This window comes from Pseudomonas sp. S36, from assembly GCF_016647875.1.
GTDB classification, from domain to species: Bacteria; Pseudomonadota; Gammaproteobacteria; order Pseudomonadales; family Pseudomonadaceae; genus Aquipseudomonas; species Aquipseudomonas parafulva.
Genome location: NZ_JACVVG010000008.1, coordinates 1 through 56812 on the forward strand (window position 1 = coordinate 1; position 56812 = coordinate 56812).

Below are 56812 nucleotides of genomic sequence, written 5' to 3' on the forward strand. Positions count from 1 at the left end.
GTGGGTGGGCCGAATGGGGGGAGATACCCATCCCTCTGGCCTACTTATTTCCTGACCTGCCGGCTTTCGTGAAAGTTCGACTTATTTTCGTCACTTACACCTCCAGCAAAAGCTGGGCCGACAATCGAGTGTAGGGTAGAAAATGTGACAAATGTGACCCGCTGGTCACTATTGTCAGGCCCCGTGCCAGACGCAAACGTTGGCGCTTGCGCCGCCAGCGCAAGCGGGCCCGTGTGGGGCACATCCGAGGGCAGGCTGCGGGGCACTGAACATCATGGCTGCACTGTGATGGTGCGTGATAATGCAGCGTGGTCCACGAAGCGGCGCATGGCCTTGTGCCGTTCGTCGCTGAACCCTCGCGCAGCGCGCTGGACTAACCTGAAAGGCTGAACTGTCGTCATCCATTCCAGAATCCAGAAGGGGAGCATCGGCTCATGCAATTGGGAATCGTCGGGCTTGGCCGCATGGGCGGCAATATCGCAAGGCGGCTGATGCGCGCCGGCCACCACACCGTGGTGCACGACCGCAACCTGGATGCCGTTACCGCGCTGGAAGGTGAGGGCAGCCAGGCTGCCCAGGACCTGGGCGCATTGGTGGCACAGCTGCAGGCACCCCGTGCGGTGTGGGTGATGTTGCCGGCAGGCGAGCCTACCGAACAGACCATCGCCCAGCTTGCCGACCTGCTGGAACCGGGGGATGCGATCATCGACGGCGGCAACACCTTCTACAAGGACGACATGCGCCGCGCCGCCGAGCTGGCCACGCGCGGGCTGCATTACCTGGACGTGGGCACGTCCGGTGGCGTGTGGGGGCTGGAGCGTGGCTACTGCATGATGATTGGCGGCGAAAAGGACGTGTTCGAGCGGCTTGAACCGCTGTTTCTGGCACTCGCCCCTGGCGTGGGTGAAATCCCGCGTACCCATGGCCTGAGCGGTGAACACCAGCGTGCCGAGCACGGTTACATCCACGCCGGCCCGCCTGGCGCCGGGCACTACGTGAAGATGGTGCATAACGGCATCGAATACGGGCTGATGCAGGCCTATGCCGAAGGCTTCGACCTGCTGCGCAGCAAGGGCGGTACCGAATTGCCCGAAGACCAGCGCTTCGACCTGAATGTGGCGGAAATTGCCGAAGTGTGGCGACGCGGCAGCGTGGTGACGTCCTGGCTGTTGGACCTCACCGCCGACGCGCTGGCCGCCGACCCTCAACTTGCCCAGTTCAGCGGCTCGGTGTCGGACAGCGGCGAAGGGCGCTGGACGGTCGATGCCGCAGTGGAGCAGGCGGTGCCGGTGCCGGTGCTGTCCAGCGCGCTGTTCGCACGGTTCCGCTCCCGGCAGCAACAGGGTACCTACGGTGACAAAGTGCTCTCGGCCATGCGCCTGGGGTTTGGTGGCCACGTCGAGAAAAAACCTGAATGAGCAAAAAACAGAAAACCCCCGCTGCCCCACCGTGCACCCTGTTTCTGTTTGGCGCCAATGGCGACCTGGTAAAGCGCCTGCTCATGCCGGCGCTTTACAACCTCAGCCGTGATGGCCTGTTGGACCGCAACCTGCGCATTGTGGGTGTGGACCACAACACTGCCACCGCCGAGGAATTTGCCGAACGCCTGCACACTTTCATCGCCGAGCGCGACAAGGGCGGCGAAGGTGCGCCTGCCAGCCTGGACGAAACCCTCTGGGCCGGCCTGGCCAAACGCCTGGAATACCAGACCGGCGATTTCATGGACCCGGCCACGTACCAGGCCATTGCCGAACGGGTCAACAAGACCCGCCACGGCAACGCCATTTTCTACCTCGCCACCTCACCGCGCTTTTTCCCCGAGGTGGCCCAGCGGCTGGGTGAGGCGGGCCTGCTGGATGAATCGGGCGGTGGTTTTCGCCGCCTGGTGGTGGAAAAACCCTTCGGCACCGACCTGGCCAGCGCCCAGGCGCTCAATGCCTGCCTGTTGAAGGTGATGGACGAGCGGCAGATCTACCGCATCGACCATTTCCTGGGCAAGGAAACGGTGCAGAACATCATGGTCAGCCGGTTCTCCAACGGCCTGTTCGAATCGTTCTGGAACAACCACTACATCGATCACATCCAGATCACGGCAGCTGAAACCGTGGGTGTAGAAACCCGGGGTGCCTTCTACGACAGCACTGGCGCGTTGCGCGACATGGTACCCAACCACCTGTTCCAGCTGCTGGCAATGGTGGCCATGGAGCCGCCTGCCGCGTTTGCCGCCGATGCCGTGCGGGGCGAAAAAGCCAAGGTCATCGGTGCCATCCGGCCTTGGTCCACCAAGATGGCATTGAAGAACTCCGTGCGTGGCCAGTACGTGGCTGGCAAGCAGGGGCGCAAACAGATTGCCGGGTACCGCCAGGAAGAGAACGTTGCCGAGGACAGCCAGACCGAGACCTTCGTCGCGCTGAAGGTGATGATCGACAACTGGCGCTGGGCGGGCGTGCCGTTCTACCTGCGCACGGGCAAACGGATGAGCGTGCGTGACACCGAAATCGCCATCTGCTTCAAGCCTGCGCCTTATGCCCAGTTCCGAGAGTCGGAGCTGGAGCGGCCCAAGCCCAACTACCTGAAAATCCAGATCCAGCCCAACGAGGGCATGTGGTTCGACCTGCAGGCCAAACGCCCTGGCCCCGAGCTGGTGATGGAAAACGTGGAGCTGGGCTTTGCCTACAAGGACTACTTCAAGATGACCCCTGCCACCGGGTACGAGACCTTGATCTACGACTGCCTCACCGGCGACCAGACGTTGTTCCAGCGCGCCGACAACATCGAGAACGGCTGGCGGGCGGTGCAGCCGTTTCTGGATGCCTGGGCAGCGGGCGGCGAGGTGCACGATTACGCGGCAGGGGAAGACGGGCCCGAAGCGGGCAATGAGTTGCTCGTCCGCGACAAGCGCGAGTGGCACCGCTTGGGTTGAGCCCAACAGCAATCACACACAGGAGCCTCAATGCCCGCTCATATTGAAGACTACGCCCTGCTGGGCAACTGCCGCAGTGCTGCCCTGGTCAGCAAGGACGGCTCGATCGACTGGCTGTGCCTGCCGCGTTTTGATGCCCCTGCGGTGTTCGCGGCGCTGCTGGGCAACGAAGAAAACGGCCGGTGGCGCCTGGCGCCGTGCGACCCCGTGGAGCACTGCAGCCGGCGCTACCTGGACGACACGCTGGTGCTGGAAACCACCTGGGTAACGGCCACCGGGCGTGCCCGTGTGCTGGACTTCATGCCGCTGGGTGAGGTCAATTCGGTGGTGCGCATCGTCGAGGGCATCAGCGGCGAAATCAACTTCGAGATGGACCTGGTGATGCGCTTCGACTACGGGCGCACGGTGCCCTGGGTCGAGCGCCTGGCGCCCCTTACCCTCAGCGCCGTGGCGGGGCCGGACCGGTTGATTCTGGCGACCAGCGTGCCGCCCCACGCCCGCGATCACCACACCGGTGCGCGGTTCCGGGTGGGCGCTGGCGAGCGGCAGGTCTTCAGCCTGCGCCACCAGCTGTCGCACCTGCCGGTGCAGCCCGACCAGGATGTCGACGCCTCGCTCAAGGACACGGTGGACCAGTGGGAAACCTTTGCTTTCCGTTGCCCGGAGGTGGGGCCGTACACCGCGCTGGTGCGCCGTTCGTTGCTGGTGCTCAAGGCCATGACCTACGCCCCTACCGGGGGAATCGTCGCCGCAGTGACCACCTCGCTGCCCGAGCGCCTGGGTGGGGAGCGTAACTGGGACTACCGCTTCTGCTGGCTGCGCGATGCCACCATGACCTTGCTGGCGTTCATGAACCTGGGTTACTTCGAAGAGGCGCAGGCGTGGCGCGAATGGTTGCTGCGCTCGGTCGCCGGCAACCCCGAGCAGATGCAGATCATGTACGGCCTGGCCGGTGAACGGGACTTGCAGGAGTACACCCTGCCGTGGCTGGCCGGTTACGAGCACTCCCAGCCGGTGCGCGTGGGCAACGCGGCATCGGCGCAAACCCAGCTGGATATCTACGGCGAGCTGGCCGATGCCATGAGCCAGGCCATTCGCGGCGGGCTGCCTCGGCACCCGCGCAGTGCCGCCATCGCCCGGCTGATCCTGCCGTACCTCGAAAGCATCTGGCGTGACTCGGATGAAGGCATCTGGGAAGTGCGTGGCGGTCGGCAGCACTTCGTGCACTCCAAGGTCATGGCCTGGGTGGCGTTCGACCGCGCCGCCGGGCTTGCCGAAACCACGGAAGAAGGCCGCGAACAGGCCCGCCATTACCGCCAGGTGGCCGACCAGATCCACCAGGAGGTGTGCGAGCAGGGCCTGGATGCCGGGGGCAGTCATTTCGTCCAGGCGTATGGTTCTGCGGAGATGGATGCCAGCCTGCTGCACATTGCCCTGACCGGCTTCCTGCCCGCAGAGGACCCACGTTTTCTGCGCACGCTGGAGCAGATCGAGCAGCGCCTGCTGAAAAACGGCCTGCTGCTGCGCTATGACACCGACAGCTGCGGTGACGGCCTGACTGCAGGCGAGGGCACGTTCCTGGTGTGTTCGTTCTGGCTGGCGGATGTGTATGTGCTGTTGGGGCGCCAGGCCGAAGCGCAGGCGCTGTATGAGCGGCTGACGGGGCTATGCAATGACGTGGGGCTGCTGGCCGAGCAGTACGACCCGGCCGACCAGCGCATGCTGGGTAACTTCCCGCAGGCGTTCAGCCATATCGGCATTATCAATACGGCCATCAACTTGCACCGGGCACAGTGCCCGGCGCGGGACAGGGCGAGGTGTGGGTAGGCGACGTGGCCGCTTTGCGGCCTATCCCCCTACATGGGGTAACCTTGCGTATTACCTTCTGATGGCAGTGGGCTGATGGCCAACCACAAGATCGAGATACGCCGGCGTAACGTGCAAAAAATTCTGCAAGCTGCGGAAAAAGTGTTCGCCGAGCAGGGCTACGGCGGTACGTCCATGGGCGACATCGCCGAGCAGGCCGGGCTGCCGCGTTCCAACCTGCACTATTACTTCACCACCAAGGACGAGCTGTTCCGTGCCGTGCTGCAAGACTTGCTGGAGGAATGGAAGCAGGACGCCCAGTGCTTCGAGCATTTCGATGACCCGCGTGTGGTGCTGACCAGCTACATACGGGCGAAGATGGGCCATTCCCGGTCGCGGCCGCTGGGTTCGCGAATCTGGGCCGAGGAGATGCTGCACGGTGCCCCGGTGCTGGGCATCAACCTCAGCGAAATCCTGGTGCCCTGGGCACGGCTGAAGGAGGCCAAGATCCGCCGCTGGGTGGAAGAGGGGCGCATTCAGCCGGTGGAGCCCTCTGCGCTGCTGTACATGATCTGGGCTTCCACCCAGCACTACGCGGACTTCGGTTTCCAGGTAACCCTGCTCAACGGCGGCAAGCCGCTGTCTGACCGCGCCTTTGAAAGCGCGGTGCAGACAGTGACCTGCGTGATCCTGCGGGGCATCGGCCTGGAGCCCTGATGCGCAGGCTTGGCCTCAACTGGCCTCGCGGTAGGGGTTGCGTGGGTCCTGGGTCCAGTTCAGGTAGGGCTTGCCGGTGTCCTGGGCCACCATCTCGATGCAGTCCTGCACCGGGCAGGTGATCTGGCACAAATTGCAGCCCACGCATTCTTCCTCGATCACCTGGTAAACATGGGTGCCATCGGCTGCAGGGGTGCTGGCGATCGCCTGGTGTGATGTGTCTTCGCAGGCGATGTGGCAGCGGCCACAGCCAATGCAGGTTTGCGGGTCGATGTGGGCGATGGACTTGTAGTTGATGTCCAGGTACTTCCAGTCAGTGGTGTGCCCCACCGCCTGGCCACGGAATGCTTCCAGGTTGCGATGCCCGTGCTGGTCCATCCAGCGTGCCAGTCCGTCCTTCATGTCTTCCACGATGCGAAAGCCATGCAGCATCGCCGCCGTGCACACTTGCACCGCGCCGCTGCCCAGGGCGATGAACTCGGCTGCATCCCGCCAACTGCCAATGCCCCCAATGCCGCAGATGGGCAGGCCGTGGGTCGCCGGGTCGCGGGCGATCTCTGCCACCATGTTCAGGGCAATCGGCTTTACCGCCGACCCGCAATAGCCGCCGTGGGTGCTCTGGTCGCCAACGATGGGGTGGGCCACCATGCGCTCCAGGTCGACGCTGGTGATGGAGTTGATGGTGTTGATCAACGACACCGCATCGGCCCCGCCCCGGTGCGCGGCGCGTGCCGACTGGCGGATGTCGGTGATGTTGGGCGTGAGCTTGACGATCACGGGTAGCGAGCAGTAGGCCTTGCACCAGCGCGTGACCATTTCCACGTACTCCGGCACCTGGCCCACTGCGGCGCCCATGCCGCGTTCGGGCATGCCGTGGGGGCAGCCGAAGTTCAGCTCGATCCCATCTGCACCGGTAGCTTCCACCAGGGGCAGAATGAATTTCCAGGCGTTTTCTTCGCACGGCACCATCAGCGACACGATCAGCGCCCGGTCAGGCCAGTCGCGCTTTACCTGGGTGATTTCACGCAGGTTGATTTCCAGCGAGCGGTCGGTGATCAGCTCGATATTGTTGATGCCTTGCACCACGCGGTTGGCGCCGTAGTGCGCCGAGTAGCGCGACGACACGTTCACCGCGGCCGGGTCTTCGCCCAGGGTCTTCCACACTACGCCGCCCCAGCCCGCCTCGAAGGCCCGTACCACGTTATAGGCTTTGTCGGTAGGCGGCGCTGACGCCAGCCAGAAGGGGTTGGGTGCCTTGATGCCGGCAAATTCGATCGACAGGTCAGCCATTACGCAGCCTCCACGTTGGTCATCAGTTGGGCATGGATGGCTTCAGCCGCCAGCTTGCCGTGTTGCACTGCCTGCACGGTGAGGTCCTGGCCCAGCGCGGTGCAGTCGCCGCCGGCATACACGCCCGGCAGGCTGGTGCGCATGTGCGCGTCTACCCGAATGCGCTCCCCCTCGCGCGCCAGCAGGGCGGCGGCCGGGTCGGCCAGGCTGGCATCGTCGAAGCCCTGGCCGATGGCTTTGAAAATGGCGTCGGCGGCCAGTTCGAATGTTTCGCCCGTGTCGCGCAGGCGGCCCTCTGCCAGGGTGGTGCGGGCAAAGCGCATGCCGCGCACCTGCCCGGCTTCGTCCAGCAGCACGGTGTCGGGGCGTGCCCAGGTGTGCAGGCGCACCTGGTTGGCCTTGGCGATGGCCTGCTCGTGGTCCGTGGCGCCCATGTCGGCGTGGCCGCGGCGGTACACCAGGTTGACGTCGCGTGCACCCAGGCGGCTCATCTGCACGGCCATGTCGATGGCGGTGTTGCCGGCGCCGATCACCAGGCAGCGGTCGGCCAGGGGCAACTGGCTCAGGTCATCGGCCTGGCGCAGTTCGCGGATGTAGTGGGTAGCCGGCAGCAGCCCTGGGGCATGTTCATCCGGCAGGCCCAAGGCGCGCACGGCATTCAGGCCCAGGCCCAGGAACACCGCGTCGTACTGTTCCCGCAGGCTGGCCAGGCTGAGGTTGCCGCCCAGGCGCTGGCCGTGGCGGATTTCGATACCGCCAATGCCCAGCAGAAACGCCACTTCACGCTGGGCATAGTCGTCCACCAGCTTGTAGCGGGCGATGCCGTATTCGTTCAGGCCGCCTGGCTTGTCACTGGCTTCGAACACCACCACCTCGTGCCCATGCAGAGCCAGGCGGTGGGCGCACGACAGCCCGGCCGGGCCGGCACCGACCACGGCGATACGTTTGCCGGTGGGCGGTGAGCGCCGAAACGGGTGTTCTGTGAAGTGCGCGTTATCCAGTGCATAGCGTTGCAACTGGCCGATCAATACGGGTGCGCATTCCTGGGCATTGTTCCGCACGCAGGCCTGTTGGCAGAGAATTTCGGTAGGGCATACGCGGGCGCAACTGCCGCCGAGGATGTTGGCCGAGAGAATGCGCTGGGCCGCCCCCTGGAGGTTCTCGTCGCTGATACGGTGGATGAACGACGGGATGTCGATTTCACTGGGGCAGGCATTGATGCACGGGGCGTCGTAGCAGTACAGGCAGCGCGCGCTTTCTACGGCGGCTTGGCGGGCGGTGAGGGGTGGGGCCAGGTCGCTGAAGCGCTCGGCCAGCTGGTCTGCACGGGCCTGGGGGCGCGGCAGATGGCTCAGGGGATCGATCACGGTGGTAGCCTCTTTTTTTTATGAGTGCAGACAACGCGAGGGTTGCGTGGCAGGTGCTCAGCGCTGCACGGGTGTTGGGCGCTGATGCTCGGCCCGACGTTCCAGTACCTCGTACACCGACGGGTACGCTGGGCGCTGCACGTAACGGCCCGCCCCGGCTTCGGCGCGCAGGTCACCATCGGCCCACACCACCTTGCCCTGGCTGATGGTGTGGCTGGGTATGCCACGTACCGTTCGCCCTTCGAAGATGTTGAAGTCCACGCGCTGGTGGTGGGTCTTGGCCGAGAGGGTGCGGGTGCCGTGCGGGTCCCACAGCACCAGGTCGGCGTCAGCCCCCACGCGCACGGCGCCCTTGCGGGGGAACAGGTTGAAGATTTTCGCCGTGTTGGTGGAGGTCAGCGCGACGAACTCGTGCATGGACAGGCGCCCGCTGTTCACCCCGGCATCCCACAACACGGCCATGCGGTCCTCGATGCCCGCAGTGCCATTGGGGATGCGGCTGAAGTCATCCCGGCCCATGGCTTTCTGCTCGGCGCAGAAGCAGCAATGGTCGGTGGCCGTGGTGTGCAGGTTGCCAGACTGCAGGCCGTGCCACAGGGCCTCCTGGTGTTCGCGTGGGCGGAACGGCGGGCTCATCACGTAGCCGGCGGCGGTGGCCCAGTCGGGGTCGCGGTACACACTGTCATCCAGCAGCAGATGGCCCGGCAGCACTTCACCGTAGACCGGTTGGCCCTTGCTGCGCGCATAGGTGATTTCGTCCAGGGCCTCGCGGCTGGAGATGTGCACGAGGTACAGCGGGGTGCCCAGGGTTTCGGCGATGCGGATGGCTCGGCTTGCCGCTTCTCCCTCAACCTGGGAGGGGCGCGACAGCGGGTGCGCTTCCGGCCCGGTCATGCCCTGGGCCAGCAGTTTTTTCTGCAGGTGGTACACCAGCTCGCCGTTTTCGGCATGCACGGTGGGCACCGCGCCCAGTTGCAGGCAGCGCTCGAAGCTGGCCACCAAGGTGTCGTCGGCGGCCATGATCGCGTTCTTGTACGCCATGAAGTGCTTGAAGCTGTTTACCCCATGCTCGCTCACCAGTTCGCCCATTTCTTCGGCCACCTGCTCGCTCCACCAGGTGATAGCGACGTGGAAGCCATAGTCGCTGGCGCTTTTCTGTGCCCAGCCGCGCCAGGTGTGGAAGGCCTCCAGCAGCGATTGCTGAGGGTTGGGGATGACGAAATCAATGATGGACGTGGTACCGCCCGCGAGCCCGGCAGCGGTGCCGCTGAAGAAGTCTTCGCTGGCCACCGTGCCCATGAACGGCAGTTGCATGTGGGTGTGCGGGTCGATGCCGCCGGGCATCAGGTATTGGCCGCTGCCATCGAGTATTTCGCAGTCGGTGGGCGCTTCAAGGTTCTGGCCGATGGCCTGGATCAGGCCCCCGGCACACAGCACATCGGCGGGGTAGCTTTCTTCGTGGGTGACCACGGTGGCGCCACGGATCAACAGGGGCATACCGTCTTCCTCGCAGGCTGACCGGTCTTGGCCGGTTCTTGGAATTGTCGGGGCAGGCCTGGCAGGTTGTGATCCTGTCAGGCCTGACAAGAATCGAGGCTAGATGCTGATTGCGCATTCAGCAAGAAATAATTCCCACGAATTTTGTGGTTTTTAAGTTGTTGAAAGCAAACAACAAATAATTATTTCGCGGTCTAGCATGCGGGTTTCAGAGGACATTGACTGACTTGACAAGATACAGATCTGGTCAAGATTTTAACCACATTCAGCGTGTGTACTCCGGCCATCGCGTTAGCCCGATGAGCAAACAACTACAACAAATCTGGAGAAGGCCCCATGCAACAGAGCAGATCGCAAGTGGTCGAGCAAAATGGCCTGTTCGAGCTGTGCGAGGGCAGCGATGTACTCGACAGCCCGCGCTACAACGCCGACATCGCACCTACCAAGGTGCACCAGCGCACCTGGAACAAATGGCACATCACTGCACTGTGGGTCGGCATGTCGGTGTGTGTGCCCACCTACACCCTCGGGGGCGTGCTCACGGCCTATTTTGGCCTGAGCGTGGGCGAAGCGTTGATGGCCATCCTGTTGGCCAACCTGATCGTGCTGATTCCGCTGACGCTCAATGCATTCCCCGGGACAAAGTACGGTATCCCGTTCCCGGTACTGCTGCGCTCGTCGTTTGGTGTGTTGGGTTCGAATGTACCGTGCCTGGTGCGAGCGGTGGTGGCCTGCGGCTGGTTCGGCATCCAGACCTTGTTCGGCGGGCTGGCCATCCACCTGTTCCTGGGCTCGGTGTTCGATGGCTGGAAGGCCCTGGGCGGCACCGGCGAGGTGATCGGCTTCATGATTTTCTGGTGCCTGAACCTGTGGGTGGTGCTGCGCGGTGCCGAGTCCATCAAGTGGCTCGAAACCCTTTCGGCGCCGTTGCTGGTGGCGGTGGGCCTGGGCCTGCTGGTGTGGGCACTGCCGCACATGTCGATGACCGAACTGCTGGCCCAGCCGCCCAAGCGCCCCGAGGGGGCGAGCATGGTCGGCTACTTCTGCGCCGGGCTTACCGCCATGGTCGGTTTCTGGGCCACGCTGTCGCTGAACATACCGGATTTCAGCCGCTATGCACGCAGCCAGAAGGACCAGATTCTGGGGCAGATTCTCGGTTTGCCGCTGACCATGTTCCTGTTTGCGTCATTGGGCGTGGTACTCACGGCGGCTTCCGCCTCGCTGGTGGGCGAAACCGTGTCGGACCCGGTCAGCCTGATCGGCAAGATCCACAGCCCGTTCTGGGTGGCCCTGGCCATGGCGCTGATCGTGATAGCCACGCTGTCGACCAACACGGCGGCGAACATCGTCTCGCCCACCAACGACTTCCAGAACATTGCCCCCCGTTTGATTGGGCGCAGCCGGGCGGTATGGCTTACCGGGTTCATCGGCTTGGCCCTGATGGGCCACGAGTTGCTGAAGAAGCTGGGCTTGATTGTGTCCGACCTCAGCCTTGAAAGCGTGTATTCCAATTGGCTGCTGGGCTACTCCAGCCTGCTGGGGCCGATTGCCGGCATCATGGTGGTGGACTATTTCCTGGTGCGTCGCCAGCAGCTGGACCTGGCCGGGCTGTACCGTGACGACGTTTACCCGGCCTGGAACTGGGCCGGGTTTGCCGCCTTTGGCGTGCCGGTGGCATTGACCGTGATGGCCATCGGCAACAGCCGCTTCAGCTGGTTCTACGACTATGGCTGGTTCACCGGGTCGGTGCTCGGGGCCGCCTTGTATTACCTGTTCGCCGGGCTGGCCGCCCGCAGCCCTGCGCGGGTGGCCAAGCCGTTGCCTTGAAGCCGGCACACACGCCGTGCGCCACGATCACAACAATGCCTGAGGATGAACCCGTGAACCCAGCCCAAGACATTCTGCAAAGCACTGACCCGCACGTCGACAGCGCACGCCTGTGGCAATCGCTGATGGACCTGGCCCGCCTGGGGGCCACTGCAAAAGGCGGTGTCTGCCGCCTGGCCCTGACCGACCTGGACCGCCAGGCCCGGGACCTGTTCGTGCAGTGGTGCGAAGAGGCCGGGTGCACGGTCAGCATCGATGGTGTAGGCAACCTGTTTGCCCGCCGCCCCGGGCGCAACCCGGCGCTGCCACCGGTGATGACGGGCAGCCACATCGATACGCAGCCCACGGGTGGCAAGTTCGATGGCTGCTTTGGGGTGATGGCTGGCCTGGAGGTGATCCGCACCCTCAACGACCTGGGCGTGGAAACCGAGGCGCCGCTGGAGGTGGTGGTGTGGACCAACGAAGAGGGCTCGCGTTTTGCGCCGTGCATGATGGGCTCAGGCGTATTCGCCGGTAAATTCAGCCTGGCTGACACGTTGGCCAAACGTGATGCCCAGGGCACAAGCGTCGGCGAGGCCCTGGGTGCCATAGGCTATGCCGGGCCCCGCAGCGTGACCGGCCACCCGGTGGGTGCGTACTTCGAGGCACATATCGAACAAGGCCCGATTCTGGAAGACCAGGCCAAAACCATCGGGGTGGTGCTGGGGGCACTGGGCCAGAAGTGGTTCGACCTGACCTTGCGCGGGGTCGAAGCGCATGCCGGCCCCACCCCCATGCACCTGCGCAAGGACGCCCTGGTAGGTGCGGCGGCCGTGGTACAGGCGGTAAACCGTACCGCGCTGGCTCACCAGCCCCACGCCTGTGGCACAGTGGGTTGCCTGCAAGCGTACCCCGGCTCGCGCAACGTGATACCCGGGGAGGTGCGCATGACCCTGGACTTCCGGCACCTTGAGGGTGAACGGCTGGATGCGATGATTGCTGAAGTGGGCGGGGTGATCGAGGCCACCTGTGCCACCCATGGCCTGGCCCATGAACTGGTGCCTACGGCAGACTTCCCGGCCTTGTACTTCGACAAAGGTTGTGTCGACGCGGTGCGCCAGTCGGCCGAGGCGTTGGGTTTGCCGCACATGGACATCGTCAGCGGGGCAGGGCACGACGCGATCTTCCTGGCAGAGCTGGGCCCGGCAGGGATGATCTTCGTGCCCTGCGAGAATGGCATCAGCCACAACGAGATCGAGAACGCCACGGCGGAGGACTTGGCTGCGGGCTGTGCGGTGTTGCTGCGAGCGATGCTGGCGGCTTCCCAGGCGGTGGCCAAGGCGCAGCTGGCGGCCTAGTCAGGATGCTGGCACCAGCAAGCCATCGCGCCCCAGGTGATAGCGCTGCAGGTCGGCGGCCAAGGTCAGGTTGCCGCGATAATGCGCCTGGGCTTCGTGGCGTACGTCGTCGATGGAGGGGCTGCGTTGGGGGTCTGCCTGGTAGCGGGCGCTGAAGTGCGTCAGCACCAGGTTTCGTACCCCGGCGCTCTGGGCCATGTGCGCCACATCAGCGGCGGTGCTGTGGCCGTAGGTAACCCCTGTGCGTTCCACCGCCGGCTGGGTAAACGTGGCCTCGTGCACCAATACGTCGGCATCGGCTGCCACCCCTGCCAGCAAGTCGGGGGTATCGTTATCCCCGCAGATAATGACCCGGCGCGGCGCACGGCCCGGGCTCAGGTAATCGGCGGCATCCAGCGCACGTTCACCATGCTGCACAGGCAGGCCCTTTGCCAAATCCCCCCACAGAGGGCCGCGCGGGATGCCTTCGGCGTCCAGGCGGTCGGTGTTCAGGCGCGGCTGCGGACACACTTCGTCGAATACATACCCCACACTGGGCACTCGATGGGAGAGCGCGACGGTGGTGACCCTGACCGTGCCGTTCTGCCAACCCTCGAAACCTTCCACCGCCAGTAGCCGCAGCTCGAAAGACAGGTGGCTGTCGGTAGCCGCAAGGCTCAGGCGCAGCCAAGGGTGCAATGCCTCAGGCAACACCACGTCCAGGGGATCGCGCCGGCCATTCATGCTTGCACTGGACAACAGGCCGGGCAGGCCCAGGCAATGATCGCCATGCACATGGGTGATGAAAATGCCCGCCAGGTCCTGGGCGGACAACGGCGTGTGCAACAGGCGGTGCTGGGTACCTTCACCACAGTCCACCAGGTACCAGCCTCTGCCCGTGGTTTCGAGCAGCGCTGTTGCGCTGACATTGCGGGCCTTGGTCGGCACTCCGGCCGAAGTGCCGAGAAACAGCAGGTCCATTCTTACTCCTGTAATGGCCGGCTTATGCCGGGGCGGTGTTCAGTTCATGGCTTTGGTATCAGCCTGGCGCCACACCAGCTTGCTGGTGTCGTAACCCTGATCACGGGCGATGCCCAGCAACTGATCGCGGGTCTGGTCGGGGATGGCGGGGGTGCGTGACAGCAGCCACAGGTATTCCCGGTTCGGGTGGCCTACCAGCGCGACGCGGTAGTCCTTGTCGTGGTACAGCACCCAGTACTCGCCTTTGGTCAGGTCCGGTGCCAGGCGGCTGAACCAATTGTCGAAGCGTACCCACAGCTTGTCGGTACTGCCAGCCTGCTGGGCCTCGGCGATGCCCTTGGCCTCGTTCCACTCGCCGTCCTTCTCCTTGCAGCGGTTGGTGACGTCGATGCGGCCGTCGGTGCGCAGGGCATAGTGGGCCTCGGACTGCACGCAGTTGCGCTGGAAGAACATTGGCAGGCGCGCCAGTTCGTACCAGGTGCCCTGGTAGCGTTGCAGGTCCACTTGCTGAGTGCGCGGCGGGGCGGGGTGATCGTTGCCGGCGCAGCCGTAAAGGGCCAGGGCCATGCAGGAAAGCATCAATGCCTTGCGTATCGCCATTGCGTTTCTCCCGAAAGTTGGGTGCCTGACTGTTTCGATGCCGGGCGCGAGCAAAAGTTGTGCGCAATCGCACGATGCACCAGTCCCGGTTTTGGCAGACGTGCAGCCACCTGCCTGGGTTACCATCGATGGCATCGCCTTATACCCACAGGAGTATCGCCCATGGCCGAGTACAGCGCGTTCAAGGTCGAACTGATCGACAACATCGCACACGTCCAGATCAACCGGCCTGAAAAGCTCAATGCCATGAATGCGGCATTCTGGGAGGAGATCATCGATATCTTCCAGTGGGTGGACGACACCGATGCCATACGGGTGGTGGTCATCAGTGGCGCCGGCAAGCATTTTTCTGCCGGCATCGACCTGGCGCTACTGGCGTCGGTGGCGGGCCAGCTGGGCAAGGATGTGGGGCGCAATGCGCGGCTGTTGCGCAAGACCATCCTGCGCATGCAGGCTTCGTTCAATGCGGTGGACCAATGCCGCAAGCCGGTGCTGGCGGCGGTGCAGGGCTACTGCATCGGCGGGGCCATCGACCTGATATCAGCCTGCGACATGCGCTATTGCAGCGCTGACGCGCAGTTTTCCATCAAGGAAATCGACATGGGCATGGCGGCCGATGTCGGCACGCTGCAACGTTTGCCACGTATCATCAGCGACGGCATGATGCGGGAGCTGGCCTACACCGGGCGCAATGTGGAGGCTGACGAGGCGCTGCGCATCGGCCTGGTGAACCGCGTGTACGATGACGCTGCTACCCTGCTGGACGGGGTTTTTGCCATGGCCCGCGACATTGCCGCAAAATCGCCCATTGCCGTGGCCGGCACCAAGCACCTGCTCAGCTACATGCGCGACCACCGCGTTGATGACGGCCTCGACTACATCGCTACCTGGAACGCTGCGATGCTGCAGTCCGAAGACCTTCGGCTGGCGATGGCAGCGCACATGAGCAAACAGAAACCGACGTTCACCGACTGACAACCCGGGGGACGCGCCTTACAGGAACCCTGATATGTCAGCACGCTGGACCACTGCAGTACTCGACCCCCAGATCACCGGCGGCCTGGCAGTGGCCCGTAGCCCGGAAGGGTTTCTGGTGGCCGACGAGGGGGCAATGTTCCCCCGGGACTGGCTGAAACGCCAGGGCCTGGACGTGCTGTGTGAACACGGCATCGGCCATTTCGACGGCCAGCCAGTGTTCCTGCTGGAGCTGCACAGCGCAGCGGCCCTGCCAGGCTGCAGCTGGCGCGGCTTGCGCGCGTTCATGCTGGAGGGTGATTTCGACACCTACAAGGTGCTGGGCTATGCCGCACAGATTGGCACCTGGGCGCGGGAACACCGGTTCTGCGGCAGCTGCGGCCAGGCCATGACGCAAATCCGCTGGGAGCGGGCCATGCACTGTACGGCCTGCGACCTGCGCAGCTACCCGCGTATTTCACCGAGCATGATCGTGCTGGTGACCCGTGGCGATGAGATCCTGCTGGCACGCTCCCCGCGCTTTGTGGCCGGCGTATACAGCACCTTGGCAGGTTTCGCAGAGCCCGGCGAGTCTGCCGAGGATTGCCTGGTGCGCGAGGTACACGAAGAAGTGGCGGTGCAGGTGAAGAACATCCAATACGTGGGCAGCCAGTGCTGGCCATTTCCACACTCGATGATGCTGGGTTTTCACGCCGAGTACGCCAGTGGCGACATCGTGATGCAGCCTGATGAAATCGAGGATGCGCAGTGGTTCAGCGTGCACCACCTGCCGCCGCTGCCGGCGGGCCGCTCCATCGCCCGCCACCTCATCGACCTGTACGTTGCACGGCGGTTAGGCCTGCCCGAACCAGTGCTGCCACGCTAGGCGCACGGTCAGCGCCAGCACCACGGTGATGAACACGGGGCGGATGAACTTGCTGCCCCCGCTGATGGCGGTGCGCGCACCAAAGAACGCGCCGACCATCACCGACAGGCCCATGCACAGGCCCACGATGTAATCCACCTGCCCGGACAACACGAACACCGTCAGCGCTGCGATGTTGCTGACGAAGTTCATGCTACGGGCCACGCCGCTGGCACGCACCAGGTCGATGGGGTACAGCAGCAGTGTACTCACCGTCCAGAATGCCCCGGTGCCGGGTCCTGCAACGCCGTCGTAGAAGCCCAGGGCCAGGCCCTGCGGCGCCTGCCACTTCTTGCTGATTGGCGCTTCGGCATCCAGCGGCGCCTTGGGCGTGCCGCCGAACAGCAGGTAGATGCCGCAGGCAAACACGATCACTGGCAGCATCTTGTTCAGCCATTCGGCCGGCATGTAGTGGGCCACCACTGCGCCCAGCAGCGCCCCGACCAAGGTGCCGAGCAATGCCCGCCGCCATTGCACCGGGTGGAACAGCTTGCGCCGGTAGTAGGTGAACCCCGCCGTGGCAGAGCCAAATGTGGAACTGAGCTTGTTGGTGCCCAGCACCAGGTGCGGCGGCATGCCAGCCGTGAGCAGGGCGGGGGTGGTCAGCAGGCCGCCACCGCCGGCGATGGCATCGATGAAACCGGCGACAAAGGCAACCAGGACCAGGATCAGTAGGGTGAGGGGTTCAACGGTGAGCTCGAAGGGCATGGCGTTCTGGCAGGCAGGGAGGCTGGGTGCGACAACAAGCCGCGTGCGAAGCAGCCCATGGTAATGCCGTGAAGGGGCAGGTGCCAGTGCCGAGTGCTTTGCAGAACGCACAGCATGCCGTTTGCTGGCCTCGTCATAGGAACCAGCGGTACTCCCGGGCGCTCACCTCTTGCATGAACGCCAGGTGGTCCTGGCGCTTGTTTTCGCAGTACACCATCACGAACTCCTCCCCCAGGGCTTGTTTGGCCGCCGGGTGGTGCCGCATGGCGGTCACGGCGCTGAGCATGTCCGTGGGGAAATCGATGCCGCTGCTGCGGTCCTCGTTCAGCGGGGCGATCGGTTCCTGCTTGGCATCGAGCCCTTGTTCCATGCCGCACAGGATGGCCGCCAGTACCAGGTAAGGGTTGGCATCGGCACCGGCAAGCCGGTGTTCGATGCGCAAATTGCCTGGGTCCGATTCCGGGATGCGGATGCATGCGTCGCGGTCTTCGAAGCCCCAACTGGCGCGGCTGGCCGCATTGACCATGGCGCCGTAGCGGCGGAAGGCGTTGTGGTTGGCAGCAAAAATCGGCATGCAATGGGGCAGCAGTGCCAGGCAGCCGGCCACAGCGTGGCGAAGCGGGCGCTGGCCGCCCGCTGCCAGCAGGTTGCTGCCCGCTGCATCGTACAGGCTGACGTGCACATGCATGCCGCTGCCAGGTGCCTGCAGGTAGGGTTTACTCATGAACGAGGCGCGGTAGCCGTATTTGAGCGCGACGCCACGGGTGCTGCGGCAGAACAGTGCGGCCCAGTCTGCCGCACGCAGGCCATCATCGCAGTGGCCAAAGTTGATCTCGAACTGGCCGGGCCCCAGCTCCGCGCTGATCACGTTGGCGTCCACGCCTTGCAGGTTGGCGGTGTCGACCATGTCGCGCAGCACGTCGCCAAAGCGCGACAGCCGCTCCATGTGCATGTTCGGCTGGTTATCCGCATCGCCTGTCAGGCTGTCGCGGGGGCACTGCGGCAAGCCGTCTTTCAGCGCGCGGTCGAACAGATAGAACTCCAATTCGAATGCGACTACCGGGTGGATACCCCGCCGCGCCAGGCGTTGCAGCACCCTGGCCAGTACTTCACGGGGTTCGAACTCGATGGGCGCGGGGGTGCCGTCGGTGGTGATCAGCATCTGCCCCAGCGGTTGCTGCTCCCAGGTCACCGGCTTGAGTGTGCCGGGTATCAGCCGGCGCACGGCATCCGGGTCGCCATCGCTGAAACAGTAGTCACCGATGGGGAACAAGCCGCCTTGTGCCCCTAGCAGCACGGCATTTTGTGGCAGCTTCAGGGGGCTGCCTGCAGCAACCTTTTCCAGCATGTCGATGGGGTAGCGCTTGCCGTAGAAGTGGCCAGGGATGTCGAGGCACAGCAGATCGACATAGCGTACCTCAGGGTGGCGCGCCCTGAACGCGCGCACTTCGCTGGGCAGGTCGGGGAAGTCGGTGGCGGTGTTAGCCGTGCTGTCCAAGCCTGAGCTCATGAAACGTATCCAAGATTGTTTCAATCCAATCTAGCAGAAGCCCTACCCGGTGCCAGGCCCACGTGCTGCACCCTTGGCCTGGGTCAGGGGCTGGCCTTTCTGCGGGTTCCCCTCGCTTTGCCCCCTGCAGCCTTGCCGGTTGCCTTTTTGCCTGCGGCGGCCTTGGTTTTGCCGCCGCTTCTGCGCTTCTTTTTCCATGGTGGGGCTGCGCCGGCTGCCGGCCCGCTGATGGTCATGCGCAATCCGCTGCAGCGTTCTACCAGCTTGCCCATCCAGGCCGACTGGCGGGTGACGAATTCGTCCAGGCTCATTTCGCCGCTTTGCACCATGTCCAATGCCTGCTCCCAGATAGCGGTAGTGCCTGGGTCGGCGATGGCGCGGGGCACTGCATCGATCAGGCTGAACGCCGCAGGGGTGGCAGACAGCGCCTTGCCGTTCTTGACCAGGTAGCCGCGGTCGAGCAAGCCCTGGATGATACTGGCGCGGGTGGCCTCGGTGCCGATGCCGGTGGTTTCTTTCAGCTTCTGTTTCAGCCGCGGGTCGTCCACCAGTTTGGCCACGTTCTTCATGGCCTTGATCAGATCACCCTCGGTGAACGGCTTGGGTGGCTGGGTCCACAGGTCCTTCAGTTGCACCGCCTGTACGGCGCAGCCCTGGCCCTGGCTCAGCGCCGGCAGTACCTGAGGCGGGGCGGCTTCACGGCCCTTGGCGGGTGTGAGGGCTTCGGGCAGGGCGCGTCGCCAGCCCGGCTCGATAATCTGTTTGCCGACGGCCCGTAGGGCGTGGCCGGCGCAATCGAAGTCGGCCTGGGTGCGGTCGTATTCGTGGTTTGGCAGAAACTGCGCCAGGTAGCGGGCGCGGATCAGGGTATACACAGCCTTGTGCTTGGCCGGTAGCCGCGCCGGGTCGGTGGCGGCAGCCGTGGGGATGATGCCGTGGTGCGCGCTGACCTTGGCGTCGTTCCAGGCCCGGGAGCGGCGCTGGGGCTCCAGGTGTGGCTGCAGCGGTGCCAGGCTGGCATCGGCCCGCTGCAGTGCAGCCAGAATGCCAGGCGCCTCACTGTGCTGGCTGAGCGGCAGGTAGCCGCAGTCACTGCGTGGGTAGGTGATCAGTTTGTGTGTTTCGTACAGGGCCTGGGCGATGTCCAGGGTTTCCTGGGCACCCAGGCCGAATTTTTTTGAGCACAGCTCCTGCAAGGTGCCGAGATCAAAAGGCAGGGGGGCGGCTTCGCGCACGCGCTCTGTGCTCACCCGCGTAGCCTGTGCGACCCCGGCATTGCTGATGTCTGCTGCGGCCTGTTGCGCCAGTGCCTGGTTCAGGCAGCGGCCCTGCTCGTCGCAGGTGTCGTCCGGTGCCCGCCACTGGGCGTTGAAGGCCTGGCCGGCGTGGGCCAGTTGCACATCGATAGCCCAGAAGGGGACAGGCACGAAATCGGCGATGCTGCGGTCGCGGTCGACCACCAGGCGCAGGGTAGGGGTTTGTACCCGGCCCACTGGCAGCACCCCCTGATAGCCCGATTGCCGGCCCAGCAGGGTGAACAGCCGGCTCATGTTCATGCCGATCAGCCAGTCGGCGCGGGAGCGGCCCAGGGCCGAATGGTACAGGTTGAAGGTTTCGTGGCCGGGCAGCAGGCGGGCCAGGGCCTTGCGAATGGACGCATCGTCCAGGGCCGACAGCCACAACCGCTGTACTGGGCCTCGGTAACGGCAATGCTCGACCAGCTCGCGGGCGATCATTTCGCCTTCGCGGTCCGCGTCGGTGGCGATGACGAGCTCGCGGGCTTCGCCCAGCAGGCGCTTGACCGCCTTGAACTGGCTGGCCGTTTTGGGTTTGACCTGCATCTTCCACTGCGCCGGGATGATCGGCAGGTCGGCGAGGTTCCAGCGCTTGTAGCGCTCGTCGTAGCTGTCTGGCGGGGCGGTTTCCAGCAGGTGGCCGATGCACCAGGTTACGCAGACGTCGGTACCCTGCCAACAGCCGTCGGCCTTGCGATGGGCGCCGAGCACCTTGGCGATGTCTTTTGCCTGGGAGGGCTTTTCACACAGGAACAGGCGCATGGCCGCAGACGCTTCATCAGGTAGATGAGCACTAGGATGCGCAAGCAGGCGCCGGGAGGCAAGTTTTATCTGGATGGATGTACAGGTTTTTGTGAGGGCTTGTGTTCTGTCATCACGGCATGCGCTCGCTCGTTTACCCATTCGGTAGGCGCGAGCGCACCGCGTGACAGGGCCGCAGCGCGGCCCTGCGTGTCAGCCTTGGGCGTCGCGCAACATGTCCACGTGCGGAATACCCGCCTCCAGGAACTCCTCACTCACCACGCGAAAGCCCAGCCGTTCGTAAAACGGTGTGGCATGCACTTGGGCACTCAAGCGCTGCGTTTTCAGATCACGGTGCTGCGCTTCGGCGATTACCGCATTCATCAAGGCATCGCCCACCTTCAAACCCCGCCAGTCCTTGAGCACCGACACACGGCCGATGGTGCCGTCAGACAGCAACCTGGCCGTACCGATCGCATAGTCACCTTCAACGGCCAGGAAGTGCACCGCCGTCGGGTCGTCGGAGTCCCATTCAAGTTCAGGCGGCACGTGTTGCTCGGCGATGAACACCGCTTCACGGATGCGGCGGATGTCGGCGTTGTCCTTGTGCCAATCGGCGAGGCGCACACGAATTTTATTCATTGGCGAATCCCAGGCTTCCTTGCTTGACCAGTTGCTGCACCAGCATCAGTGCGTCTTCATCCTGTAGCCATTGGCCGAGGTTGTCGATGTGCAGGGCATCGGCTGCGCAGACCAGCTTCAGCAATTCACGCAACTTGCCAGGCAGCGGGCAGCTGCGACCGCTGGCGAACAGCAACAGGTCTTGTTCGAACTCCGACCAGGCCATGCGCGCGCTCGGGTTGCGGATCAGGATCGCACCCTGCTCGAGGGCATCGATCAGTTCTTCCTCCGACAGCTCTTCGCCGACGATTTGCTCGGGGTAGCGCGGCTCGGTCATGAACTGGCCGAACCAGGTCAGCAGCAGGTCCTTGTCACCCATGTGCTTCTCGAGCAGCGCCTTGAGGCGGTCGAGGGCATCGTGCTGGATCTGGTGAGGGTCGCTGGCGGGCTGCGCGTCGGCGTCGCTGTAGCGCTCTTCGTCCGGCAGGAACTGGCCGAGGAAGTCGGTGAAGTGGGTCAGCACTTCGGCGGCGCTTGGGGCACGGAAGCCGACAGAGTAGGTAAGGCAGTCGTCCACCGCCACGCCATAGTGGGCCAGGCGCGGTGGCAGGTAGAGCATGTCACCGGGCTCCAGGGTCCACTCACCGCTCTGCTCGAATTCGGCCAGGATGCGCAGGTCGCTGTGTTCCAGCAGCGCGCTGTCGCTGCTGCACATCTGGCCCACTTTCCAGTTGCGCTGGCCGTGGCCTTGCAGCAGGAACACGTCATAGTTGTCAAAGTGCGGGCCAACGCTGCCGCCTGGGGCCGCAAAGCTGATCATCACGTCATCGATGCGCCAGCTGGGCAGAAAACGGAAGTTTTCCAGCAGCTCGGCCACTTCCGGCACAAACTGGTCCACCGCCTGAACCAGCAGGGTCCAGTCTTTTTCTGGCAGCTCGGCGAAGGTGTCTTCGTTGAACGGGCCGCGACGCAGTTCCCAGGGGTGGGCGCCGTGCTCCAGCACGATCCGCGACTCCACTTCCTCCTCCAGCGCCAGGCCCGCGAGTTCGTCGGGGTCGATTGGGCTGATGAAATCGGGGAACGCCTGGCGCACCAGCAGCGGCTTCTTCTGCCAGTAGTCGCGCATGAATTCACGGGCAGAAATGCCGCCCAGCAGCTGCAGTGGAGTATCAGGATTCATGTTCAACCTATTGAAAAATCGTAATTTTCGTACGGGAATAAAAACGCCCGGCCAGGCCGGGCGTTGGGCGCGACGGTTGCTTTAGACGCGCTTGGCCTGGGCTGCCGCGTTACCGATGTAGGTCGCGGGGGTCAGCTGCTTGAGCTCGGCCTTGGCGTCGGCTGGCATGTCCAGGCCGTCGATGAAGGTCAGCAGTGCATCAGGGGTGATGCCCTTGCCACGGGTCAGCTCCTTGAGCTTCTCGTAGGGGTTCTCGATGTTGAAGCGACGCATGACGGTCTGGATCGGCTCGGCGAGCACTTCCCAGCAGGCGTCGAGGTCGGCCGCGATGCGGGCTTCGTTCACTTCCAGCTTGCCGATGCCTTTCAGGCTGGCTTCGTAGGCGATGACGCTGTGGGCAAAACCCACGCCCAGGTTGCGCAGCACGGTGGAGTCGGTGAGGTCGCGCTGCCAGCGCGAGATCGGCAGCTTGCTGGCCAGGTGCTGGAACAGCGCGTTGGCGATGCCCAGGTTGCCTTCGGAGTTCTCGAAGTCGATCGGGTTGACCTTGTGCGGCATGGTCGATGAGCCGATTTCGCCAGCCACGGTCTTCTGTTTGAAGTAACCCAGCGAAATGTAGCCCCACACATCCCGGTCGAAGTCGATGAGGATGGTGTTGAAGCGGGCAATGGCATCGAACAGCTCGGCGATGTAGTCGTGCGGCTCGATTTGCGTGGTGTAGGGGTTGAACTGCAGGCCCAGTTCGTCTTCGATGAAGGCGCGGGCGTTCTGCTCCCAGTCGACCTGCGAGTAGGCCGACAGGTGGGCGTTGTAGTTGCCCACGGCACCGTTGATCTTGCCCAGCAGCGGCACGGCCGCCACTTGGGCGATCTGGCGCTCCAGGCGGTACACGACGTTGGCCAGCTCCTTGCCGAGGGTGGTTGGCGAGGCTGGCTGGCCGTGGGTGCGCGACAGCATCGGCACCTCGGCGTGGGCATGGGCCAGGGCACGGATGGCCTCGGCGATCTGGCGCATCAGCGGCAGCAGCACGTCATCACGGCCAGCGCGCAGCATCAGGGCGTGGGACAGGTTGTTGATGTCCTCGCTGGTGCAGGCGAAGTGGATGAACTCGCTGACTTTGGCCAGCTCTGGCAACTGGGCAGCCTGCTCCTTGAGCAGGTACTCGATAGCCTTGACGTCGTGGTTGGTGGTGCGCTCGATTTCCTTGACGCGTTCGGCGTGTTCAAGCTTGAAATCGGTGGCCAGGCTGTCGAGCACGGCGTTGGCCTCGGCCGAGAACGCCGGCACTTCGCCGATTTGCGGGTGGGCCGCCAGGCGCTGCAACCAGCGCACTTCGACCAGGGCGCGGAAACGGATCAGGCCGAATTCGCTGAAGATGGGGCGCAAGGCCTGGGTTTTGCCGGCGTAACGGCCGTCAACAGGGGAAACCGCAGTGAGCGAAGAAAGCTGCATGGGGTGTTCTCGGACAGTCAGGCTTTTGGAGGGCGCATATCATACATTAAAAGGCAGCCACAATCCACGAAGCTGCAAGCTGCAAGCTGCAAGCTGCAAGCTAAAAGCCGCAAGCTACAAGCTACAAGCTACAAGCTACAAGCTACAAGCTACAAGCTAAAGGCGAACTGCTTCTACTTGCAGCTTGCAGCTTACCGCTTGAAGCTACCTAACCATGTCGTAAAGTTCGTTGAGCAGTTTGCGGCGGCTGAATACCAGTTGCCAGCGGTGGCCGCCCAGCTGGCGCCACAGGCGGGCGGCGCGGATGCCGGCCAGCAGCAGGGCGCGGATTTTCGAGGCGTTGCTGGCCTGCTGCAGGAAACGCATGTCGCCGTGCACCTGAATACGTTGGCGCAAGGTGCTGAGGGTGTCCTGGTACAAGGCTCCACTGGAGGCGATGACGTTTTCATGAACCAGGCCGAAATGGTCGGCCTGGGACTGAATTTGCGGCAGGCGGTTGCCGATGGTGTCCAGCAAGTCGCCGCGCTTGTTCAGCTGGCGCTCGAGGCCCAGCATCGACAGGGCATAACGCAGGGGTTCGCGCTGCAGGCTGCTGGGGTCGCGCTCCAGGGCGCCTACCAGTGCACGGTAGCCGTCGCGCAGGTTGAGGTCGTCGCCACCGAACACCTCCAGGGTGTCCTTTGGGTCACGCACCAGCAGGCTGCCCAGCATGCAGCCGATGTTGGCCTCGCTGGCCTGGCCGGTACGGGCAATGCGGTCGACCAGCACGGCGGCCTGGAACACCCCGCCCAGCGCTACCAGTTGCTCCTGCAGGTTGGTCATGAGCGCGGGCTCCAGGGCTCTGCGGTTTCGATGACGCCACCACCCAGGCACACCTGGCCGTCGTAGAACACCACCGACTGGCCAGGGGTAACGGCCCGTTGCGGCTCGTCGAACACGGCGCGGTAGCCACTGGCGGTGCGCTCCAGGGTGCAGGGCTGGTCGCTCTGGCGGTAGCGCACCTTGGCGGTGAGGTTGCGTGGGCCGGTGAGGTCAACCGGGTTGACCCAGAAAATCTCCGAGGCGAGCAGGGCACGGGAGAACAGCCAGGGGTGTTCGTTGCCTTGGCCGACCACCAGCACGTTGCGCTCCAGGTCCTTGTGCAGCACGTACCACGGCTCGTCACCGGCGTCTTTCAGGCCGCCGATACCCAGGCCCTGGCGCTGGCCGATGGTGTGGTACATCAGGCCGTGGTGGCGGCCAATCACTTCACCGTCCGTGGTTTCGATGTCGCCTGGCTGCGCCGGCAGGTACTGCTTGAGGAAGTCGCTGAAGCGGCGCTCGCCAATGAAGCAAATGCCCGTGGAGTCTTTCTTCTTGGCGGTAGCCAGGCCATGTTTCTCGGCGATGGCACGCACCTCGGGCTTTTCCAGCTCACCCACCGGGAACAGGGTGCGGGCGATTTCCTTGCCGCCCACGGCATGCAGGAAGTAGCTCTGGTCCTTGTTCGGGTCCAGGCCCTTGAGCAGCTCGGTGACAGCGCCGGTGTCGCGGCGGCGTACGTAGTGGCCGGTGGCGATCAGGTCGGCACCCAGCGACAGGGCGTAATCGAGGAACGCCTTGAACTTGATTTCGCGGTTGCAGAGGATGTCGGGGTTGGGCGTGCGGCCCGCCTTGTACTCTTCGAGGAAGTGCTCGAACACATGGTCCCAGTACTCGGCGGCGAAGTTGGCCGTGTGCAGCTTTATGCCAATGCGGTCGCATACGGCCTGGGCGTCTGCCAGGTCTTCGCGGGCGGTGCAGTATTCGGTGCCGTCGTCCTCTTCCCAGTTTTTCATGAACAGCCCTTCCACCTGGTAGCCCTGCTCGATGAGCAGAAGGGCGGAGACGGAAGAGTCCACGCCGCCGGACATGCCGACGATGACGCGGGTCTTGGCGGGGTCTTTAAGTACTGGGCTGGTCATGGTTACCGGTGTGTATCAAGGGGGAAAAACGCCGATTCTATCAAACCCGCAGCGGCGCGTCAGTCGCGCAGCAGGGCAAGGCTGTGCAAGGAGCCAGCCAGGTAGTCGTCAAGGCAGCGCGGTACCAGTTCGCTGCGCCAGCGCGCCGGGTCGGCCAGCAACTCGTCGCGGGTCAGCCACAGCGCACGGGTAATGTCGCTGTCCAGGGCCAGGTCGGCATGATGGCGCACGGGGCGTGCGGCAAAGCAGATGCGCTGGTAGGTCACGCCGTTGCTGGGTGCGGTGTACAGGTAGATACCCACCAGGCCGGTTAACTCGACCTCCCAGGCGGTTTCTTCCAGGGTTTCGCGCAAGGCGGCCTGGGCCAGGCTTTCATCAGGTTCCAGGTGGCCAGCAGGTTGGTTGAATACGGCTTTACCGGCCTTGAACTCCTCGACAAAGAGAAATTTGCCATCTTGCTCAATTACGGTGGCGACGGTGATATGGGGTTGCCAGGACACGATCAGTACTCCTTAGGAGCTGCAAGCTGCAAGCTGCAAGCTTCAAGCTTCAAGCTTCAAGACAAGGCGTGCGCGAACCGCTTTTACTTGTAGCTTGCAGCTTGAAACTTGCAGCTGAAAAAAAACCCCGGTGCGTGGCCGGGGTTTTTGCTGTTACTTCAAGCCAAGCTTACAGGGCTGCAATAGCGCTGTTCAGGGTCTGGCTTGGGCGCATCACCTTGGCGGTCAGCTCGGCATCCGGGGCGTAGTAGCCACCGATGTCGACTGGCTTGCCTTGCACCGCATTCAGTTCGGCAACGATGGCCTCTTCGTTATCACCCAGGGCCTTGGCCAGTGGCGCGAAGCGAGCCTGCAAGGCGGCGTCGTCGTTCTGTGCGGCCAGTGCCTGGGCCCAGTACAGGGTCAGGTAGAAGTGGCTGCCACGGTTGTCGATACCGCCGACCTTGCGCGAAGGCGACTTGTTGGTGTCGAGGAACTTGCCAGTGGCCTGGTCCAGGGTGCTGGCCAGCACTTTTGCACGTGGGTTGTCATAGGTGTTGCCCAGGTGCTCCAGCGATGCGGCCAGGGCCAGGAATTCACCCAGCGAGTCCCAGCGCAGGAAGTTCTCTTCCACCAGTTGCTGTACGTGCTTGGGTGCCGAGCCGCCAGCGCCGGTTTCGAACAGGCCACCGCCGCTCATCAGCGGGACAATGGACAGCATCTTGGCGCTGGTGCCCAGTTCCATGATCGGGAACAGGTCGGTGAGGTAGTCGCGCAGCACGTTGCCGGTCACCGAGATGGTGTCCTTGCCTTCGCGGATGCGGGCCAGGGAGAACTTGATGGCCTCTACCGGGGCCAGGATGCGGATGTCCAGGCCGGAAGTGTCGTGGTCTTTCAGGTACTTCTGCACCTTCTCGATCATGACGCCGTCGTGGGCGCGGGCCGGGTCCAGCCAGAACACCGCAGGGGTGCTGCTGAGGCGGGCACGGTTGACGGCCAGCTTGACCCAGTCCTGGATCGGCGCGTCTTTCACCTGGCACATACGGAAGATGTCACCGGCTTCGACGTTCTGCTCCAGCACCACGGTGCCCTTGCTGTCGACCACCCGTACCACACCGTCGGCCTGGATCTGGAAGGTCTTGTCGTGGGAGCCGTACTCTTCGGCTTTCTGCGCCATCAGGCCAACGTTCGGTACGCTGCCCATGGTGGTCGGGTCGAAGGCGCCGTTGGCCTTGCAGTCTTCGATGGTGGCCTGGTAGATGCCGGCGTAGCAGCGGTCCGGGATCACAGCCTTGGCGTCCTGCAGCTCACCTGCGGTGTTCCACATCTTGCCCGAGTCACGGATCATGGCCGGCATCGAGGCGTCGACGATCACGTCGCTTGGCACGTGCAGGTTGGTGATGCCCTTGTCGGAGTTGACCATGGCCAGGGCCGGGCGCTGGGCGTACAGGGCCTGGATGTCGGCTTCGATCTCGGCCTGCTTGTCGGCTGGCAGGTCCTTGATGCGGGCGTACAGGTCGCCGATGCCGTTGTTGGCGTTGAAGCCGACTTCGGCCAGCGCTGCGGCATGCTTGGCCAGCACATCGTTGTAGAACTCTTCGACGATCACGCCGAACATGATCGGGTCGGACACCTTCATCATGGTGGCCTTCAGGTGCACCGACAGCAGCACGCCAGACGCCTTGGCGTCGGCGATCTGCTCGGCGATGAAGGCTTTCAGGGCCTTGCGGCTCATGGTGGCGCAGTCGATGACTTCAGCTGCCTTGACGGCGGTTTTTTCTTTCAGGACGGTGGTGGTGCCATCCTTGCCGACCAGCTCGATACGCAGGCTGTCGTCAGCTTCGATCAGGGCGGCCTTTTCGCTGCCGTAGAAGTCGCCTTGGGTCATGTGAGCCACGTGCGACTTGGAGTCGGCAGCCCAGGCGCCCATCTTGTGCGGGTGCTTGCGTGCGTAGTTCTTGACCGACAGCGGGGCGCGGCGGTCGGAGTTGCCTTCGCGCAGTACCGGGTTTACCGCCGAACCCTTGATGCGGTCGTAGCGGGCGCGGGATTCTTTCTCTTGCGCGGTGGCCGGCTCGTCAGCGTAGTCAGGGATGTTGTAGCCCTTGGCTTGCAGTTCCTTGATCGCGGCCTTGAGCTGCGGTACCGAGGCGCTGATGTTAGGCAGCTTGATGATGTTGGCTTCAGGGGTGGTAGCCAGCTGGCCCAGTTCCGCCAGGTGATCGCCTACTTGCTTCTCTGCGCCCAGTTGCTCCGGGAAGGCGGCGAGGATGCGACCGGCCAGGGAGATATCGCGGGTTTCGACGGCGATGTCAGCGCAAGCGGTGAAGGCTTCGATGATCGGCAGCAGCGAGTAGGTGGCGAGGGCGGGGGCTTCGTCGGTGAAGGTATAGATGATCTTGGAACGGGTGGGCATGCGGGTTAACTCTCTGTGTGCTGAGCGTGCTCGAGTCTCGTGCTGCGCAGGGTAGGCGCATCGCCCTGGCAGCGCCATGAGCGGAAAGTCGAGAGGCTGCGAGCGGTGATGGTGGATGCATCAGTCGAGCGTCAAGTGCCGAGCTGCGGTAACAACCCGGGCTTCGTGGCCTTCGATGGCCAAGGGCGGTCCGCATTTTTCCAAGGGATCGCCCCGATGACCCTACGGTCGCGGGGCAGTATATCAAACCAATCGGACTAATCAGCAAGGCCAGGTGATATCAGCCCATTTATAAGACGAAAGACGTAGCGGCAATGTGGCCGGTTGTCGCAGCTACCGGGCGCCGGCCGAGGCTCGGCATTTTGTAACTTGCTGCTTCTAACTTGCAGGGTGTGAAAGCTGGATTAGGCTGTGTGGATCGCATGATGTCCAACCCACACCCGACCGCGGAGTAGTGCAAGCATGGGATACCAGAAAATCAAGGTGCCAGCCGATGGCGCCAAGATCACCGTCAATGCCGACCATTCGCTCAATGTGCCTGACAACCCCGTCATCCCCTACATCGAAGGGGACGGCATCGGCATCGATGTCTCGCCGGTCATGATCAAGGTGGTCGACGCTGCGGTGCACAAGGCCTACGGCGGCAAGCGCAAGATCGCCTGGATGGAGGTGTACGCCGGGGAGAAGGCCACCCAGGTCTATGACCAGGACACCTGGCTGCCTCAGGAAACCCTGGATGCTGTGCGCGACTACGTGGTGTCCATCAAGGGGCCGCTGACCACGCCGGTGGGGGGTGGCATCCGTTCGCTGAACGTGGCGCTGCGCCAGCAGCTTGACCTGTACGTCTGCCTGCGCCCGGTATTGTGGTTCCAGGGGGTGCCCAGCCCGGTCAAGAAGCCGGGTGACGTGGACATGGTGATCTTCCGCGAGAACTCCGAGGACATCTATGCCGGCATCGAATGGAAGGCGGGCTCCCCTGAAGCCGACAAGGTGATCAAGTTCCTGAAAGAAGAGATGGGGGTCACCAAGATCCGCTTCGACCAGGACTGCGGCATCGGCATCAAGCCGGTGTCGCGCGAGGGCACCAAGCGGCTGGTGCGCAAGGCCTTGCAATACGTGGTGGACAACGACCGCGAATCGCTGACGTTGGTGCACAAGGGCAACATCATGAAGTTCACCGAGGGCGCTTTCAAAGACTGGGGCTACGAGGTGGCGCGTGACGAGTTCGGCGCCGAACTGCTCGATGGCGGCCCGTGGATGCGCTTCAAGAACCCGAAGTCCGGCCGCGAGGTCATCGTCAAGGACGCCATCGCCGATGCCATGCTGCAGCAGATCCTGCTGCGCCCGGCCGAATACGATGTGATCGCCACCCTCAACCTCAACGGTGACTACCTGTCCGATGCGCTGGCCGCCGAGGTCGGGGGTATCGGCATCGCGCCGGGCGCCAACCTGTCCGATACGGTCGCCATGTTCGAGGCCACCCACGGCACGGCGCCCAAATATGCGGGGCAGGACAAGGTCAACCCGGGGTCGGTGATTCTGTCTGCAGAAATGATGCTCAGGCACATGGGCTGGACCGAAGCAGCCGACCTGATCATCAAGGGCACCAATGGGGCCATCGCCGCCAAGACGGTGACCTATGATTTCGAAAGGCTGATGGACGGTGCCACCCTGGTGGGCAGCTCAGGCTTTGGCGAGGCAATGATCAAGCACATGTAACCGCACCGCAAGCCGGCCGCTGCCTTGCAGGCAAGCGGCCGGTCACTGGCCAAACAAGGGCGCCCAGCCCTGTCAGGCGTCGGCGGTGTTGCTGGCTGCAGCCGTGCTAGCCTGGGCCTGGGTGACAGCGCTCGTGATGTTCACCGCATGCAGCCCCTTGGGCCCCTGGATGATATCGAACGTCACGGCCTGCCCGGCCTTCAGGGTTTTGTATCCGTCCATCTGGATGGCTGAAAAGTGGGCGAAAAGGTCTTCATCCTTGCCATCTTCAAGGACGAACCCATAGCCCTTGGCATTGTTGAACCACTTGACTTTGCCGCTTGCCATCCCTATGTCCCTCTGCAAAGGACTCCATCACTGGAGTATCATCCACGTCATCCGCATACGAACCTGCGAAAAAATCGGGTTGACTGCGCGGATCTTTATTGACCACGGTGGGTTCTTATTGGTTGTAACACCGTTTTGCCGATAGTCAAGGTCATGCGGCGGCTGCACCAACGGCCTGCTGCAGGGTCAACCCATAACCTTATCCTGTCGATGTGATGAAATTCTTTCCATGCATGCACACAGCCAGATTCGACTAACATTCAATCAGGATCGCCCTCAATCCAACGAGGACGATGGCGCTGGTCTGGCGGTTCAGGAAGCCAAGCCGATCCTGCAGGCCCCACCGATGTACAAGGTGGTTTTATTCAACGATGACTACACGCCGATGGATTTCGTCGTCGAAGTGCTCGAAACGTTCTTTAATCTGAACCGCGAGCTGGCGACCAAGATCATGCTGACCGTCCATACCGAAGGGCGGGCAGTGTGCGGATTGTTTACCCGCGACATCGCCGAAACAAAGGCCATGCAGGTCAACCAATACGCCAGGGAAAGCCAGCATCCGCTACTCTGTGAAATCGAGAAGGACGGTTAATCGCCGACCACTTGGGTATGAGGTGAAGCTATGTTAAACCGCGAGCTCGAAGTCACCCTCAATCTTGCCTTCAAGGAGGCCCGTTCGAAGCGTCATGAGTTCATGACCGTCGAACATCTGCTGCTGGCACTCCTTGACAATGAGGCTGCCGCGACGGTTCTGCGCGCCTGTGGCGCCAATCTCGACAAGCTCAAGCACGACCTGCAAGAGTTCATCGATTCAACCACGCCGCTGATCCCGGTCAGCGACGAAGACCGTGAAACCCAGCCCACCCTGGGCTTCCAGCGGGTGCTGCAGCGTGCCGTGTTCCACGTGCAAAGCTCTGGCAAGCGCGAAGTCACCGGGGCCAACGTGCTGGTGGCCATTTTCAGCGAACAGGAAAGCCAGGCCGTGTTCCTGCTCAAGCAGCAGAGCGTGGCCCGTATCGACGTGGTCAACTTCATCGCCCATGGCATCTCCAAGGTGCCTGGCCACGGCCCGCATTCCGAAAGCGACCAGGAAATGCAGGACGAGGACGGTGGCGAAACCACATCCTCCAGCAACCCGCTGGATGCCTACGCCAGCAACCTGAACGAGCTGGCCCGTGCCGGGCGCATCGACCCGCTGGTGGGCCGCGAACAGGAAGTGGAGCGCGTGGCGCAGATTCTGGCGCGTCGCCGCAAGAACAACCCGCTGCTGGTGGGTGAGGCGGGGGTGGGCAAAACCGCCATCGCCGAAGGCCTGGCCAAGCGTATCGTTGATGGCCAGGTGCCCGACCTGCTGGCCCAAAGCGTGGTCTACTCCCTGGACCTCGGCGCGTTGCTGGCCGGTACCAAGTACCGCGGCGACTTCGAGAAGCGCTTCAAGGCGCTGCTTGGCGAGTTGCGTAAACGCCCGCAGGCCATCCTGTTCATCGACGAGATTCACACCATCATCGGTGCCGGTGCGGCGTCGGGCGGGGTGATGGATGCCTCCAACCTGCTCAAACCGCTGCTGTCGTCGGGTGAAATCCGTTGCATCGGCTCTACCACGTTCCAGGAATTCCGCGGCATCTTCGAGAAAGACCGGGCTTTGGCCCGCCGCTTCCAGAAGGTGGATGTGAGCGAGCCGTCGGTGGAAGACACCGTGGGCATCCTGCGTGGCCTGAAAGGCCGCTTCGAGAGCCACCACAATATCGAGTACAGCGATGAGGCGCTGCGCGCCGCTGCGGAACTCGCTTCGCGGTACATCAACGATCGCCACATGCCTGACAAGGCCATTGATGTGATCGACGAAGCGGGTGCTTACCAGCGCCTGCAGCCAGAAGCCAACCGTGTGAAGCGTATCGATGTGCCGCAGGTTGAAGACATCGTTGCCAAGATCGCGCGCATTCCGCCAAAGCATGTCACCAGCTCCGACAAGGAACTGCTGCGTAACCTGGAGCGTGACCTGAAGCTGACCGTGTTCGGCCAGGATGCTGCCATCGACTCGTTGGCTACCGCGATCAAGCTGTCTCGCGCCGGGCTCAAATCGCCCGACAAACCTGTCGGTTCGTTCCTGTTCGCCGGCCCTACCGGCGTGGGCAAGACCGAGGCGGCACGGCAGTTGGCCAAGGCCCTGGGTGTGGAGCTTGTGCGCTTCGACATGTCGGAATACATGGAGCGCCACACCGTGTCGCGCCTGATCGGTGCGCCACCCGGGTATGTGGGCTTCGACCAGGGCGGTCTGCTGACCGAAGCCATCACCAAGCAACCTCACTGCGTATTGCTGCTCGACGAAATCGAGAAGGCCCACCCGGAAGTCTTCAACCTGCTGTTGCAGGTGATGGACCACGGTACCCTTACCGATAACAACGGGCGCAAGGCGGACTTCCGTAACGTGATCCTGATCATGACCACCAACGCCGGGGCAGAAACGGCAGCGCGGGCCTCGATCGGCTTCACTCATCAGGACCATGCGTCCGATGCCATGGAGGTCATCCGCAAAAGCTTCACGCCGGAGTTCCGCAACCGCCTGGACACCATCATCCAGTTTGGCCGCCTGAGCACCGAAACCATCAAGAGCATCGTCGACAAGTTCCTTATCGAGTTGCAGGCTCAGCTGGAGGACAAGCGCGTGTTGTTGGAAGTCAGCGATGCCGCACGCGGCTGGCTGGCAGTATCGGGCTACGACGTGCAGATGGGCGCACGGCCGATGGCGCGGTTGATCCAGGACAAGATCAAGCGGCCGCTGGCCGAGGAGATCCTGTTCGGGGAGCTGGCCGAGCATGGCGGTGTGGTGCATGTCGACTTGCGTGACGGCGAGCTGGTGTTCGACTTCGAGACTACCGCCGAGGTGGCGTAAGGGTGTTGGGGCCGCCTTGCGGCCCCTCTGTCGCCCACAAAAAAGCCCGGCACATGGCCGGGCTTTTTCATGGCTGGAGCTTAGCGCGCACGGTAGGTGATGCGGCCCTTGCTCAGGTCGTATGGCGTCAGCTCGACGCGAACCTTGTCGCCAGTGAGAATACGGATGTAGTTTTTGCGCATCTTTCCGGAGATGTGCGCGGTTACGACGTGCCCGTTTTCCAACTCCACGCGGAACATGGTGTTGGGCAGGGTGTCGACGACAGTACCTTCCATTTCGAAGCTGTCTTCTTTCGACATGCAGTTGAGCCCTCGGATCCAGTGTTGGCCCGACGCATAACCGCACCGGGCAAAAAAGTGGCGTGGATTATGCCGGAAAACTGTGTTTCAAGCCAATGCTTTCAATTGAGGGTGACCCAGCGCTGGTTTATCAGCAATTCGATGGGCCGGTACTGCGTCTTGTAGTTCATCTTCTTGCAGTTCTTGATCCAGTAACCCAGGTAAACCGCCTCCAGGCCCTGGCGCAACGCCTCGCCGATCTGCCACAAAATGGCGAAGCGGCCCAGGCTGCGTCGCTCTTCGTCAGGCTCGTAAAAGGTGTAGACGGCAGACAGGCCGTTGGGCAACAGGTCGCACACTGCTACCGCCAGCAGGCGCCCGCCGGCGCGGAACTCGTAAAACCAGCAAAACGGCAGGTCACGTACCAGAAAGGTGGAAAACTGGTCACGGCTGGGTGGGTACATGTCGCCGTCGGCATGCCGGGCCTCGATGTAGCGCCGGTACAGCTCGAAATATTCTTCTTTGAAGGCGGGGCGTGCTGCGGTCACCGTCATGTCGGTGTTGCGCTTGAGAATGCGCCGCTGCTGGCGGCTGGGGGCGAAGCGTGCAGCCGGGATGCGTGCCGGCACGCAGGCATTGCAGTTCTGGCAATGGGGGCGATACAGGTGATCGCCGCTGCGACGGAAGCCCATTTCCGACAGATCGGCGTACACGTGCACGTCCATCGGCTGGCTGGGGTCCAGAAACAGGGTGGTGGCCTGCTCGTCTGGCAGGTAGCTGCAGGAGTGGGGTTGAGTGGCATAAAACTTCAACCGCGCCAGCTCTGTCATGATCAACCCCCTCGGTAAGACGTTGCCTTAAGTGTAAGCCAGCTGTAGAAACTCGCCTAGGCGACCCAGCTGGCACTGTTGGGTTGGTCCAGATGGCGGTCGAGGTAGCGGGCGAACTCGGCGCGGCTGATGGCGTGCGCGCCCAGGCTGTGCAGGTGGTTGGTGGGCATCTGGCAGTCGACCAGCACGAAGCCGGCCTCGCGCAAGTGGTTCACCAGGGTTACAAAGCCTACCTTGGAGGCGTTGTCGGCGTGGCTGAACATCGACTCCCCGAAAAACAGCTGGCCCATGGCTAGGCCATACAGGCCACCCACCAGCTCGCCATCCTGGCGTACCTCCACGGAGTGAGCGATGCCGCGGCGATGCAGCTCGCAATAGGCAGCGCACATGCTGTCAGTGATCCAGGTGCCGTCGGTGTAGCTGCGCGGCGCGGCGCAGGCCGCGATCACGCCGGCAAAGTCCGTGTCGAAGCTGACCTGGTAGCGGCCCTGGCGCATCAGCTTGGCCAAGGAGCGCGAGACATGTAGCTGGCCGGGCAGCAGCACCGTGCGTGGGTCGGGCGACCACCACATGATCGGCTGGCCGTCCTGGTACCACGGAAAGCAGCCATGCCGATACGCCTGCACCAGGCGCTCGGGGCTCAGGTCGCCGCCGGCGGCCAGCAGGCCGTTGGGTTCTTGCAGGGCCTTTTCCAGTGGCGGGAAGGTGAGGGCGTCGCGGGTGAGCCAGGTCAGCATGGTCTGCCTAACGGTGGGGGAGGGGAGAGGGGCAGCATGGCGCGGGTACTTGCCAGGGTCAATGCCGAGGGGGCTGATGTGCGGCGGCGCCTCACAACCGAATAGGCAAATTCCCACGCATTCATGAAAGCGTCGGCACCATCTGCCACATTTGCTGTCACACCTGTGCAAAAACACAGCATAAGCCTTTGTCACAGAAGGCAATGCGTGCTCAAATTGCAGCTATTGGAAAGTCGCCCCCGGTCAGACCCCTTATGGCTAAGCGCCATGGCGGCTGGCGGGCAGTAATGTTAAAAGTAGTGATCCGTTGGCCCAGGCCTGGCCGGTCACTACTGGACGCGCACCACGCGCAGGAATAGACGCGTTTTGAAGAAATCCACCGCAACCCCAGCTCCCTTGCCTGTGCCCCTGTGGCGGCAGCAGCTGCACTATCGCCTGAAGGAAGGCGCGTTGATCGCTGTCGGCGCCCTGTGCCTGTACCTGTGGATGGCGCTGCTCACCTACGACACCTCGGACCCGGCTTTCAGCCACACGGCCACGGTCGACCAGGTGCAGAATGCCGCCGGGCGTGCCGGGGCGTACTTCGCCGACATCCTGTTCATGGTGCTCGGCTATTTCGCCTACATCTTCCCGCTGCTGCTGGCGCTCAAGACCTGGCAGATCTTCCGTCAGCGTCACCAGCCCTGGGACTGGAGCGGCTGGCTGTTCTCCTGGCGGCTGATCGGCCTGGTGTTCCTGGTGCTGTCGGGCGCGGCCCTGGCGCACATTCATTTCCACCCCCCGGCCAGCATGCCGTTCTCGGCTGGCGGGGCGTTGGGCGAAAGCCTCGGCGAGCTGGCCCGCAACTTCTTGAACGTGCAGGGCAGCACCCTGATGTTCATCGCTCTGTTCCTGTTCGGCCTGACCGTATTTACAGACCTGTCGTGGTTCAAGGTGATGGACCTTACCGGCAAGATCACCCTCGACCTGCTGGAACTGGTGCAAGGCGCCGCGTCGCGCTGGTGGGAGGCGCGCAACGAGCGCAAGCGCCTGGAGGCGCAGCTGCGCGACGATGAACCGGTGGTGCCTGCGGCCAAGGCCGCGCCCGTTACGCCGGAAAAACGCGAACCGGCCAAAACACCGCTGCGCGAGCGCCTGTTCAAGCGCGAAGAAGCCCCTGCCCAGGCGGCAGAGCCGCGCGAGCCTACCCTGGGGCGTGAACCTGTATTGGCCCGCGAACCGGTGGCGGAGCGCGAGCCCGTGGTACCGCGCCCGCAGGCAGCCATGCCAACGATCGTGCCGCCTTCCGCCGCCAAGGCGCCCGAGCCCAGCAAGCGGGTGATGAAAGAGAAGCAGGCGCCACTGTTCATCGACAGCGCCGTGGAGGGCACCTTGCCGTCCATTTCCATCCTGGACCCGGCCGAACAGAAAAAGATCGAGTATTCGCCTGAATCGTTGGCGGGCGTAGGTCAGTTGCTGGAGATCAAACTCAAGGAGTTCGGCGTCGAAGTGACGGTGGATTCCATCCATCCGGGCCCCGTGATCACCCGCTATGAAATCCAGCCTGCGGCCGGTGTGAAGGTCAGCCGTATCGCCAACCTCGCCAAGGACCTGGCGCGCTCGCTGGCCGTGACCAGCGTGCGCGTAGTGGAAGTGATCCCGGGCAAGACCACCGTCGGTATCGAGATCCCCAATGAAAACCGGCAGATGGTGCGCTTCTCCGAGGTGCTGGCCACGCCGCAGTACGATGACCAGAAGTCCCCGGTAACGCTGGCGCTGGGCCATGACATCGGTGGCAAACCGGTGATCACCGACCTCGCCAAGATGCCCCACCTGCTGGTTGCCGGTACAACCGGCTCCGGTAAGTCGGTGGGTGTGAACGCCATGATTCTGTCGATCCTGTTCAAGTCCAGCCCGGAAGACGCGCGGCTGATCATGATCGACCCGAAAATGCTCGAGCTGTCCATCTACGAAGGCATCCCGCACCTGCTGTGCCCGGTGGTCACCGACATGAAGGACGCCGCCAATGCGCTGCGCTGGAGCGTGGCCGAGATGGAGCGCCGCTACAAGCTGATGGCGGCCATGGGCGTGCGTAACCTGGCGGGCTTCAACCGCAAGGTGAAGGACGCCCAGGAAGCGGGTGAAATCATTCACGACCCGCTGTACCGACGCGAAAGCATGGAGGACGAGCCGCCAGCACTGAAAACCCTGCCCACCATCGTAGTGGTGGTGGATGAGTTTGCCGACATGATGATGATCGTCGGCAAGAAGGTTGAAGAGCTGATCGCCCGTATCGCGCAAAAGGCACGTGCGGCGGGTATCCACCTGATTCTCGCTACCCAGCGCCCGTCCGTGGACGTGATCACCGGCCTGATCAAGGCCAACATCCCGACCCGCATGGCCTTCCAGGTATCGAGCAAGATCGACTCGCGTACCATCATCGACCAGGGCGGTGCCGAGCAGTTGCTGGGCCATGGTGACATGCTGTACATGCCGCCCGGTACCAGCCTGCCTATCCGCGTACACGGCGCGTTCGTGTCCGACGATGAAGTGCACCGCGTGGTGGAAGCGTGGAAGCAGCGCGGCGCCCCGGACTACAACGACGACATCCTCAACGGTGTCGAGGAAGCCGGTAGCGGTTTCGAAGGTGGTGGCGGCGGTGGTGATGGCGACGATTCCGAAAGCGACGCCTTGTACGATGAAGCCGTACAGTTCGTGCTCGAGAGCCGCCGTGCGTCCATCTCGGCCGTGCAGCGCAAGCTCAAGATCGGCTACAACCGCGCTGCCCGCATGATCGAAGCCATGGAGATGGCCGGTGTGGTCACCCCCATGAACAGCAACGGCTCGCGCGAAGTGATTGCCCCAGGCGGCCCGCGCGACTGATGATCACCCTGCCGGTCGCCAATCATGGCGGCCGGCCTATTAACGCTCAATGAGGATTCCCATGCGCGCAATTCGCATGCTGTTGGTTTCTGCCCTTGCCCTGGGCCCTGTTGCAGCCTTTGCCGGCGAGCAAGACGTACAACGCCTGACCCAGTTGCTGGAGAAGTCGCAAACCATCGAGGCCAATTTCTCCCAGCTGACCCTGGATGCCGGTGGCACCAGCCTGCAGGAAACGTCTGGCAAGATGACCGTGAAACGGCCAGGCCTGTTCTACTGGCACACCGATGCGCCCCAGGAGCAGGTGGTGGTGTCAGACGGCATCAACGTCACCCTGTGGGACCCTGACCTGGAACAGGCCACCATCAAGAAGCTCGACGTGCGCCTGAACCAGACCCCGGCGCTGTTGTTGTCCGGTGACGTCTCGAAGATCAGCCAGAGCTTCGACATTACGTCGAAGCAGCAGGGCGACGTAATGGACTTCACCCTCAAGCCCAAAACCAAGGACACCTTGTTCGATTCGCTGCGCGTTTCGTTCCGCAAGGGCCTGATCAACGACATGCAGCTGATCGACAGTGTCGGCCAGCGCACCAACATCCTGTTCAACGGCGTCAAGGCCAACCAGGCAGTGGCCGATAGCCGCTTCAAGTTCGACATCCCCAAAGGCGCGGATGTGATCAAGGAGTAACCAGAGCCCGTCATGGACCTGTTTCGAAGCGAACCTGTCGCCCAGCCCCTCGCGGCGCGGCTGCGCCCGTCCAACCTGGACGAGTACGTGGGCCAGGAGCACCTGCTGGCCCGCGGCAAGCCGCTGCGTGAGGCGCTGGAGCAGGGCGCACTGCATTCGATGATTTTCTGGGGGCCGCCTGGGGTGGGCAAGACCACCCTGGCGCGGCTGTTGGCCCAGTTCTGCGATGCGCATTTCGAAACCGTGTCGGCGGTACTGGCCGGGGTGAAGGAGATCCGCCAGGCGGTGGAGGTGGCCAAGCAGCAGGCCGGGCAATACGGCCGGCGCACCATCCTGTTCGTCGATGAAGTTCACCGCTTCAACAAGTCGCAGCAGGACGCCTTTCTGCCGTTTGTGGAAGACGGCACCCTGCTGTTCATCGGCGCGACCACCGAAAACCCATCGTTCGAACTTAACAACGCCTTGCTTTCACGGGCACGGGTGTACGTGCTCAAGAGCCTGGACGAAGCGGCCCTGCGCAAGCTGGTGAACCGTGCACTGACCGAAGAACGTGGGCTGGGCAAGCGCCACCTGCATGTTGGCGATGAGGCGTTCAAGATGCTGATGGCCGCCGCCGACGGCGATGGCCGGCGCATGCTCAACTTTCTGGAAAACGCCGCCGACCTGGCCGAGGACGGCAGCGAAATCAATGTAGAACTGCTGCAGAGCCTGCTGGGCGACAGCCGCCGCCGGTTCGACAAGGGTGGCGAAGCGTTCTACGACCAGATTTCGGCGCTGCACAAGTCGGTGCGTGGCTCTGATCCGAATGCGGCCCTGTACTGGTTCGCGCGCATGCTCGATGGTGGCTGCGACCCGCTGTATATCGCCCGTCGTGTGGTGCGCATGGCCAGCGAAGACATCGGCAACGCCGACCCCCGTGCGCTCAGCCTGTGCCTGGCGGCCTGGGATGTGCAGGAGCGCCTGGGTAGCCCGGAAGGCGAGCTCGCCGTGGCCCAGGCCATCACCTACATCGCGTGCGCCCCCAAGAGCAATGCCGTTTACGTAGGCTTCAAGACAGCCCTGCGCGAAGCTGCCGAGCATGGCTCGCTGGAAGTGCCGCTGCACCTGCGCAACGCCCCGACCAAGCTGATGAAGCAGTTGGGCTACGGCGACGAGTACCGTTACGCCCACGACGAGCCGGATGCCTACGCAGCAGGTGAAGACTACTTCCCCGATGCACTTGAGCCGCGCCCCTATTACCAGCCTGTACCTCGGGGCCTTGAATTGAAGATCGGTGAAAAGCTGCGGCACCTGGCCGACCTGGACCGCAACAGCCCACGCCAGCGGAGAAAACCATGATTGCGTTGATCGCTGCGGTGACGGCGGGTGGCATCGCCGGCACCCTGCTACGCTTTGCCACCGGCAATTGGGTGGTCGCCCACTGGCCACGGCACTTCTATCTGGGTACGCTGGCCGTGAACCTGGTCGGCTGCCTGCTCATCGGTCTTTTGTACGGGCTGTTCTTGCACAAACCCATGGTGCCGGTGGAGCTGCGTGCCGGCCTGATCGTGGGTTTTCTGGGCGGCCTGACCACCTTTTCTTCCTTTTCGCTGGATACCGTACGCTTGCTGGAAAGCGGGCAGGTACCCCTGGCATTGGGCTATACCGGTATCAGTGTGGTGGGCGGCCTGCTCGCGACCTGGGCCGGGTTGTGCCTTACCCGTTTCTGAACCAACACCTACCTATAACGAGAGAACGATATGCTCGATTCCAAACTGTTACGCGGCCAACTTCAGGAAGTGGCAGAACGCCTGGCCTCCCGTGGCTTCAGCCTGGATGTCGCGCGCATCGAATCACTGGAAGAACGCCGCAAGGCGGTGCAGACCCGCACTGAGCAGCTGCAGGCCGAGCGTAACGCCCGCTCCAAGTCCATCGGCCAAGCCAAGGCCAAGGGCGAGGACATTGCACCGCTGATGGCCGACGTCGAGCGCATGGCCAACGAACTGGCTGCTGGCAAGGCCGAGCTGGACGGTATTCAGGCTGAGCTGGACGGCATTCTGTTGACCCTCCCTAACCTGCCGGACGCCAGCGTACCGGTGGGCGCCAGTGAAGACGACAACGTCGAAGTGCGCCGCTGGGGCACGCCGACAGCCTTCGATTTCGAGATCAAGGACCACGTTGCCCTGGGTGAAGTGAGCGGCGGCCTGGACTTCGAGGCGGCTGCCAAGCTGTCTGGCGCCCGCTTTGCCGTGCTGCGTGGCCCCATCGCCCGCCTGCACCGTGCGCTGGCGCAGTTCATGATCAACCTGCACACCGGTGAACATGGCTACGAAGAGCACTACACCCCTTACCTGGTGCAGGCCCCTGCGTTGCAAGGCACCGGCCAGTTGCCGAAGTTCGAGGAAGACCTGTTCAAGATCACCCGTGAGGGTGAGGCTGACTTCTACCTGATCCCGACCGCTGAAGTGTCGCTGACCAACCTGGTGGCCGGGGAAATCCTCGATGCCAAGCAATTGCCGCTCAAGCTGGTCGCACACACGCCGTGTTTCCGCAGTGAGGCCGGTGCGTCTGGCCGCGACACCCGCGGCATGATCCGTCAGCACCAGTTCGACAAAGTCGAGATGGTGCAGGTGGTAGAGCCAGCCAAGTCGATGGAAGCCCTGGAAGGCCTCACCGCCAACGCCGAACGTGTGCTGCAGTTGCTGGAACTGCCTTACCGCGTACTGGCCCTGTGCACCGGTGACATGGGCTTTGGCGCGGTGAAAACCTACGACCTGGAAGTGTGGGTGCCCAGCCAGGACAAATACCGTGAAATCAGCTCGTGCTCCAACTGTGGCGACTTCCAGGCGCGCCGCATGCAGGCGCGCTGGCGCAACCCGGAAACCGGCAAGCCTGAGCTGGTGCACACCCTCAACGGGTCCGGCCTGGCTGTTGGCCGTACTTTGGTGGCTGTGCTGGAAAACTACCAGCAGGCCGATGGTTCGATCCGCGTGCCGGATGTGCTGAAGCCGTACATGGGCGGCGTCGAGGTCATTCGCTAAATGGATTACCTGCCGCTGTTTCACAAGCTGCAGGGCGCCCTGGTGCTGGTCGTCGGCGGTGGCGAAATTGCCTTGCGCAAGGCGCGCCTGCTGGCCGATGCCGGCGCCGCGCTGCGCGTAGTCGCACCGGACGTGGACGGCCAGCTGGCCGCCATGGCCCGGGAAGGCGGCGGTGAAGTGCGGGTGCGTGGTTACCAGGCAGCCGACCTTGCCGAATGCCGCCTGGTGATCGCTGCCACCGACGACCCTGGCCTCAATGCCCAGGTGTCGGCGGATGCGCAGGCGTTGAGCCTGCCGGTCAACGTGGTGGACGCGCCGGCCTTGTGCACGGTGATTTTCCCCGCCATCGTCGACCGCTCGCCGTTGGTGATCGCCGTGTCCAGCGGTGGCGATGCGCCGGTGCTGGCGCGTCTGATCCGCGCGAAGCTGGAGGCCTGGATACCTGCCGCCTATGGCGAGCTGGCCGGTTTGGCAGCGCGCTTCCGGCACAGGGTCAAATCCCTGTACCCGGACGTCAACCAGCGTCGCGGGTTTTGGGAAACCGTGTTCCAGGGCCCGATTGCCGAGCGCCAGTTGGCCGGGCAGGGCGCCGAGGCCGAGCGGTTGTTGCAGGCCATGGTCGACGGTGCTCCGGTTCAACAGGGCGGCGAGGTGTATCTGGTGGGGGCAGGGCCGGGCGACCCGGATCTGCTCACCTTCCGTGCCTTGCGCCTGATGCAGCAGGCGGACGTGGTGCTGTATGACCGGCTGGTGGCGCCGGCGATCATCGACATGTGCCGCCGCGACGCCGAGCGGATTTACGTGGGCAAGCGCCGCGCCGATCATGCCGTGCCCCAGGACCAAATCAACCGCCTGTTGGTGGACCTGGCCCAGCAAGGCAAACGCGTGCTGCGGCTGAAGGGGGGCGACCCGTTCATCTTTGGCCGTGGCGGTGAGGAAATCGAAGAGCTGGCCGAGCACGGCATCCCGTTCCAGGTAGTGCCGGGCATCACGGCTGCGAGCGGCTGCTCCGCCTACGGCGGCATTCCGCTCACCCACCGCGACTACGCGCAATCAGTGCGGTTCGTCACCGGTCACTTGAAGGACGGCACCAGCAACCTGCCGTGGACCGACCTGGTAGCGCCTGGTCAGACCTTGGTGTTCTACATGGGCCTGGTAGGCTTGCCGACGATTTGCGCCGAACTGATCCGTCATGGCCGTGCGGCCAGTACGCCTGCGGCGTTGGTTCAGCAGGGCACCACCCGCAACCAGCGGGTGTTCACCGGCACCCTGGCGGACCTGCCTGACCTGGTGGCCCGGCACGAGGTGCACGCGCCCACCCTGGTGATCGTCGGTGAGGTGGTGCAACTGCGGGACAAGCTGGCCTGGTTCGAAGGGGGCTCTACATAACCTGTTTTCAGCTCATGTACCTGTGGGAGCGGCTTCAGCCGAGAACACCGGCAAAGCCGGTGCCATCCGCCGCGGTGCCTGCTTCGCGGGTAAACCCGCTCTCACACGGGGTGTCGGCTACCGGGTATAGATCCCTTTACCAGGCAGCCGCGCCCGGTCGTGAGGCTGGCTGAAATCCTGCAACGGGCCTTTTGGCACGATGCCGTTCGGGTTAATGGTGGTGTGGCTCAGGTAATAGTGCTTCTGGATATGTTCCATGTTCACTGTGCCTGCCACACCCGGCCATTGATAAAGCTCGCGCAGCCAATTGGTCAGGTTGGGATAATCACACAGGCGCCGCAGGTTGCACTTGAAGTGCCCGTGGTACACCGCATCGAAGCGCACAAGCGTTGTGAACAGGCGGACATCGGCTTCGGTCAGGTACTCGCCGGCCAGGTAGCGGTTGCGGTCGAGTAGCGCTTCCAGATGGTCCAGCTCGCTGAACACGTCATCAAACGCCTCTTCATAGGCAGCTTGGGTTGTGGCGAAGCCAGCCCGGTACACACCGTTGTTTACAGCCGGGTAGATACGCTCGTTCAGCCCATCGATGGCTGTGTGCAAGTGCTCGGGGTACAGGTCCAGGGTATTGCCAGTCAGCCCGTTGAACGCCGTGTTGAAGATGCGGATGATCTCCGCCGACTCGTTGTTGACGATGCGCTTTTCCTGCTTGTCCCAAAGTACCGGTACGGTCACCCGGCCCGTGTACTTGGGGTCGTCCTCGGTATAGCGCTGGTGCAGATACTGCAAGCCGTCCAGGTGGTCGCCAGTGGAGCCCTGCTGCTGATCGAACGTCCAGCCGTGGTCTTGCATCAGCCAGCTGACCACCGAGACGTCTATCAGCGGCTCCAGGCCTTTGAGGGCGCGTACTATCAGGGTACGGTGGGCCCAGGGGCACGCCAGCGATACATACAGGTGGTAACGACCGGCCTCGGCGGCGGGCAGCTGGTTGCGGCGCTGGGCGTTCTCGCGCTTGAACGTGCCGTCCTTGCCGTTTTCATACCACTGGTCATGCCAGCGGCCATCGATCAACAGGCCCATGATGAGCTCCTTAACAAAAGCGATTTGTCGTTGGAGCCCAGTCTAGGGCATGTGGTTCGAACGAATAACCCAAAGAGTCAGGCGATATGATCGATCAAATCGATCTGTTGCGGGCGTCCCAGTACTGGCGAGCAGTGGCGAAGGCAGTGTCGCGGTCCTGGCCAAGCCCCCGCAGGGCGAGGGCCATGGTGGCGATGACCGCCTTCTCACCGTAACTGTCCTCGACGTTGCCGCGCCAGAAGGCCAGCAGATGCTCGGGCTGCAGGCTCGCCGGTTTCACGTGTCGCCGTTCGCTTAGCGCTGGCCACTCTTCGTCCCACGCCTGGCCATCAGTGGCCCCGTACAGGTGGCTGATGACATCCGGGTTTACCTCGATCTCGCCGCCATCGCCCTTGATCACCACGGCATGGTCGCCCAGCAACCGGCTGGCTTCTCGGTGCACGGCCTGGTAGCCAGGGTGGAAGATGCTCTGCAAGCCGCACTTCGCCCCCAGCGGGTTGAGTACCCGGGCCAGGGAGTGAATGGGGGAGCGCAGGCCCAAGGTGTTGCGCAGGTCGATCATGCGCTGTAACTGCGGCGCCCAGTCCTGCAAGGGGAAGAACGCCAGGTTGTCTTGGCCCAGCGTGCGCTCGACCTCATCCCAGCTGCGGCACAGTGGAATCTGCAACAGGCCGAGCAATTGCTCGGTGTACAGCCGCCCTGCGGTGTGTGCGCCGCCGCCATGCATCAGGATGCGCACGCCATTGGCCGCCAGGCACTTGGCGGCCAGCAGGTACCAAGGCAGGTGGCGCTTCTTGCCCGCGTAGGTGGGCCAGTCCAGGTCTACGGCAATGGCGGGGGCTTGCAGGTGCGCGCGCAGGGCTTCGGTGAAGCCGGCGAGCTCCTCTGCGCTTTCCTCCTTGTGCCGCAGCAGCATCAGGAAGGCACCCAGTTGGGCGTCCTCGACCTTGCCTTCCAGCAGCAGGGTCATGGCGGCGTAGGCTTCATCCCGGGTGAGGCCGCGGGCGCCGCGCTTGCCTTTGCCCAGAATGCGCACGAATTCGGCAAATGGGTGCTCAGCTGGCGTTTGCAGGGTGAGTGGGCGGGGCGGGGTGGGCTGGGTCATATGCAATTGGTCGGCTTGGGCAGGCCCGCCAGCTTGGCGGCAAGTTTGGCGGGGGTGCCATTGAACAGTCGGTTCAGGTGTGGGCTGTTGCCTTTCTCGGCGCCCAGCTTCAGCGCTGCGTACTTGATCAGCGGGCGCGTGGCCGGTGAGAGCTGGTACTCCTGGTAGAACTGGCGCAGCAGTTCGAGGATTTCCCAGTGGTCGGCGGTGAGGGCGATGCCTTCACGGGCGGCGAGCCCTTGGGCAACTTCGTGGGACCAGGCGTGCATGTCCACCAGAAAGCCGTCCTTGTCCAGTGCGATGGCCTGGCCGCCGGTATCGAGCGTGTTCATAACCAGCTGTTGACCTTGTCGTAGTGCAGTGAAAGCGCGACGAAACCTGGGTAATCGACCGCCGTTGCCAGTGTGTTCTCTATTGCCCGGGCCTGCAGGTCCTCGTCCAGGGCAAACAGGCGATCCGCCAGGTTGGCCTGTTGCAGCTGCTGATGAGGTGCAGCGCCGGGCCGCAGTGCGTAAACGGCGTCACCGCACAGCAACACTGCGTCGTCAGCCCCGAGCAGGCGTAGGCAGCTGCGCAGCCGCTCATCGCCGAAGGGGGAGTGGGCAATTACATGCAAGGTCGCCATCAGAGGGTCACCACCTGGTCGTATTGCGCGATAAGCCCTGTGAGTGCGGCGTCATCCAGCACCTGCACCGGCAGTGCCAGGTCGCCTGCTGCCAGGCCCCGGCTGGCCAGGCTGTGCCCGCAGGCAAACAGTGCGTCAACGCCGAACATCGGCAACGCCTGCAAGTTGGCCCCCAGGTTTTTTTGCTGTAATGCGGCAGGCTGCTGGCCCTTGGCAAGCTGGAACACGCCATCGTCCAGAAACACCATGCCCAGGGGCAGGTCGAAAGCACCGCCCGCCAGTGCGATATCCAGTGCTTCGCGGGCCGATGGGCCATTCCATGGGGCCTGGCGGCTGATGATCAACAACGATTTGGCCATATCAATCGCCTCCAAAACACACGAGCCGGTCAGCCAACTGCGCCGCTTCGTGCAACTGGCCAAGGCCGGAGAGTTCCCAAGGCGCCGGCAGGTTCACGGCGGGGCGTTGGTAACGGTTGGCCTCGGCTTCATCCAGCACGCCACGGCGCAGCGCAGCAGCAATGCACACCACCGCGTCGAGCTGGTTGGCCTGGATAAACGCCCGCCATTGCCCGGCCACATCCAGTTCGTCCTGCGGCACCACGAGGTTGGCCGAGGCACTGTGCACCCCGTCCTGATAGAAGAACAGCCGGGCAATCTCATGCCCGCCAGCCAGCACCGCCTCGGCGTAACGCAGGGCGCGCCGGGAGGAGGGCGCATGGGCCGGGGAGAACACCGCGATAGCGAATTTCATGGCTAACTCATGCAAAGGAATGCCGCCATGATAATGCAAAAAAGCCTGCGCTCGCTTGCCGCAGGCTTTTGCCGGTGCTTGGCGGGTCAGGCCTGTTCCTTGCCTTCTGGCAGGAACCAGTTCAGCACCAGTGCACAGATGCCGCCGGTGGCCACGCCAGATTCCAGCACATTGCGAATGGCCGCCGGCATGTGCGCCAGGAACTCCGGCACCTGCGCCACACCCAGGCCCAGCGCCAGGGAAACGGCGATGATCAGCAGCGCTCGCCGGTCCAGCCGGGTGCTGGCCAGAATATTGATGCCAGAGGCCGCAACCGCACCGAACATGACCATGGCGGCGCCGCCCAGCACCGGCTCCGGCACTGCCTGAATCACCCCGGCCACGCTCGGGAACAGCCCCAGCAGTATCAGCATCACGGCAATCCACACGCCGATATGCCGGCTGGCGATGCCGGTCAGCTGTATCACCCCGTTGTTCTGCGCAAAAATCGAGCTGGGGAAGGTGTTGAACACGCCGGCCAGCAATGAGTTGGCACCGTTCACCAGCACACCACCCTTGATGCGCTGCATCCACACGGGCCCTTCTACCGGCTGCCGGGACACCTTGCTGGTAGCCGTCACGTCACCAATGGCCTCCAGCGAGGTGACCAGGTAGATCACCAGCATCGGGATGAACAAGGCCCAGGAGAAGCCCAGGCCGAAGTGCAGGGGCGTCGGTACCTGGAACAGCGCCGCTTCATGCATGCCGGTAAAGTCCAGCCGGCCCAGGTAGCCGGCCAGTGCATAGCCCGCTGCCAAGGCGATGACGATGGCGCAACTGCGCAGCCACACCACCGGGATGCGGTTGAGCACCACGATGATCGCCAGCACCACACCCGACAACAGCAGGTTTTCGCCATTGGCGAAGGTGCCATTGGCCATGGCGCCAAAGCCGCCGCCCATGCTGATCAGGCCGACCTTGATCAAAGTGAGGCCAATCATCAGTACGACGATGCCGGTGACCAGGGGCGTGATCAGCCGTTTGACGAACGGCAGAATGCGCGAAACACCCATCTCTACAAACGAGCCGGCAATCACCACGCCAAAGATCGCGGCCATGACCCCTTCAACCGGTGTGCCTTGCTTAACCATCAGCGCACCCCCGGCAATCAGCGGGCCGACGAAGTTGAAGCTGGTACCTTGCACGATCAGCAACCCAGCCCCAAACGGACCAAAGCGTTTGCACTGCACGAAGGTGGCGATACCTGAAATGACCAATGACATGGACACGATCAGGTTGGTGTCCCGCGCCGATACCCCCAGTGCCTGGCAGATCAGCAAACCCGGGGTAACGATAGGCACAATGATCGCCAACAAGTGTTGCAGCGCCGCCAACAGGCTGATGGCCAGCCGTGGCTTGTCCTCAAGGCCCAATACCAGTTCATTATCAGGCGCCACGGCGCCTGGGCTGTGTTCATTCGAGCTCATTGCGCAAGCTGCCCCGGAAGAAAAAGGAGCGCATTCTACGGGCTGGATCGCATCAGTGGTAGCGCCAAGCCAGCTATACGCGCAATCGGCGACGTTTTGTTCATTTAGCTGACTTTATAGTCAGAATAATGATTGGAACTGGTTCAGGCCTGACACGTGCGACAGGCACAAAAAAGCCCGCCGAAGCGGGCTTTCGAGCATGGCAATGGATCAGTCGCTGCGACCCATGATGCCGAACAGCTGCAGCAGGCTGACAAACAGGTTGTAGATAGAAACGTACAAGCTGATGGTGGCCATGATGTAGTTGCGCTCACCACCGTGAATGATCGCGCTGGTTTGGAACAGGATGCAGACCGACGAGAATAGCACGAAGCCCGCGCTGATAGCCAGTTGCAGGCCGCTGATCTGGAAGAAGAAGCTCGCCACCACGGCACCCAGCAGCACGAAGAAGCCTGCGGTGATGAAGCCGCTGAGGAAGCTCATGTCTTTGCGGGTAATCAGCACATAAGCCGACAGGCCACCGAACACCAGTGCAGTCATGGCAAATGCCGAGCTGACGACTTCAGCGCCACCGCTCATGCCCAGGTAACGGTTGAGGATCGGGCCGAGGATGAAGCCCATGAAGCCGGTGAGGGCAAAGGTGGACACCAGACCCCAGACCGAATCACGCAGTTTGGCAGTGAGGAAGAACAGCCCGTAGAAGCCGATGAGCACGACGAACACGTTCGGGTAGCCGAAGTGCATTTGCTGGGAGATGAAGGCCATGAGGCCGCTGAAAGCGAGGGTGAGCGCCAGCAGGCTGTAAGTGTTGCGCAGGACCTTGCTGATCTCCTGCTGCTCGACCTGCTGGCCGTGATGGACGGCGTAATCCTGTTCGCGCATGGCGAGACTCCTAGGTGGACCTGTGGTTTGGAACGTTCAGATGGTAGGAGTCTACCAGAGCTCCTGCAACCCGCGACACAGAGAGTTTGACAGCTTGTTTCATTACGGTATGATGGCGCCCGCAAAACAAGCTGGAAGCGTGGCCGAGTGGTTTAAGGCAACGGTCTTGAAAACCGTCGATGGGCAACTATCCTAGAGTTCGAATCTCTACGCTTCCGCCATATTCAAAGCCCTGATTATTCGGGGCTTTTTGCGTTTTTGGGCCGCGCAGAACTGCCTATTGCAATGTCATCCCACTGATCTGACTTGTCACCACTGACAACACCCAGTTACTGTCGACCCTCACCCCGACGTCAGTCGGGCGCGAGCTCCCCAGCCCCATCAAACAGGAGGTTCGACATGGGCACTTCATCCAAACCATTCTACCTGGCAGCAGCACCGCTGCTCGCCACCGGCGCCGCTTTCGCTGCGGTAGGTGCCTCCGGCCAACCTGCGTTCGGCTACACCGCTATCGGCCTGCTGATCCCCGGCCTCCTGTTGCTCGTAACCGGTTACCGTCGCCGAGCGTGACAGGTTCGGCGTTGCATTCAGTACCCCCACCGCATTCCCCGTTGCTCACCGCACATGGCGGCGAGCAAGGGCCGCTGATCACACCTTGAACTTGCCCACCATCCCATTCAGCTCGACCGCCAGCCGCGACAGCTCCTGCGCCGCCGCACTGGTCTGATTCGCCCCGGCTGACGTCTGCATGGCCAGGTCCCTGATGTTCACCAGGTTCCTGTCCACCTCACGCGCCACTTGGGCCTGCTCTTCCGAAGCGCTGGCGATCACCAGGTTGCGCTGGTTGATGGACGAAATGGCCTCGGCAATGATGTCCAGGGCCTGGCCAGCGGACTGGGCTACTTCCAGGGTGCCGGTCGCTCGGCCCTTGCTGGCATGCATGGCGCTCACAGCCGATTCGGTGCCGGTCTGGATGCCGGTGATCATGCCTTCTATCTCTGCGGTGGATTGCTGCGTCCTGTGGGCCAGGGCGCGCACTTCGTCTGCTACCACGGCAAAGCCCCGGCCTGCTTCGCCGGCGCGGGCGGCTTCGATGGCGGCGTTCAAGGCCAGCAGGTTGGTCTGGCCGGCGATGGAGCCGATCACGTCCAGCACGCGGCTGATTTCGTTGGCGCTGCTGGCCAGGTGTTCGATTTCCTGCGAAGTGGTGGTCACATCGCCTACCAGGTGGCCGATGGACTGCAACGCCTCATTGACGCGCTGTTGGCCGTCCCGGGTACTCTGGTCTGCGCCTTTGGAGGCATCGGCGGTATTGACAGCGTTGCTGGCCACTTCCTCGACCGCTGCGGTCATCTGGTTCACGGCGGTGGCGGCCTGGTCGATTTCGGCGCTTTGCTGATGCAGGCCGCGGCTGGTGTCTTCGGTGACGGTGAACAGCTCTTCCGAAGCGGACGCTAGCTGGTCCGAGGCGGCAGCGATGCTGGCGATCGTTTCGCGCAGGCTGTCCTTCATTTTTGAAAGCGACAGCAGCAACAGCGCGGGTTCGTCGCGGCCTTTCACCTGAATGTCCTGGTTGAGTTCCCCGGCGGCTACCCGCTCGGCCACATTTACTGCTTCTGCCAGTGGCAGCACGATGCTGCGGGTCAGCAAGATGGCCAGCACGATCATCAGGCTGACGATGATCACGATGGTCACGGCGATAATAGCGAATGACTGTTCGTAGGCTTCACTGCTGGCCTCTGAGGCGTGTGTTGCCCCGTTGGCATTATAGTGAGTGAGTTGAATCAACGCTTTCATCATGGCGTCGGCATAATCGGCCAGCGACCCATTCACCAAGCGTTTGGCTTCTTCCAGATCATTATTACGAACGGCTTCACGGATAGCATTCTGCAAGCCGTGATAGGTTGTGCTTGCAGCGGAGAAAGTGTCAAACAGCGAACGGTCAGTGGGTTCCGTTATCGACTTTTCATAGTCGCTTAGTTGGGTTTCATATTGTTTGTTGATGGTCTCGATCTTATCGAGTGTTTCAGTTCTGGCCGTGGGGCTGTCTTCCAGCACACTGCGCAGCGTCAGGGCGCGGGCGCGGCCCAGGTTCATGCTCATTTCATCCAGGAGCATGACGGCTGGAAGCCACGAAGTGCGTACCTCGTCGGTGGCGCTGTCCATCGTGTGCATGCGGTTCAGGGAGGTGAGGCCGAGTATTAAAACCAGGAGGGCGAGGGCGGCGAAAATAGCAGTGGCGCGGATGCCGATTTTGAGGTTTCTTAAATACATGTGAAGCTCCTTGATGTTGCAATACTTGCTAATCTAAGCAAGGCGGTACGGGCTCGAGGGCAGACGGTTGTGAACTCCGTTCTTGCTCAGGCTGTCGGTCAAGGGGCTGTTAAACTTTATGGTTAAAGGGAAATATTTTTCTGTAACAAAAGCGATAACGCTTTCGTTTTAATTATTTTGGGGTGAGGAAGATGGCGTGCAGAAGTTTGCGATAGGGCAGGTTAGAGGGACGTGTTAGCCGTTGAAGGTTTCCCAGCCGCACGGCATGCTGGGCCAAGAGGCGGGTCAAGATTGGGGGAGGGTCATCCAGTGTTCGCCGTAATAGGTTCTGCGCCTGTGAGACCGAGCGCCGCCCGCGCGGCGCTCGATCTCCCAGGCGCTGCAAACCTAACGATGTACACCCCCCCCAGCCCCACCGCCCTCCAGCCTAAATCACCCGGAACCCATGCGTCCCGTCCCGCTCAAGCTGCGCCACCAGCCCAAACTCCCAATCAAGGTAGCCCTGCATCGCCTCCCGGGGGTTATCCGTGCCCTCATAAGGGCGGCGATACCGATCACTACGGGCCACGGCCAGCCGGGCTTCCCCCGTTTCCAGCGACTTCCCGGCCGCGATCCAGGCAGCAGTACCGCCCGTGAGCACATGCACCGGTGCACGGGTCAGCGCTCGCAGGTCCTGGGCGGCGAAGCGTGCCAGCAGGCTGCTGCCGCAGGTCAGCACGTAGCGTTGGGCCGCCGGGGTGCGTTCGAGCACTTCGGGCAGTTGCGCACGGATCGCCCACCAGGCGCCAGGGATGTGGCGTTTGACGTAGTTGGCGCTGGTGGTGAAGTCCAGCACCACGGTGCCGTCTTCATCCAGCCACTGGGCCAATTGCCGAACATCGATTTCATCGGCGGTGGGCACGGCCGGCAGCGGTGGCTGCCAGTCGCCCTGGGCACTGAAGTGCTGCTGGCCCAGGCCGTCCAGTACGGCGACCTCCCAGCCCATTTGCGCCAGCCACGAGGCGCTCATGTTGGCGCGCACGCCGTCGTCGTCCACCAGCACGATGCGGGCACCCCGCACGCTGGCGACATGGTCGGTTTCCTGCACCAGTTGGCCGCCCGGCACCGAACGGCTGCCAGGCAAGTGGCCGGCGCTGTACTCCTCGGGTGTACGCACATCGAACAGGTAGGTGGTGCGGGCAGGCTCACCTTGCCAGCGTGCCAGCCCGTCAAGACCAAGCCGCTGTACACCGGCGCGGTCAGCCACCGCTCTGGCCTGGCGTGCGGCATGGGCGCGGGTGCCTTCGCTCACCTGGGCAAAACGTTGCGCTTGGCCGTGGGCCAGGGCCTGACCTGCCAGGGTCCAGCCGATGGTGCCGTTGCGCAGGGCCGCTATCGGGTTGGGGATGCCTGCGTTGACCAGGGACTGGGTGCCGATGATGCTGCGCGTGCGGCCGGCACAGTTGACGATCACCTGGGTGGAAGGGTCTGGCGCCAGTTCTGCCACGCGCAATACCAGTTCGGCACCCGGTACGCTGATGCCGCCTGGGATGCTCATGGTCTGGTACTCGTCGAAGCGACGCGCATCCAGCACCACCACGTTGGCGTTTTGCAACAGCAGTTGCTGCACCTGCTCAGCGGGTAACGAGGGTGTATGGCGCACGCTCTCGACCAGCTCGCCAAACGCCTTACTGGGTACGTTCACGTCGCGGAACAGCTCGCCGCCTGCTGCCCGCCAGCCGGCCAGGCCACTTGCAAGCGTGGCCACGTCGCGGTAACCGAGGTCCAGCAAGCGCCGGGCAGCCTGTTCGGCCAAGCCCTCGCCGTTGTCATACACGGTAATGGCGGTATCGCGCCGTGGGATGCGGGCCAGCACCTCCAGTTCCAGTTTCGACAACGGGATGTTGGCGGCAAACAGTGGGTGCGCCTGGGCGAACGGGTCTTCTTCGCGCACGTCCAGCAGGGCCAGTTCCTGCCGGGCCAGCAAGGCCCGGCGAATGTCAGCGTATTGGCGGGTGGTGACGGCGCTCATGGGGCAAGGTTCTCTTTGGACAGGTCCCAGATATTGGGCAGGTGAAGGTTGGAGTAACCGGAAATGAACGGCTTTTCGGTACCGTCCTCGCTGTACACGGCACGTCGGACGGCGCCGATGTTGGCCCCGTAGACATGGATACTGACGGACACCTGGTCGGTGTAGGCATTGCTGACCTGATGGATGTCCCCCACCTGGGGCGATACTGCCTCCACCTGCCCGGGCAACAGGCGTATGGCGAGGCCATCAGGGCGCAGCCCGCCTGCCGGGTCGCGAACGAAACCTTGCGAGTCCTCGGCACCGCGCAGCATGCCTATCAGGCCCCACACACGGTGATCGTGCACCGGCGTACGCTGGCCCGGGCCCCACACAAAGCTCACCACAGAGAAGCGCTGGCGTGAATCGCAGTGCAGCAGGTATTGCTGGTAGCGCTGCGGGTCAGGCCTGGCGAGGTCGTCTGGCAGCCAGTCGTCGTGGCTGACAAGGTCAGCCAGCAGGGGCTGGGCATGCCGCAGCAGGGTGGCTTCATTCGGTTGCCGGTCCAACAGCCCGGCCAGGCTGTCGATGAAGTGGCGCAGGCGTTCCGTGCGCAAGGGGTGGCTCATGACAGGGGCTCTTCGGCATAAGGTTGGGTAAACCCTAGCAAACGGTCTATCTATAATCAAAATGCAAAATATTCATAAGCTAATATGCAAATAATGCATTTACAGATGGCCTTGCATGCTTTCAAATCCCCCCACAATGCCCTGTTCGATCAAGCGTGGCGCTGCCACCTGGCTTGATCACTCACCCTGACGAGACCGCGCGCGCGGATCGCCCTACAGGCCCCGATGGGCCCTGGAGACGTACGTGCGTTATTTCAAGCGATTGGCCGCCACCCTGTTGGCGTCTTCCCTGAGCGTTGCCGCTGCTGCCCAGACATTGGTAGTAGGCGATCAGAGCTACAACGCCCGCGCGGTGATGGAGGCCGCAGGCGTGCTCGACGACCTGCCCTATACCCTGGAGTGGAAGCAGTTCACGGCGGGCTCCCCGGTCGCCGAAGCCCTTAACGTGGGCAGCCTGGATGTCGGCCTGCTGGGCGATGCGCCGCCGCTGTTCCTGGGGGCCCTGGGTGCGCCGATCAAGGTGATCGCGGTCAGCCGGCAGAACCTCGAAGGGGTGGCCATACTGGCGCGCAAGGACTCGGTCATACACAGCCTGCAGGACCTGCGCGGCAAGCGCGCGGCCATCTGGAAAGGCTCATGGAGCCAGCAATTGCTGTTCAGCGCCCTGGACAAAGCGGGCGTACCGCGTGATGCGCTGGAACTGCGTTACCTCAGTGCGCTGGATGCCTCCCATGCCCTGGATGGCGGCTCCGTAGACGTGATCGCCACCTGGGAGCCCTACGTCACCCAGCAGGAGCGCCATGGCGCACGGGTACTGGCCACAGCCGAAGGGATCATCCCGGCGCAGAGCTTCGTGGTCGCCAACAGCAAGGCGATCGAGCACAAGCGCCCACAGATCGCCGACTTCCTGCAGCGCCTGAAAAAAGCCCGTGACTGGGCCCTCGGCAACCCGGCCAACACCGAGGCCTATGCCGATGACTGGGCCAAGCGCACCCGTGCCGACGCAGACATTGCCCGCGCCTGGTTCGCCCGCGCACGTACCGACCTGGCCCCGCTCGACCCGCAGGTGATCGCAGACGCACAGACCACCGTGGGCTTCTTCGCCGGGCTCGGCCTGATCAAGGCCTACCCCGCAGCAACCCTGTTCGACACCTCGTTCACGGCGGCGATCGCCCAGCCCCAGGCCAGCAACCAATGAACCGGTCATCACCCCTTGCAAGGATTCCCATGAGCAAACGACAGATCAAGCTTGGCGCCCTGACCATGGGCTGCGGTGGCCCCGGCCGGCACAACCTGTGGCTGGACCCGGCGCTGCCCGCCGACGCCAGCGTCAACATCGATTGGTACATCGAAATAGCCCGGCAAGCCGAGGCCGCGCTGTTCGACCTGGTCTTCATCGTCGACAGCCAGTACATCACCCCCGGCTCGCCCTCGCACTACCTCAACCGCCTGGAGCCCCTGACACTGCTCTCGGCCCTGGCGGTAAGCACCCGCCATATCGGCCTGGTAGGCACGTTGACCACCTCATACAACGCGCCGTACAACGTCGCCCGCCGGCTGGCTTCGCTGGACCTGATCAGCAAAGGGCGCGCCGGCTGGAACGTGGTCACCAGTGGTGATGCCGGTACGGCTGGAAACTATGGCCTGGATGAGCATTACGACTACGACACCCGCTATGCGCGCGCCCAGGAGCATGTACAGGTGGTGCAGGGGTTGTGGCAGTCGTACGAGGAAGGCGCGTTCCCCCGCGACCGTGCCAGCGGGCGGTTTCTCGACCCCTCGAAGCTGCACGCCTTGAATCATCAGGGGGCGCACTTTTCGGTGGTCGGCCCCCTCAACATCCAGCGCTCGCCCCAAGGGCAACCGGTGATCTTCCAGGCAGGGGACTCGGAACAGGGGCGTGACCTGGGGGCTGCCACCGCCGATGTGGTGTTTACCCATGCTGCCAGCATTGAACAGGGCCAGGCGTTCTACCGTGACATCAAGGGTCGCGCGGCACGCCTGGGGCGCGACCCGGACCAATTACTGGTGCTGCCGGGCGCAGAAATCTACGTGGGTGACAGCGATGAGCACGCCCGTGAGATCGAGCGCCATTACCACCAGGCCGACCACAGTTTCGACCTGGCCTTGAAAGAGTTTGGCCGTAACTTCGGTTGGCATGATTTCACCCAGTACGACCTCGACGCTCCCTTCCCCCAGCAAAGTCTGGAGCATGCGCGCAGCAGTTTCTTCACCAATGCCAAGCGCATCGCCGACCAGGCACGGGACAAGGGGTTCACCCTGCGCCAGGCCATCGAGTTCGGGCGCCAGTTGCGCCCCGGGGCATTTGTGGGCTCGGCCCAGACCGTGGCGGCGAAGATGGCGCACTGGTTCGAAGCGCGAGCCCTGGACGGTTTCAATATCTACATTGGCCACCCGGAGCAGTTCCGCCGCTTCACCGAAGAGGTCGTGCCGCTGTTGCAGGAGCGGGGCGTCTACCGCACTGCTTATGAGGGCACGACGCTGCGCGAAAGCCTTGGGCTGAGCATTCCGCGTTTCAGCCGCTAGTGCACTGAAGGCCGCAATGCGGCCTTCAACCATTCCAGCCCCTGCCTTAGAAATCGTAGGCCAGCTTGGTGTACCAGTAGCCGCCGCCGGGATGGAAGGGGGGGTTGCCATAGGCGGCCTGGTTGCCGTTGGGGTTGTAGACCCCATTCTTGTCAGGCCGCACGTTGAAGATGTTGGTG

Annotated in this window: 50 protein-coding genes, 1 tRNA gene and 2 pseudogenes (1 of these 53 cut by a window edge); 21 read left to right on the plus strand and 32 right to left on the minus strand. The window is 63.2% G+C overall.

What is annotated here, in order from left to right:
* Nucleotides 1–434: 434 nt before the first annotated feature.
* The 4 genes from gnd (at nt 435) to IAE36_RS06365 (ending at nt 5446) form a co-directional block, all read left to right on the plus strand.
* The gene (gnd, locus tag IAE36_RS06350) at nt 435–1418 is read left to right on the plus strand and encodes a phosphogluconate dehydrogenase (NAD(+)-dependent, decarboxylating) (RefSeq protein ID WP_060482921.1); all 984 of its coding nucleotides are present in this window, start codon (nt 435–437) and stop codon (nt 1416–1418) included.
* Nucleotides 1415–2923: a glucose-6-phosphate dehydrogenase gene (gene zwf, locus IAE36_RS06355; protein ID WP_201211198.1), complete on the plus strand. Its 1509-nt coding sequence runs from the start codon at nt 1415–1417 to the stop codon at nt 2921–2923. The genes gnd and zwf overlap by 4 nt, the downstream gene beginning before the upstream one ends.
* A gap of 30 nt (nt 2924–2953) precedes the next feature.
* A complete protein-coding gene (locus tag IAE36_RS06360) occupies nt 2954–4750 on the plus strand; it encodes a glycoside hydrolase family 15 protein (RefSeq protein ID WP_201211200.1) in 1797 nt (598 codons plus the stop codon).
* 75 nt (nt 4751–4825) lie between these two features.
* The gene (locus IAE36_RS06365; RefSeq protein ID WP_201211202.1) at nt 4826–5446 is read left to right on the plus strand and encodes a TetR/AcrR family transcriptional regulator; all 621 of its coding nucleotides are present in this window, start codon (nt 4826–4828) and stop codon (nt 5444–5446) included.
* 15 nt (nt 5447–5461) lie between these two features.
* On the opposite strand, the gene preA is transcribed toward IAE36_RS06365, so the two are convergent.
* The 3 genes from preA to hydA are packed head-to-tail and all read right to left on the minus strand — an operon-like array spanning nt 5462 to nt 9600.
* Nucleotides 5462–6736 (minus strand): NAD-dependent dihydropyrimidine dehydrogenase subunit PreA, encoded by a 1275-nt coding sequence (gene preA / locus IAE36_RS06370; RefSeq protein WP_201211204.1) that lies wholly within the window; start codon nt 6734–6736, stop codon nt 5462–5464.
* Nucleotides 6736–8103, minus strand: coding sequence for an NAD(P)-dependent oxidoreductase (locus IAE36_RS06375; protein ID WP_201211206.1), 1368 nt, complete (start codon nt 8101–8103; stop codon nt 6736–6738). Before IAE36_RS06375 ends, preA begins: the two co-directional genes overlap by 1 nt.
* 57 nt (nt 8104–8160) lie before the next feature.
* Nucleotides 8161–9600, minus strand: a complete 1440-nt coding sequence (gene hydA, locus IAE36_RS06380; RefSeq protein WP_201211208.1) for a dihydropyrimidinase — start codon at nt 9598–9600, stop codon at nt 8161–8163.
* A gap of 336 nt (nt 9601–9936) precedes the next feature.
* Between hydA and IAE36_RS06385 the strand changes: the two genes are divergently transcribed.
* Together IAE36_RS06385 and IAE36_RS06390 are read left to right on the plus strand one after the other, a co-directional pair.
* Complete coding sequence (locus tag IAE36_RS06385; RefSeq protein ID WP_201211210.1) at nt 9937–11427, plus strand: NCS1 family nucleobase:cation symporter-1; 1491 nt, start codon at nt 9937–9939, stop codon at nt 11425–11427.
* Between the two features lie 53 nt (nt 11428–11480).
* The gene (locus tag IAE36_RS06390; RefSeq protein WP_201211212.1) at nt 11481–12764 is read left to right on the plus strand and encodes a Zn-dependent hydrolase; all 1284 of its coding nucleotides are present in this window, start codon (nt 11481–11483) and stop codon (nt 12762–12764) included.
* Here the strand turns inward: IAE36_RS06390 and IAE36_RS06395 are convergent, their stop codons facing one another.
* Nucleotides 12765–13724, minus strand: a complete 960-nt coding sequence (locus IAE36_RS06395; RefSeq protein WP_201211215.1) for a ribonuclease Z — start codon at nt 13722–13724, stop codon at nt 12765–12767.
* A gap of 39 nt (nt 13725–13763) precedes the next feature.
* Nucleotides 13764–14324, minus strand: a complete 561-nt coding sequence (locus IAE36_RS06400; RefSeq protein ID WP_201211217.1) for a lipocalin family protein — start codon at nt 14322–14324, stop codon at nt 13764–13766.
* Nucleotides 14325–14486: 162 nt separating this feature from the next.
* Between IAE36_RS06400 and IAE36_RS06405 the strand changes: the two genes are divergently transcribed.
* Both IAE36_RS06405 and nudC read left to right on the plus strand, forming a co-directional pair.
* Nucleotides 14487–15299, plus strand: a complete 813-nt coding sequence (locus tag IAE36_RS06405; protein WP_201164491.1) for a crotonase/enoyl-CoA hydratase family protein — start codon at nt 14487–14489, stop codon at nt 15297–15299.
* Between the two features lie 34 nt (nt 15300–15333).
* The gene (gene nudC, locus IAE36_RS06410; RefSeq protein ID WP_060482930.1) at nt 15334–16164 is read left to right on the plus strand and encodes an NAD(+) diphosphatase; all 831 of its coding nucleotides are present in this window, start codon (nt 15334–15336) and stop codon (nt 16162–16164) included.
* Here nudC and IAE36_RS06415 read toward each other — a convergent pair.
* The 10 genes from IAE36_RS06415 to IAE36_RS06460 form a co-directional block, all read right to left on the minus strand.
* Nucleotides 16132–16911: a TSUP family transporter gene (locus IAE36_RS06415; protein WP_028632330.1), complete on the minus strand. Its 780-nt coding sequence runs from the start codon at nt 16909–16911 to the stop codon at nt 16132–16134. The genes nudC and IAE36_RS06415 overlap by 33 nt on opposite strands.
* Nucleotides 16912–17044: 133 nt before the next feature.
* Nucleotides 17045–18421, minus strand: a complete 1377-nt coding sequence (locus tag IAE36_RS06420; protein WP_201211219.1) for a glutamine synthetase family protein — start codon at nt 18419–18421, stop codon at nt 17045–17047.
* Nucleotides 18422–18504: 83 nt separating this feature from the next.
* The gene (locus tag IAE36_RS06425) at nt 18505–20478 is read right to left on the minus strand and encodes a DNA topoisomerase III (RefSeq protein WP_201211221.1); all 1974 of its coding nucleotides are present in this window, start codon (nt 20476–20478) and stop codon (nt 18505–18507) included.
* A 192-nt stretch (nt 20479–20670) separates the two neighbouring features.
* A complete protein-coding gene (locus IAE36_RS06430) occupies nt 20671–21099 on the minus strand; it encodes a GNAT family N-acetyltransferase (RefSeq protein WP_028632333.1) in 429 nt (142 codons plus the stop codon).
* Nucleotides 21092–22258 carry a ribosomal protein uL16 3-hydroxylase gene (locus tag IAE36_RS06435; protein ID WP_060482933.1) on the minus strand — a complete coding sequence of 389 codons (1167 nt, stop codon included), beginning with the start codon at nt 22256–22258 and terminating at the stop codon, nt 21092–21094. Before IAE36_RS06435 ends, IAE36_RS06430 begins: the two co-directional genes overlap by 8 nt.
* An 81-nt stretch (nt 22259–22339) precedes the next feature.
* The gene (gene purB / locus IAE36_RS06440) at nt 22340–23710 is read right to left on the minus strand and encodes an adenylosuccinate lyase (RefSeq protein ID WP_028632335.1); all 1371 of its coding nucleotides are present in this window, start codon (nt 23708–23710) and stop codon (nt 22340–22342) included.
* Nucleotides 23711–23914: 204 nt separating this feature from the next.
* Complete coding sequence (gene hflD, locus IAE36_RS06445) at nt 23915–24532, minus strand: high frequency lysogenization protein HflD (protein WP_028632336.1); 618 nt, start codon at nt 24530–24532, stop codon at nt 23915–23917.
* Nucleotides 24529–25653 carry a tRNA 2-thiouridine(34) synthase MnmA gene (mnmA, locus tag IAE36_RS06450; protein WP_201211230.1) on the minus strand — a complete coding sequence of 375 codons (1125 nt, stop codon included), beginning with the start codon at nt 25651–25653 and terminating at the stop codon, nt 24529–24531. The genes hflD and mnmA overlap by 4 nt, the downstream gene beginning before the upstream one ends.
* Before the next feature lie 59 nt (nt 25654–25712).
* Complete coding sequence (locus tag IAE36_RS06455) at nt 25713–26153, minus strand: NUDIX hydrolase (protein WP_201211233.1); 441 nt, start codon at nt 26151–26153, stop codon at nt 25713–25715.
* A gap of 169 nt (nt 26154–26322) precedes the next feature.
* Complete coding sequence (locus IAE36_RS06460; RefSeq protein ID WP_201211241.1) at nt 26323–28548, minus strand: NADP-dependent isocitrate dehydrogenase; 2226 nt, start codon at nt 28546–28548, stop codon at nt 26323–26325.
* Between the two features lie 462 nt (nt 28549–29010).
* On the opposite strand from IAE36_RS06460, the gene icd reads away from it, so the two are divergent.
* Nucleotides 29011–30267, plus strand: a complete 1257-nt coding sequence (gene icd, locus IAE36_RS06465) for an NADP-dependent isocitrate dehydrogenase (protein ID WP_201211249.1) — start codon at nt 29011–29013, stop codon at nt 30265–30267.
* A 72-nt stretch (nt 30268–30339) separates the two neighbouring features.
* Here the strand turns inward: icd and cspD are convergent, their stop codons facing one another.
* Entirely contained in the window at nt 30340–30594 is a 255-nt protein-coding gene (cspD, locus tag IAE36_RS06470; protein WP_028632341.1) for a cold shock domain-containing protein CspD, read from the minus strand.
* A gap of 229 nt (nt 30595–30823) precedes the next feature.
* Here cspD and clpS point away from each other — a divergent pair, with 229 nt between their 5' ends.
* Together clpS and clpA are read left to right on the plus strand one after the other, a co-directional pair.
* Nucleotides 30824–31186, plus strand: coding sequence for an ATP-dependent Clp protease adapter ClpS (clpS, locus tag IAE36_RS06475; RefSeq protein WP_023534830.1), 363 nt, complete (start codon nt 30824–30826; stop codon nt 31184–31186).
* Nucleotides 31187–31216: 30 nt separating this feature from the next.
* Entirely contained in the window at nt 31217–33487 is a 2271-nt protein-coding gene (gene clpA / locus IAE36_RS06480; RefSeq protein WP_028632342.1) for an ATP-dependent Clp protease ATP-binding subunit ClpA, read from the plus strand.
* Between the two features lie 80 nt (nt 33488–33567).
* On the opposite strand, the gene infA is transcribed toward clpA, so the two are convergent.
* From infA to aat, 3 genes are all read right to left on the minus strand, one after another.
* Entirely contained in the window at nt 33568–33786 is a 219-nt protein-coding gene (gene infA, locus IAE36_RS06485; RefSeq protein WP_002553999.1) for a translation initiation factor IF-1, read from the minus strand.
* Between the two features lie 101 nt (nt 33787–33887).
* The gene (locus IAE36_RS06490) at nt 33888–34595 is read right to left on the minus strand and encodes an arginyltransferase (protein WP_028632343.1); all 708 of its coding nucleotides are present in this window, start codon (nt 34593–34595) and stop codon (nt 33888–33890) included.
* 56 nt (nt 34596–34651) lie between these two features.
* The gene (aat, locus tag IAE36_RS06495; RefSeq protein WP_201211251.1) at nt 34652–35332 is read right to left on the minus strand and encodes a leucyl/phenylalanyl-tRNA--protein transferase; all 681 of its coding nucleotides are present in this window, start codon (nt 35330–35332) and stop codon (nt 34652–34654) included.
* 318 nt (nt 35333–35650) lie between these two features.
* On the opposite strand from aat, the gene IAE36_RS06500 reads away from it, so the two are divergent.
* The 6 genes from IAE36_RS06500 to cysG all read left to right on the plus strand — a co-directional run bounded on the left by IAE36_RS06500 (nt 35651) and on the right by cysG (nt 43288).
* Entirely contained in the window at nt 35651–38194 is a 2544-nt protein-coding gene (locus IAE36_RS06500; protein WP_442967443.1) for a DNA translocase FtsK, read from the plus strand.
* Nucleotides 38195–38255: 61 nt separating this feature from the next.
* Complete coding sequence (gene lolA / locus IAE36_RS06505) at nt 38256–38879, plus strand: outer membrane lipoprotein chaperone LolA (protein WP_028632346.1); 624 nt, start codon at nt 38256–38258, stop codon at nt 38877–38879.
* A gap of 12 nt (nt 38880–38891) precedes the next feature.
* A complete protein-coding gene (locus IAE36_RS06510; protein WP_028632347.1) occupies nt 38892–40217 on the plus strand; it encodes a replication-associated recombination protein A in 1326 nt (441 codons plus the stop codon).
* On the plus strand, nt 40214–40588 hold the full coding sequence (gene crcB / locus IAE36_RS06515; protein WP_028632348.1) for a fluoride efflux transporter CrcB: 375 nt from the start codon (nt 40214–40216) through the stop codon (nt 40586–40588). The genes IAE36_RS06510 and crcB overlap by 4 nt, the downstream gene beginning before the upstream one ends.
* A 30-nt stretch (nt 40589–40618) precedes the next feature.
* Entirely contained in the window at nt 40619–41899 is a 1281-nt protein-coding gene (serS, locus tag IAE36_RS06520) for a serine--tRNA ligase (RefSeq protein ID WP_060482943.1), read from the plus strand.
* The gene (cysG, locus tag IAE36_RS06525; protein ID WP_201211262.1) at nt 41900–43288 is read left to right on the plus strand and encodes a siroheme synthase CysG; all 1389 of its coding nucleotides are present in this window, start codon (nt 41900–41902) and stop codon (nt 43286–43288) included.
* A gap of 117 nt (nt 43289–43405) precedes the next feature.
* Here cysG and IAE36_RS06530 read toward each other — a convergent pair whose 3' ends face one another.
* The 8 genes from IAE36_RS06530 to IAE36_RS06565 form a co-directional block, all read right to left on the minus strand.
* Nucleotides 43406–44365: a glutathione S-transferase family protein gene (locus IAE36_RS06530; protein WP_201211265.1), complete on the minus strand. Its 960-nt coding sequence runs from the start codon at nt 44363–44365 to the stop codon at nt 43406–43408.
* Between the two features lie 94 nt (nt 44366–44459).
* Nucleotides 44460–45470, minus strand: a complete 1011-nt coding sequence (locus IAE36_RS06535; RefSeq protein ID WP_201211267.1) for a glycosyl transferase family protein — start codon at nt 45468–45470, stop codon at nt 44460–44462.
* Entirely contained in the window at nt 45467–45802 is a 336-nt protein-coding gene (locus IAE36_RS06540; RefSeq protein ID WP_201211269.1) for a TusE/DsrC/DsvC family sulfur relay protein, read from the minus strand. Before IAE36_RS06540 ends, IAE36_RS06535 begins: the two co-directional genes overlap by 4 nt.
* On the minus strand, nt 45799–46095 hold the full coding sequence (tusB, locus tag IAE36_RS06545; RefSeq protein WP_201164506.1) for a sulfurtransferase complex subunit TusB: 297 nt from the start codon (nt 46093–46095) through the stop codon (nt 45799–45801). Before tusB ends, IAE36_RS06540 begins: the two co-directional genes overlap by 4 nt.
* A complete protein-coding gene (tusC, locus tag IAE36_RS06550; RefSeq protein ID WP_201211272.1) occupies nt 46095–46454 on the minus strand; it encodes a sulfurtransferase complex subunit TusC in 360 nt (119 codons plus the stop codon). The genes tusB and tusC overlap by 1 nt, the downstream gene beginning before the upstream one ends.
* Nucleotide 46455: 1 nt before the next feature.
* Complete coding sequence (gene tusD, locus IAE36_RS06555) at nt 46456–46848, minus strand: sulfurtransferase complex subunit TusD (RefSeq protein ID WP_028633597.1); 393 nt, start codon at nt 46846–46848, stop codon at nt 46456–46458.
* A gap of 86 nt (nt 46849–46934) precedes the next feature.
* Nucleotides 46935–48314 carry a nucleobase:cation symporter-2 family protein gene (locus tag IAE36_RS06560; RefSeq protein WP_201211274.1) on the minus strand — a complete coding sequence of 460 codons (1380 nt, stop codon included), beginning with the start codon at nt 48312–48314 and terminating at the stop codon, nt 46935–46937.
* Nucleotides 48315–48524: 210 nt separating this feature from the next.
* Nucleotides 48525–49196: a Bax inhibitor-1/YccA family protein gene (locus IAE36_RS06565; protein WP_028633595.1), complete on the minus strand. Its 672-nt coding sequence runs from the start codon at nt 49194–49196 to the stop codon at nt 48525–48527.
* 133 nt (nt 49197–49329) lie between these two features.
* Here IAE36_RS06565 and IAE36_RS06570 point away from each other — a divergent pair.
* Both IAE36_RS06570 and IAE36_RS06575 read left to right on the plus strand, forming a co-directional pair.
* Nucleotides 49330–49417 (plus strand) — tRNA-Ser (locus IAE36_RS06570).
* Nucleotides 49418–49595: 178 nt separating this feature from the next.
* Nucleotides 49596–49766 carry a hypothetical protein gene (locus IAE36_RS06575; RefSeq protein WP_169338814.1) on the plus strand — a complete coding sequence of 57 codons (171 nt, stop codon included), beginning with the start codon at nt 49596–49598 and terminating at the stop codon, nt 49764–49766.
* A gap of 78 nt (nt 49767–49844) precedes the next feature.
* Here the strand turns inward: IAE36_RS06575 and IAE36_RS24010 are convergent.
* The 4 genes and pseudogenes from IAE36_RS24010 to IAE36_RS06590 all read right to left on the minus strand — a co-directional run.
* Nucleotides 49845–50852, minus strand: a pseudogene (locus IAE36_RS24010) (methyl-accepting chemotaxis protein); the annotation flags it as partial.
* 78 nt (nt 50853–50930) lie between these two features.
* Nucleotides 50931–51470 (minus strand): annotated as a pseudogene (locus tag IAE36_RS24015) (MCP four helix bundle domain-containing protein); the annotation flags it as partial.
* A gap of 427 nt (nt 51471–51897) precedes the next feature.
* Nucleotides 51898–53481, minus strand: a complete 1584-nt coding sequence (locus IAE36_RS06585; RefSeq protein WP_201211277.1) for a rhodanese-related sulfurtransferase — start codon at nt 53479–53481, stop codon at nt 51898–51900.
* Nucleotides 53478–54086, minus strand: a complete 609-nt coding sequence (locus tag IAE36_RS06590) for a cysteine dioxygenase (RefSeq protein WP_201211279.1) — start codon at nt 54084–54086, stop codon at nt 53478–53480. The genes IAE36_RS06585 and IAE36_RS06590 overlap by 4 nt, the downstream gene beginning before the upstream one ends.
* Before the next feature lie 244 nt (nt 54087–54330).
* Here IAE36_RS06590 and IAE36_RS06595 point away from each other — a divergent pair, with 244 nt between their 5' ends.
* On the plus strand, nt 54331–55284 hold the full coding sequence (locus IAE36_RS06595) for an ABC transporter substrate-binding protein (protein ID WP_201211281.1): 954 nt from the start codon (nt 54331–54333) through the stop codon (nt 55282–55284).
* A 29-nt stretch (nt 55285–55313) separates the two neighbouring features.
* Complete coding sequence (locus tag IAE36_RS06600; RefSeq protein WP_201211283.1) at nt 55314–56633, plus strand: LLM class flavin-dependent oxidoreductase; 1320 nt, start codon at nt 55314–55316, stop codon at nt 56631–56633.
* A 46-nt stretch (nt 56634–56679) separates the two neighbouring features.
* Here IAE36_RS06600 and IAE36_RS06605 read toward each other — a convergent pair whose 3' ends face one another.
* On the minus strand, nt 56680–56812 hold the 3' end of the coding sequence (locus IAE36_RS06605) for a TonB-dependent receptor plug domain-containing protein (protein ID WP_201211286.1). 2342 nt of this gene lie beyond the right edge of the window; only the last 133 of its 2475 coding nucleotides appear in the window; its start codon lies off the right edge, out of view; it ends in the stop codon at nt 56680–56682.

Bases quoted from the DNA above. Each gene is read 5' to 3' on its own strand.
- gnd (WP_060482921.1), top strand. From the start codon at position 435: ATGCAATTGGGAATCGTCGGGCTTGGCCGCATGGGCGGCAATATCGCA.
- zwf (WP_201211198.1), top strand. From the start codon at position 1,415: ATGAGCAAAAAACAGAAAACCCCCGCTGCCCCACCGTGCACCCTGTTT.
- IAE36_RS06360 (WP_201211200.1), top strand. From the start codon at position 2,954: ATGCCCGCTCATATTGAAGACTACGCCCTGCTGGGCAACTGCCGCAGT.
- IAE36_RS06365 (WP_201211202.1), top strand. From the start codon at position 4,826: ATGGCCAACCACAAGATCGAGATACGCCGGCGTAACGTGCAAAAAATT.
- preA (WP_201211204.1), bottom strand. From the start codon at position 6,736: ATGGCTGACCTGTCGATCGAATTTGCCGGCATCAAGGCACCCAACCCC.
- hydA (WP_201211208.1), bottom strand. From the start codon at position 9,600: ATGCCCCTGTTGATCCGTGGCGCCACCGTGGTCACCCACGAAGAAAGC.
- IAE36_RS06385 (WP_201211210.1), top strand. From the start codon at position 9,937: ATGCAACAGAGCAGATCGCAAGTGGTCGAGCAAAATGGCCTGTTCGAG.
- IAE36_RS06395 (WP_201211215.1), bottom strand. From the start codon at position 13,724: ATGGACCTGCTGTTTCTCGGCACTTCGGCCGGAGTGCCGACCAAGGCC.
- IAE36_RS06400 (WP_201211217.1), bottom strand. From the start codon at position 14,324: ATGGCGATACGCAAGGCATTGATGCTTTCCTGCATGGCCCTGGCCCTT.
- IAE36_RS06405 (WP_201164491.1), top strand. From the start codon at position 14,487: ATGGCCGAGTACAGCGCGTTCAAGGTCGAACTGATCGACAACATCGCA.
- nudC (WP_060482930.1), top strand. From the start codon at position 15,334: ATGTCAGCACGCTGGACCACTGCAGTACTCGACCCCCAGATCACCGGC.
- IAE36_RS06415 (WP_028632330.1), bottom strand. From the start codon at position 16,911: ATGCCCTTCGAGCTCACCGTTGAACCCCTCACCCTACTGATCCTGGTC.
- IAE36_RS06420 (WP_201211219.1), bottom strand. From the start codon at position 18,421: ATGAGCTCAGGCTTGGACAGCACGGCTAACACCGCCACCGACTTCCCC.
- IAE36_RS06425 (WP_201211221.1), bottom strand. From the start codon at position 20,478: ATGCGCCTGTTCCTGTGTGAAAAGCCCTCCCAGGCAAAAGACATCGCC.
- IAE36_RS06430 (WP_028632333.1), bottom strand. From the start codon at position 21,099: ATGAATAAAATTCGTGTGCGCCTCGCCGATTGGCACAAGGACAACGCC.
- IAE36_RS06435 (WP_060482933.1), bottom strand. From the start codon at position 22,258: ATGAATCCTGATACTCCACTGCAGCTGCTGGGCGGCATTTCTGCCCGT.
- purB (WP_028632335.1), bottom strand. From the start codon at position 23,710: ATGCAGCTTTCTTCGCTCACTGCGGTTTCCCCTGTTGACGGCCGTTAC.
- hflD (WP_028632336.1), bottom strand. From the start codon at position 24,532: ATGACCAACCTGCAGGAGCAACTGGTAGCGCTGGGCGGGGTGTTCCAG.
- mnmA (WP_201211230.1), bottom strand. From the start codon at position 25,653: ATGACCAGCCCAGTACTTAAAGACCCCGCCAAGACCCGCGTCATCGTC.
- IAE36_RS06460 (WP_201211241.1), bottom strand. From the start codon at position 28,548: ATGCCCACCCGTTCCAAGATCATCTATACCTTCACCGACGAAGCCCCC.
- icd (WP_201211249.1), top strand. From the start codon at position 29,011: ATGGGATACCAGAAAATCAAGGTGCCAGCCGATGGCGCCAAGATCACC.
- cspD (WP_028632341.1), bottom strand. From the start codon at position 30,594: ATGGCAAGCGGCAAAGTCAAGTGGTTCAACAATGCCAAGGGCTATGGG.
- clpS (WP_023534830.1), top strand. From the start codon at position 30,824: ATGCATGCACACAGCCAGATTCGACTAACATTCAATCAGGATCGCCCT.
- clpA (WP_028632342.1), top strand. From the start codon at position 31,217: ATGTTAAACCGCGAGCTCGAAGTCACCCTCAATCTTGCCTTCAAGGAG.
- infA (WP_002553999.1), bottom strand. From the start codon at position 33,786: ATGTCGAAAGAAGACAGCTTCGAAATGGAAGGTACTGTCGTCGACACC.
- IAE36_RS06490 (WP_028632343.1), bottom strand. From the start codon at position 34,595: ATGACAGAGCTGGCGCGGTTGAAGTTTTATGCCACTCAACCCCACTCC.
- aat (WP_201211251.1), bottom strand. From the start codon at position 35,332: ATGCTGACCTGGCTCACCCGCGACGCCCTCACCTTCCCGCCACTGGAA.
- lolA (WP_028632346.1), top strand. From the start codon at position 38,256: ATGCGCGCAATTCGCATGCTGTTGGTTTCTGCCCTTGCCCTGGGCCCT.
- IAE36_RS06510 (WP_028632347.1), top strand. From the start codon at position 38,892: ATGGACCTGTTTCGAAGCGAACCTGTCGCCCAGCCCCTCGCGGCGCGG.
- crcB (WP_028632348.1), top strand. From the start codon at position 40,214: ATGATTGCGTTGATCGCTGCGGTGACGGCGGGTGGCATCGCCGGCACC.
- serS (WP_060482943.1), top strand. From the start codon at position 40,619: ATGCTCGATTCCAAACTGTTACGCGGCCAACTTCAGGAAGTGGCAGAA.
- cysG (WP_201211262.1), top strand. From the start codon at position 41,900: ATGGATTACCTGCCGCTGTTTCACAAGCTGCAGGGCGCCCTGGTGCTG.
- IAE36_RS06530 (WP_201211265.1), bottom strand. From the start codon at position 44,365: ATGGGCCTGTTGATCGATGGCCGCTGGCATGACCAGTGGTATGAAAAC.
- IAE36_RS06535 (WP_201211267.1), bottom strand. From the start codon at position 45,470: ATGACCCAGCCCACCCCGCCCCGCCCACTCACCCTGCAAACGCCAGCT.
- IAE36_RS06540 (WP_201211269.1), bottom strand. From the start codon at position 45,802: ATGAACACGCTCGATACCGGCGGCCAGGCCATCGCACTGGACAAGGAC.
- tusB (WP_201164506.1), bottom strand. From the start codon at position 46,095: ATGGCGACCTTGCATGTAATTGCCCACTCCCCCTTCGGCGATGAGCGG.
- tusC (WP_201211272.1), bottom strand. From the start codon at position 46,454: ATGGCCAAATCGTTGTTGATCATCAGCCGCCAGGCCCCATGGAATGGC.
- tusD (WP_028633597.1), bottom strand. From the start codon at position 46,848: ATGAAATTCGCTATCGCGGTGTTCTCCCCGGCCCATGCGCCCTCCTCC.
- IAE36_RS06560 (WP_201211274.1), bottom strand. From the start codon at position 48,314: ATGAGCTCGAATGAACACAGCCCAGGCGCCGTGGCGCCTGATAATGAA.
- IAE36_RS06565 (WP_028633595.1), bottom strand. From the start codon at position 49,196: ATGCGCGAACAGGATTACGCCGTCCATCACGGCCAGCAGGTCGAGCAG.
- IAE36_RS06575 (WP_169338814.1), top strand. From the start codon at position 49,596: ATGGGCACTTCATCCAAACCATTCTACCTGGCAGCAGCACCGCTGCTC.
- IAE36_RS06585 (WP_201211277.1), bottom strand. From the start codon at position 53,481: ATGAGCGCCGTCACCACCCGCCAATACGCTGACATTCGCCGGGCCTTG.
- IAE36_RS06590 (WP_201211279.1), bottom strand. From the start codon at position 54,086: ATGAGCCACCCCTTGCGCACGGAACGCCTGCGCCACTTCATCGACAGC.
- IAE36_RS06600 (WP_201211283.1), top strand. From the start codon at position 55,314: ATGAGCAAACGACAGATCAAGCTTGGCGCCCTGACCATGGGCTGCGGT.